54 protein-coding genes and 1 other annotated feature (2 of these 55 cut by a window edge) are annotated in these 57671 nt (G+C 47.8%); of the genes, 7 read left to right on the top strand and 47 right to left on the bottom strand.

What is annotated here, in order from left to right; genetic code table 11:
- From tig to argC, 28 genes are all read right to left on the bottom strand, one after another.
- Positions 1 to 416 carry the 5' portion of a trigger factor gene (gene tig, locus BUA83_RS02810; RefSeq protein WP_072934645.1) on the bottom strand. The gene continues 874 nt to the left of window position 1, outside the view, so the window shows 416 of its 1290 coding nt (coding positions 1-416); its start codon is at positions 414 to 416; its stop codon lies off the left edge, out of view.
- A 253-nt stretch (positions 417 to 669) separates the two neighbouring features.
- Positions 670 to 2010 carry an MATE family efflux transporter gene (locus BUA83_RS02805; protein WP_072934644.1) on the bottom strand — a complete coding sequence of 447 codons (1341 nt, stop codon included), beginning with the start codon at positions 2008 to 2010 and terminating at the stop codon, positions 670 to 672.
- Positions 2011 to 2276: 266 nt separating this feature from the next.
- Positions 2277 to 4016, bottom strand: a complete 1740-nt coding sequence (locus BUA83_RS02800) for a Na(+)/H(+) antiporter subunit D (RefSeq protein WP_072934643.1) — start codon at positions 4014 to 4016, stop codon at positions 2277 to 2279.
- On the bottom strand, positions 4009 to 4275 hold the full coding sequence (locus BUA83_RS02795) for a hypothetical protein (protein ID WP_072934642.1): 267 nt from the start codon (positions 4273 to 4275) through the stop codon (positions 4009 to 4011). Before BUA83_RS02795 ends, BUA83_RS02800 begins: the two co-directional genes overlap by 8 nt.
- Positions 4268 to 5779, bottom strand: a complete 1512-nt coding sequence (locus tag BUA83_RS02790; RefSeq protein WP_072934641.1) for a monovalent cation/H+ antiporter subunit D family protein — start codon at positions 5777 to 5779, stop codon at positions 4268 to 4270. The genes BUA83_RS02795 and BUA83_RS02790 overlap by 8 nt, the downstream gene beginning before the upstream one ends.
- The gene (locus BUA83_RS02785) at positions 5776 to 7275 is read right to left on the bottom strand and encodes a complex I subunit 5 family protein (protein ID WP_072934640.1); all 1500 of its coding nucleotides are present in this window, start codon (positions 7273 to 7275) and stop codon (positions 5776 to 5778) included. Before BUA83_RS02785 ends, BUA83_RS02790 begins: the two co-directional genes overlap by 4 nt.
- Positions 7272 to 7646, bottom strand: coding sequence for a sodium:proton antiporter (locus BUA83_RS02780; RefSeq protein ID WP_072934639.1), 375 nt, complete (start codon positions 7644 to 7646; stop codon positions 7272 to 7274). The genes BUA83_RS02785 and BUA83_RS02780 overlap by 4 nt, the downstream gene beginning before the upstream one ends.
- On the bottom strand, positions 7646 to 8086 hold the full coding sequence (locus BUA83_RS02775) for an MnhB domain-containing protein (protein WP_072934638.1): 441 nt from the start codon (positions 8084 to 8086) through the stop codon (positions 7646 to 7648). Before BUA83_RS02775 ends, BUA83_RS02780 begins: the two co-directional genes overlap by 1 nt.
- Positions 8083 to 8388 carry a hydrogen gas-evolving membrane-bound hydrogenase subunit E gene (gene mbhE / locus BUA83_RS02770; RefSeq protein ID WP_072934637.1) on the bottom strand — a complete coding sequence of 102 codons (306 nt, stop codon included), beginning with the start codon at positions 8386 to 8388 and terminating at the stop codon, positions 8083 to 8085. Before mbhE ends, BUA83_RS02775 begins: the two co-directional genes overlap by 4 nt.
- Positions 8388 to 8630: a Na(+)/H(+) antiporter subunit B gene (locus tag BUA83_RS02765; RefSeq protein WP_072934636.1), complete on the bottom strand. Its 243-nt coding sequence runs from the start codon at positions 8628 to 8630 to the stop codon at positions 8388 to 8390. Before BUA83_RS02765 ends, mbhE begins: the two co-directional genes overlap by 1 nt.
- On the bottom strand, positions 8611 to 9018 hold the full coding sequence (gene mnhG / locus BUA83_RS02760; protein WP_072934635.1) for a monovalent cation/H(+) antiporter subunit G: 408 nt from the start codon (positions 9016 to 9018) through the stop codon (positions 8611 to 8613). Before mnhG ends, BUA83_RS02765 begins: the two co-directional genes overlap by 20 nt.
- Positions 9015 to 9278 carry an MrpF/PhaF family protein gene (locus BUA83_RS02755; RefSeq protein ID WP_072934634.1) on the bottom strand — a complete coding sequence of 88 codons (264 nt, stop codon included), beginning with the start codon at positions 9276 to 9278 and terminating at the stop codon, positions 9015 to 9017. The genes mnhG and BUA83_RS02755 overlap by 4 nt, the downstream gene beginning before the upstream one ends.
- Before the next feature lies 1 nt (position 9279).
- Positions 9280 to 9852: a Na+/H+ antiporter subunit E gene (locus BUA83_RS02750; RefSeq protein WP_072934633.1), complete on the bottom strand. Its 573-nt coding sequence runs from the start codon at positions 9850 to 9852 to the stop codon at positions 9280 to 9282.
- 270 nt (positions 9853 to 10122) lie between these two features.
- A complete protein-coding gene (locus BUA83_RS02745) occupies positions 10123 to 11793 on the bottom strand; it encodes a 2-isopropylmalate synthase (protein WP_072934632.1) in 1671 nt (556 codons plus the stop codon).
- Between the two features lie 71 nt (positions 11794 to 11864).
- Positions 11865 to 12094, bottom strand: a binding site (T-box leader).
- A 105-nt stretch (positions 12095 to 12199) separates the two neighbouring features.
- Entirely contained in the window at positions 12200 to 12583 is a 384-nt protein-coding gene (locus tag BUA83_RS02740) for a universal stress protein (protein ID WP_072934631.1), read from the bottom strand.
- 97 nt (positions 12584 to 12680) lie between these two features.
- Entirely contained in the window at positions 12681 to 13967 is a 1287-nt protein-coding gene (gene thiC, locus BUA83_RS02735; protein ID WP_072934630.1) for a phosphomethylpyrimidine synthase ThiC, read from the bottom strand.
- Between the two features lie 60 nt (positions 13968 to 14027).
- Positions 14028 to 14591 (bottom strand): GerMN domain-containing protein, encoded by a 564-nt coding sequence (locus tag BUA83_RS02730; RefSeq protein WP_072934629.1) that lies wholly within the window; start codon positions 14589 to 14591, stop codon positions 14028 to 14030.
- A gap of 19 nt (positions 14592 to 14610) precedes the next feature.
- Positions 14611 to 15669 carry an N-acetylmuramoyl-L-alanine amidase family protein gene (locus tag BUA83_RS02725; protein WP_072934628.1) on the bottom strand — a complete coding sequence of 353 codons (1059 nt, stop codon included), beginning with the start codon at positions 15667 to 15669 and terminating at the stop codon, positions 14611 to 14613.
- Positions 15666 to 15884 (bottom strand): DUF3006 domain-containing protein, encoded by a 219-nt coding sequence (locus BUA83_RS02720; protein ID WP_072934627.1) that lies wholly within the window; start codon positions 15882 to 15884, stop codon positions 15666 to 15668. Before BUA83_RS02720 ends, BUA83_RS02725 begins: the two co-directional genes overlap by 4 nt.
- Positions 15885 to 15900: 16 nt before the next feature.
- On the bottom strand, positions 15901 to 16845 hold the full coding sequence (locus tag BUA83_RS02715; RefSeq protein ID WP_072934626.1) for a ComEC/Rec2 family competence protein: 945 nt from the start codon (positions 16843 to 16845) through the stop codon (positions 15901 to 15903).
- A 251-nt stretch (positions 16846 to 17096) separates the two neighbouring features.
- Entirely contained in the window at positions 17097 to 17291 is a 195-nt protein-coding gene (locus BUA83_RS02710) for a hypothetical protein (RefSeq protein ID WP_072934625.1), read from the bottom strand.
- 127 nt (positions 17292 to 17418) lie between these two features.
- A complete protein-coding gene (argH, locus tag BUA83_RS02705) occupies positions 17419 to 18846 on the bottom strand; it encodes an argininosuccinate lyase (protein WP_072934624.1) in 1428 nt (475 codons plus the stop codon).
- Positions 18843 to 20069 carry an argininosuccinate synthase gene (locus tag BUA83_RS02700; RefSeq protein WP_072934623.1) on the bottom strand — a complete coding sequence of 409 codons (1227 nt, stop codon included), beginning with the start codon at positions 20067 to 20069 and terminating at the stop codon, positions 18843 to 18845. The genes argH and BUA83_RS02700 overlap by 4 nt, the downstream gene beginning before the upstream one ends.
- A gap of 53 nt (positions 20070 to 20122) precedes the next feature.
- Positions 20123 to 21061: an ornithine carbamoyltransferase gene (argF, locus tag BUA83_RS02695; RefSeq protein ID WP_072934622.1), complete on the bottom strand. Its 939-nt coding sequence runs from the start codon at positions 21059 to 21061 to the stop codon at positions 20123 to 20125.
- 15 nt (positions 21062 to 21076) lie between these two features.
- Positions 21077 to 22276: an acetylornithine transaminase gene (locus BUA83_RS02690; protein ID WP_072934621.1), complete on the bottom strand. Its 1200-nt coding sequence runs from the start codon at positions 22274 to 22276 to the stop codon at positions 21077 to 21079.
- 16 nt (positions 22277 to 22292) lie between these two features.
- Positions 22293 to 23177, bottom strand: a complete 885-nt coding sequence (gene argB / locus BUA83_RS02685; RefSeq protein WP_072934620.1) for an acetylglutamate kinase — start codon at positions 23175 to 23177, stop codon at positions 22293 to 22295.
- Positions 23178 to 23191: 14 nt separating this feature from the next.
- Positions 23192 to 24403, bottom strand: a complete 1212-nt coding sequence (argJ, locus tag BUA83_RS02680; protein ID WP_072934619.1) for a bifunctional glutamate N-acetyltransferase/amino-acid acetyltransferase ArgJ — start codon at positions 24401 to 24403, stop codon at positions 23192 to 23194.
- A gap of 30 nt (positions 24404 to 24433) precedes the next feature.
- Positions 24434 to 25468: an N-acetyl-gamma-glutamyl-phosphate reductase gene (argC, locus tag BUA83_RS02675; protein WP_072934618.1), complete on the bottom strand. Its 1035-nt coding sequence runs from the start codon at positions 25466 to 25468 to the stop codon at positions 24434 to 24436.
- A gap of 185 nt (positions 25469 to 25653) precedes the next feature.
- On the opposite strand from argC, the gene BUA83_RS02670 reads away from it, so the two are divergent.
- Complete coding sequence (locus tag BUA83_RS02670) at positions 25654 to 26451, top strand: transglycosylase domain-containing protein (protein ID WP_072934617.1); 798 nt, start codon at positions 25654 to 25656, stop codon at positions 26449 to 26451.
- Positions 26452 to 26696: 245 nt separating this feature from the next.
- Here BUA83_RS02670 and BUA83_RS02665 read toward each other — a convergent pair whose 3' ends face one another.
- The 3 genes from BUA83_RS02665 to BUA83_RS02655 form a co-directional block, all read right to left on the bottom strand.
- Positions 26697 to 27317, bottom strand: a complete 621-nt coding sequence (locus tag BUA83_RS02665; protein WP_072934616.1) for a hypothetical protein — start codon at positions 27315 to 27317, stop codon at positions 26697 to 26699.
- Positions 27318 to 27343: 26 nt separating this feature from the next.
- A complete protein-coding gene (gene dapA, locus BUA83_RS02660; RefSeq protein WP_072934615.1) occupies positions 27344 to 28231 on the bottom strand; it encodes a 4-hydroxy-tetrahydrodipicolinate synthase in 888 nt (295 codons plus the stop codon).
- 149 nt (positions 28232 to 28380) lie between these two features.
- Positions 28381 to 31308: an insulinase family protein gene (locus BUA83_RS02655; protein ID WP_072934709.1), complete on the bottom strand. Its 2928-nt coding sequence runs from the start codon at positions 31306 to 31308 to the stop codon at positions 28381 to 28383.
- 171 nt (positions 31309 to 31479) lie between these two features.
- Here BUA83_RS02655 and BUA83_RS02650 point away from each other — a divergent pair, with 171 nt between their 5' ends.
- From BUA83_RS02650 to BUA83_RS02640, 3 genes are all read left to right on the top strand, one after another.
- Positions 31480 to 32043, top strand: coding sequence for a hypothetical protein (locus tag BUA83_RS02650; RefSeq protein WP_072934614.1), 564 nt, complete (start codon positions 31480 to 31482; stop codon positions 32041 to 32043).
- 7 nt (positions 32044 to 32050) lie between these two features.
- Positions 32051 to 33409, top strand: a complete 1359-nt coding sequence (locus BUA83_RS02645) for an MATE family efflux transporter (RefSeq protein WP_072934613.1) — start codon at positions 32051 to 32053, stop codon at positions 33407 to 33409.
- 229 nt (positions 33410 to 33638) lie between these two features.
- Positions 33639 to 35459: a prolyl oligopeptidase family serine peptidase gene (locus tag BUA83_RS02640; RefSeq protein ID WP_072934612.1), complete on the top strand. Its 1821-nt coding sequence runs from the start codon at positions 33639 to 33641 to the stop codon at positions 35457 to 35459.
- A gap of 529 nt (positions 35460 to 35988) precedes the next feature.
- On the opposite strand, the gene BUA83_RS02635 is transcribed toward BUA83_RS02640, so the two are convergent.
- The 9 genes from BUA83_RS02635 to BUA83_RS02595 form a co-directional block, all read right to left on the bottom strand.
- On the bottom strand, positions 35989 to 38502 hold the full coding sequence (locus BUA83_RS02635; protein ID WP_072934611.1) for an excinuclease ABC subunit UvrA: 2514 nt from the start codon (positions 38500 to 38502) through the stop codon (positions 35989 to 35991).
- Positions 38503 to 38528: 26 nt separating this feature from the next.
- Positions 38529 to 38963 carry an Rrf2 family transcriptional regulator gene (locus BUA83_RS02630; protein WP_072934610.1) on the bottom strand — a complete coding sequence of 145 codons (435 nt, stop codon included), beginning with the start codon at positions 38961 to 38963 and terminating at the stop codon, positions 38529 to 38531.
- 72 nt (positions 38964 to 39035) lie between these two features.
- Positions 39036 to 39392 (bottom strand): cupin domain-containing protein, encoded by a 357-nt coding sequence (locus BUA83_RS02625; protein WP_072934609.1) that lies wholly within the window; start codon positions 39390 to 39392, stop codon positions 39036 to 39038.
- A 331-nt stretch (positions 39393 to 39723) separates the two neighbouring features.
- Positions 39724 to 40155, bottom strand: a complete 432-nt coding sequence (locus tag BUA83_RS02620; RefSeq protein WP_072934608.1) for a peptidase C69 family protein — start codon at positions 40153 to 40155, stop codon at positions 39724 to 39726.
- Positions 40156 to 40190: 35 nt separating this feature from the next.
- Positions 40191 to 41318 (bottom strand): C69 family dipeptidase, encoded by a 1128-nt coding sequence (locus BUA83_RS02615; RefSeq protein ID WP_072934607.1) that lies wholly within the window; start codon positions 41316 to 41318, stop codon positions 40191 to 40193.
- Between the two features lie 16 nt (positions 41319 to 41334).
- Entirely contained in the window at positions 41335 to 42051 is a 717-nt protein-coding gene (locus BUA83_RS02610; RefSeq protein WP_072934606.1) for a 3'-5' exonuclease, read from the bottom strand.
- 232 nt (positions 42052 to 42283) lie between these two features.
- Positions 42284 to 43429 carry a glycerate kinase family protein gene (locus BUA83_RS02605; protein WP_234988201.1) on the bottom strand — a complete coding sequence of 382 codons (1146 nt, stop codon included), beginning with the start codon at positions 43427 to 43429 and terminating at the stop codon, positions 42284 to 42286.
- A gap of 13 nt (positions 43430 to 43442) precedes the next feature.
- The gene (locus BUA83_RS02600) at positions 43443 to 44783 is read right to left on the bottom strand and encodes a GntP family permease (protein WP_072934605.1); all 1341 of its coding nucleotides are present in this window, start codon (positions 44781 to 44783) and stop codon (positions 43443 to 43445) included.
- A 71-nt stretch (positions 44784 to 44854) separates the two neighbouring features.
- Entirely contained in the window at positions 44855 to 45679 is an 825-nt protein-coding gene (locus BUA83_RS02595) for an MBL fold metallo-hydrolase (RefSeq protein ID WP_094756412.1), read from the bottom strand.
- A 441-nt stretch (positions 45680 to 46120) separates the two neighbouring features.
- On the opposite strand from BUA83_RS02595, the gene BUA83_RS02590 reads away from it, so the two are divergent.
- Positions 46121 to 47035, top strand: coding sequence for a DMT family transporter (locus BUA83_RS02590; RefSeq protein ID WP_072934604.1), 915 nt, complete (start codon positions 46121 to 46123; stop codon positions 47033 to 47035).
- Positions 47036 to 48260: 1225 nt separating this feature from the next.
- Here BUA83_RS02590 and BUA83_RS02585 read toward each other — a convergent pair.
- Genes BUA83_RS02585 through BUA83_RS02565 form a run of 5 tightly spaced genes read right to left on the bottom strand, consistent with a single transcriptional unit; the run spans position 48261 to position 55115 of the window.
- The gene (locus tag BUA83_RS02585) at positions 48261 to 49427 is read right to left on the bottom strand and encodes a CdaR family transcriptional regulator (RefSeq protein ID WP_072934603.1); all 1167 of its coding nucleotides are present in this window, start codon (positions 49425 to 49427) and stop codon (positions 48261 to 48263) included.
- Positions 49428 to 49443: 16 nt separating this feature from the next.
- Positions 49444 to 50241: an EFR1 family ferrodoxin gene (locus BUA83_RS02580; RefSeq protein ID WP_072934602.1), complete on the bottom strand. Its 798-nt coding sequence runs from the start codon at positions 50239 to 50241 to the stop codon at positions 49444 to 49446.
- Between the two features lie 49 nt (positions 50242 to 50290).
- On the bottom strand, positions 50291 to 51619 hold the full coding sequence (locus tag BUA83_RS02575; protein ID WP_072934601.1) for a replication-associated recombination protein A: 1329 nt from the start codon (positions 51617 to 51619) through the stop codon (positions 50291 to 50293).
- Between the two features lie 57 nt (positions 51620 to 51676).
- The gene (ptsP, locus tag BUA83_RS02570) at positions 51677 to 53347 is read right to left on the bottom strand and encodes a phosphoenolpyruvate--protein phosphotransferase (RefSeq protein WP_072934600.1); all 1671 of its coding nucleotides are present in this window, start codon (positions 53345 to 53347) and stop codon (positions 51677 to 51679) included.
- Positions 53340 to 55115, bottom strand: a complete 1776-nt coding sequence (locus BUA83_RS02565) for a phosphatase PAP2 family protein (RefSeq protein WP_094756410.1) — start codon at positions 55113 to 55115, stop codon at positions 53340 to 53342. The genes ptsP and BUA83_RS02565 overlap by 8 nt, the downstream gene beginning before the upstream one ends.
- A gap of 195 nt (positions 55116 to 55310) precedes the next feature.
- Here BUA83_RS02565 and BUA83_RS02560 point away from each other — a divergent pair, with 195 nt between their 5' ends.
- Positions 55311 to 55715 carry a hypothetical protein gene (locus tag BUA83_RS02560; RefSeq protein ID WP_072934598.1) on the top strand — a complete coding sequence of 135 codons (405 nt, stop codon included), beginning with the start codon at positions 55311 to 55313 and terminating at the stop codon, positions 55713 to 55715.
- Positions 55716 to 55740: 25 nt separating this feature from the next.
- Positions 55741 to 56625, top strand: a complete 885-nt coding sequence (locus tag BUA83_RS02555) for a hypothetical protein (RefSeq protein ID WP_072934597.1) — start codon at positions 55741 to 55743, stop codon at positions 56623 to 56625.
- A 54-nt stretch (positions 56626 to 56679) separates the two neighbouring features.
- On the opposite strand, the gene sdhB is transcribed toward BUA83_RS02555, so the two are convergent.
- Positions 56680 to 57432 carry a succinate dehydrogenase iron-sulfur subunit gene (gene sdhB, locus BUA83_RS02550; protein WP_072934596.1) on the bottom strand — a complete coding sequence of 251 codons (753 nt, stop codon included), beginning with the start codon at positions 57430 to 57432 and terminating at the stop codon, positions 56680 to 56682.
- Between the two features lie 14 nt (positions 57433 to 57446).
- Positions 57447 to 57671 carry the end of a succinate dehydrogenase flavoprotein subunit gene (sdhA, locus tag BUA83_RS02545; protein WP_072934595.1) on the bottom strand. It continues 1539 nt past the right edge of the window, so the window shows 225 of its 1764 coding nt (coding positions 1540-1764); its start codon lies beyond the right edge, outside the window — the gene reads right to left on this strand; its stop codon occupies positions 57447 to 57449.

Raw genomic sequence — 57671 nt, 5'->3', positions numbered from 1 at the left:
TCGACCTGCTCATCCGTTACCTCTTCGACCTTCTTCTCAATCTTGAGGCCCTTGTACTCGCCCAGCTTAACCTCCGGCTTCGGTGTAACCGTCGCCTTGAAAACGAGGTCCTTGCCTTCTTCGCAGGTAACACGCTCGAACTGCGGATATACAGCCAGCTCAATGTTCTCTTCCTTCAGAGCTTCATTGAAGACCTTCGGTCCATACTGCTCATAAGCCTCATCAAGAACAGTCTCTTTGCCGACATGCTGCTCGATAAGACGGCGCGGAGCCTTGCCGCGGCGGAAACCCGGAATATTCACCTGGTTCGCGATACGTTTTACAGCCTGGTTGATAGCCTTCTCCCAGTCTTCAGCCGGAACCTCGATTGTTAAAACAACCTGCTGGTTGTCTGCATTTTCTTTTGTAACCTTCATTGTCTGAAATGACCTCCTGTTTTTCTTTTATCTTTGAAGCACATTGCCTCTCAGACCTCTAATACGCCATACTAAAGAATGATACCATAAAAATGGTTAAATGACAAGATTTTACAGCAACATGAAGGCTTTTGCTTCCTACTCTTATGCCCATTTTCTTTTCTATTCCTAATCTTAGAAAAAAATAAAACATAAGATACTGCATCTCTCAAGTCGGCAAATTTTAGGCTGCTTCATGTCTGCCCCTTCATTCTTACTCCCACCAGGCGTATCCGTACCGGGCGCGGTTCTTCATGAAGAAATAGCCTGTCAAAGCCAGTGCCATTATTTCCGCCAATACGATTGCAAGCCATATGCCATCCGAGCCAAGCAGCATTGGCAGAAACAGTACCGCAGACGATTCGCACAAAAGCGTGCGGCCGCATGCCACTACAGCGGATGTCATTCCGTTATTGAGTGCTGTAAAAAAGGCCGAGCCGAAGATATTAAATCCGCAGAGAAGGAACGCGAAGGAATACAGGCGAAATCCATGGGCAGTGAGTTCCAGAAGGTCTATATCATAGCTGACAAAAATTATTGCCATAGGATACGCCAAAGTCTCAGCCAGAACGGTAATGATTACCCCGGATGCCCCAATGACAAAAAGGCTCTTTCGCAGGACACTGCGCACCTCCATGTGATTCTTCGCTCCGTAGTGATAGCTTATGACAGGGGAAATTCCCATAGAATATCCTATAAAGAGTGCCATGAACAAGAAATCCACATACATTATGATGCCATATGCCGCCACACCGTTTTCTCCTGCAATCGCAATGAGCTGGAAGTTGTACAGAATGCTGACGAAGGACATGGATACGCTGGAAACGAATTCGCTTACTCCGTTGGATGCTGCTCTCAGTAATGGCTTAAAAGCGGCATAAGGTTTACCGAGCCGAAGTGTTCCCCCGTTTGGCATAACAAAATAAACCAGCGGAATAAGTCCTCCAACAGTCTCGCTTATGCAGGTAGCAAGCGCCGCTCCGGTCACACCCATTGAAAGGTATCCGACGAGGAATGCGTCAAGAAGCATATTTGTACAGCCCGCGGCAAGTGTCGTATAAAATCCGAGCTTCGGACGTTCCGCGACGACAAGATAATCCTGAAATGAAATCTGCAGCATAAACAACGTAAGAGAAAACAGCACTATACGCCCGTACATTACGCAGTACGGCAGCATTTCCTCCGATGCCCCAAGCATCCGGGACACCTCCGGTAGAAATACAAACCCCAGCACCGTGAAAATAATTCCGACAGCAGCAAGCACGTAAACGAGAAATGAAAAAATCCCATTTGCACGTTCTTTTTCTCCCCTGCCCAAAAGCATCGCAACGAGGGCGCTGCCTCCAGTTCCAAACATGAATCCAACTGTTGCCAGCAGCATCAAAAAAGGCATAATAAGATTAACCGCCGCGAAAGGAATCGTGCCGACATAGTTCGATATGAAAAAACCGTCCACAACGCCGTATATTGATGTGAATATCATCATCATAACGGACGGCAGTGTAAAACGCAGCAGTTTTTTATATGTAAAATGATCTGAAAGCTTTATCTGCATACTTATCTCCTTTTGGAACTATAACGCCTTCGTTCCAATTTTGCCGCAGGCAAAATTTCCTCTGTCGGCGTTTTGCTCAAGAGCACTAGCTCCGCGTCGCGCGAGGCGGGAGATATGCTCGCTGCCTGTTATTTGTCACAGCCCCCACTTATAGAAGCGGGAGACATCTTTTGCCGAGTTATAGCTGCAAATGTTACTTAAATTCTCTGTATTTAACATGAAAAACAGAACGCCCCGCATTTATGCGAGGCGTTCGTTGTTTCAAATCACAAGCTTGTTCTGAAATAGAATATGCATATAAAGAGCACTGTCAGGATGATCATGATAGTGTCTGCAATGCTTGTCCTGTAGTTGTCAGGGCTGTAATGCTTTTTCTGATAAAATGGTTTTGCGTCAAGGAACTGCATAGGATTTGCCATGAGGAACATAGACTGACGTACGCCCACTCCCCACGCGTGTCCCAAGCCACGGCAGAGGCCGAAGCAAAGGCATGCAATACCTGTAAACACCGCCTTAAGCGGACGGCGGTATACCCAGTCAGTATCAAGAGATTCCGCAGTATGCGGTTCCATACGGGGCAGGAACATCAGGAACGGAATAACTGCTATGCAGCACATTATTACCTGATTTGCTACGTGCCCGACGGTATATGGCACATATCCCACAGGACCGAAGGGCAGGAACTGATAAAGCGTAATCTCAGGGAACAGACCGATTACCGTGCAAAGCCCTGCACCGATAACCATGGCAACACTCATATTGCTTTCAATCCCGCGCTTTTCAGGCGCCATTCCCTTGTCTGGACGCAGGAAGATAAAATAAAGCATCTTAAAGCATATAGAAAGAAGCGTACCGATACTTGCAAGCTCAAGCAGAAGAGCAACTATTCCCAGGTGTGCTTCCTCTGCCGCCGTCACAGTAATCATCTTGCTGACGAAGCCGTTAAAGAGCGGTACTCCTGAGATAGAAAACGCGCCAATAGCAAAGCATACAAACACCAAAGGATATCTTTTTGCCATGCCTCCGAGCTCATTTATTTTCCTGACACCCGTCGCGTATATCAGTGCATTGCAGCACATAAAGAGCAGCGACTTATACAGGATATGGCTGAAAGCATGTGCCGTAGCACCGTTCATACTCATCATCGTACCGATGCCGACGCCTGCTACCATATATCCGACCTGGCTCACGATATGATAGCTCAAAAGCTTTATCATGTCGTTTTCCATGACAGCATAGCTTGCTCCGTACAGTGCCATCAGCACACCAAATCCGATGAGGAGCTCCGTACCTCCGAATACACGAAGCAGAGCATATACAGCAACCTTCGTCGTGCAGCTGCTCATGAACACGCTGCCTGTAAGGGTTGCCGCAGGATATCCGTCGGTAAGCCATGCGTGAAGAGGAACAACCGCCGCATTAATGCAGAAACCGATAAGTATTGTCCAGAAGGCTGCATCATGCGGCCCTGCCACAAGGTTCTGCACAATAAACTCGCCCTGCACAAGCTTCATTATTACACCGAAGAGTACACAGTTTCCGGAAAGGGTATGCACCAAAATATATCGCATTCCTGCCGCACGGCTTGTCGGCCTGGGATCATTCCAAATCAGGAAAACCGAGGACACCGCCTCAAGCTCCCAGAAGAACAGGAAGGTAATCCAGTCGTGTGCAAGCACAACTCCGACAGACGAACCGACGTACGCCATAGAGCACAGTGCCTCGATAGCGCTTTTGTTGTGACAGCTGTATATGGCACCCACTGCACCAAGTATGCAGAATATCGCACCAAAAATCCAGCTGAGCTTATCAACGTAGAGATAATGAATCGTATAATCCGAAAGAAAAGTAAACGAAAGGTCTGTCCCAAGGGAAATATTAAGCATACTTCCCACCGCAAGGAACGGGCAGCAAGCCAGAATCATTTTCCGCGCCTTTTCACCGCACAAGGATGCAAAAAAACCGACAAGAATGAAAATCAGACCTGGATGAACATTCTCAAGCATCGGTATCATCGCCTCCTTCCTCGTAATAATTCTCGCTGCGCTGCAGGAGCGGAGTCATAATCAGCTTCGCCAAAATTATAAGTACCCAGCAGCCAACAAACGAGAAAACAATCATCATACCGGGACGTTCCAGGATATTTTCTGCGTCGCTTTCATATACCCCGCAGGAAGAAGCAATCCCGAACACTATAAGTCCGAGTACAAGGAACAGGAGCATTACCTTATTGCGCTTTTTGGAGTCACCGATAAGGTCAATCACTCCAACCACCTCCCCATCCGGCTGTTATAGCAGATGAAGCCATTTCCGCCAGCCTGTAGAAATCAGGTGGGAACAGCTCCGGATTTACACCGAGAAGTACCGCAAGAATAGCCGTAAAACAGATTGGTATAAGCATGCAGTAGCTTATGAGGCCGTACCTGCGAGGATCATTTACAGGCTCAGGCCTGAAGAATGCCATTCGCACCACCGGCATTAAATATGCCATAGCCAAAAGTGCCGATGCTACCCACACCGCAACGAATAGCGGCTTTCCTGCCTGAATCGCGCCCATGGCAAGATTCCATTTACTGATAAAGCCAATGATAAACGGAGTACCCGCTATACCGAGGGACGCGACAGCAAAGGCACCCATTGTGACAGGCATCTTGTGTCCTATTCCGTTCATCTCGCTTATGTTGTGAAGATGCGTTCGGACGATTATACATCCGGCGCACATAAAGAGCGTAATCTTCATGACCGCGTGAGCCACGAGATGCAGATACGCTCCCTTAAATGCCAGCGGAGTCAAAAGCGCGCCGCCCAGCACGATATAGCTGAGCTGTCCGATTGTGGAAAACGCAAGACGGCGTTTAAGATTATCCTGACGAAGCGCTATAAACGAGCTTGCAATAATTGTAATAACCGCCGCCCATGCAAGCACATCTGCAATACCAAGCTGTGAAAGAAGCTTTGGTCCGAAAACAAAGCCAAGAACACGAAGTACTGCAAAGGCACCCGTCTTAACGACAGCCACCGCATGAAGAAGCGCACTGACAGGAGTCGGCGCAACCATTGCAGCAGGCAGCCAGCCGTGAAGCGGCATTACAGCAGCCTTAACTGAGCCGGCCATAATCATAAGCACAAAGAGCAGCTGAAGTACCCACGGCGATGCCATATCAAGAGAAAGGAATCCGCCTGCACGGAAATCCATCGTTCCTGAAATGCAATAGACACCGACAGTTCCTGCAAGGAAAAGCTGTCCTGATACAAGAGTATATGCCAGATACTTTCTCGACGCCAGCAGAGCCTCCTGATCACGCTCGTGAAGCACCAGCGGATAGCTTGAAATTGTCAGAATCTCGTAGAAAATGAAGAACGTCAGAAGATTCGAAGCCATGGCGATACCCATGGTAGAACCCATACAGAGTGCGAATGCCGCGAAATAACCTGTCTGCATCGCCTCATGGTTGTTTCTCATATACCCGATACTGTAAAAGTTAATCGGCATCCAAAGAAGCGCCGCAAGAGCCGCAAATATCATGCCTGCAGGATCCACACGCATCGTAAGCCCTATCGTATCCGTCAGGTAAAAGAGCGTGTACTCGTAGGTCACTCCATCAAGAACACCACCGGCCATACTGATTACAAGACCAAACATTATGACCGAAGCAACCGTACTCCACATCTCACGGACATTAGGATATTTATGGCTGACCGAAACCAGAAGGGCCGCCAGAAACGCTGTTCCTATCGCAAGGAAAGGACGAGGATCTATTTCTGTCATTTCAAGAGCACCTCCGGTAATCCGACTTCAACGATATTCGTAACAAGCGAGCTGCTGTAAATACCCAGAATCAGAATCGCAAGCCCTGTCACACCGATTGGAATAACCATGCTCAAAGGCATTCCAAGCTTTGTCTCAGGGTCATGTATTTCCGTCAGGGACGCCTCTCTCTGTACGAACATCTGCTCAACAATACGAACGTAATAAATGGCGTTCAAAAGCGAGCTCACAACGAGAACCGCAATAAAGATATACTGCTGTCCCTCGAAGGCACCGAGCATCAGATACCACTTACTGAAGAAGCCGCAGGTCGGCGGAATACCAATCATCGAAAGCACCGCCAGAACCGTCGCTATACTCGACACAGGCATCTTCTTGTTGAGTCCGCCAAGGCGGTACAAATTAACCTCGCCGAAACGGTATGCAATACCGCCGACGACAAGGAAAAGACTTGACTTCATAAATGCGTGGTTTATGAGGTGCAGTACCGCACCGATAAACCCGTAGATATTTCCCATAGCCATGCCCACTGCTATGTATCCGAGCTGTGCCACTGAGGAATACGCAAGCATTCGGCGGAAATCATACTGGGCAAGTGCCATTACCGAACCGATAAGAATTCCGCAGATACCCATGATACCAAGGACGTTCATGAGAGCACCCATGACCGTGTTGTGTATTCCGAACACATAAAAGAAATACCTGAGCATTGCGTATGCCGGAACCTTACTCATGCAGCCTGAGATAAAGCCTGCCGCCCCGGGATGGGAAAAAGTATAAGAATCCGGCTGCCAGCCGTGCAGCGGGAAAAGCGCCATCTTTATGCCGAAGGCAATCAAAAAGCACGCCACAACAAACGCGAAAAGCGGCGTATTGACAAAAGGCTGAATCCTCTCGCTGATATCCGCCATATTAAGCGAACCTGTCATCGCGTACAGATATCCAATACCGATAAGGTACAGCGAAGCGCCTATCGTACCCACCAAAAGATACCTGAACGCCGCCAACATAGACTTATGACCGCCCAGTGCGATAAGGCCGTAACCTGAAAGTGACATGATTTCAAGATAAACATACATGTTGAAAACGTCGCCCGTTACCGTCATACCGCAAAGTCCCACGGTCAAAAGCCCGTACAGCGTAAAATAACCGCCATAATGCAGCCAGTCCTCATTTTCAAGAAAAGGCTTGCTGTAAAAGCTGATAACGAAAGCCAAAAACGTTATCATGCAGGCAACGGCAGTATTTAGCGGATCAACGACAAACTCAATACCGATAGGAGGTGCCCAGTTGCCCATCCAATAATGAACGGATTTTGTTCCTTCAGCCAAAACATGCCTCATCGTGACAAGGGAACTGATGAGTGCTCCAAAAAGAGCCAGCTGAACGACATAGGCTCCAAGCTTTCTGTGAATCCGGCTGAATGCCAGACAAAGAAGCGAGGCAGAAAGCGGAAGCAGAACGATGAATACCGGACTATGCAGCGCCAGACTCATTTGCTCGCCCTCCTTAAGACCTCGCGCTCTTCAACGGATCCGTAAATTTCCTTAATCCGCATAAGGAGTGCAATTGCTACACCCGTAGTACCCATACTGACAACAATTGCAGTCAGCATCAGAGCGTGCGGCAGAGGATTTATATAGCTTGCAGGATCTACATTCCCCGGAACAAGAATAGGAATCATTCCGCCTTCCTTCTGAGCGAAACACAGATAGAAGAAAATAACGGCGACCTGCATGACATTCATTGCCATGAGCTTTTTCAAATAATTCTTCGCCAGAACCATACCGTAAACACCCAGGAAAAACAGAATCATAACAAGGGTGTAGATTCCGCGTCTTGCAAGAAACTCATTCAATGCATCCATCAGTCTTCACTCCTTCTTACGACAGCATCCATGATGTTCAGTATCGTCATCATAACGCAGATGGTAACACCCGTCTCAATCATGAGAATACCAAGCGCATGAAGTTCGTGTGTTTCTTCCATAGCAACCGGAAGGAAGCTGTAGTCGAGAAACTTACCGCCGCCTGCCAGTGTCAGCCATCCTGCAAGAGTGTAGATAAATGTTCCACACCCGGCAAGGGCAAGTGAATTTTTGAGCCTGATGTTGAAAATCCCGGAATCCTCTCCGAGGATAAGCCTGGCGAGAATAATACCAAAGCCCATTACAACACCCGCCTGAAATCCGCCTCCCGGCGAAGACTCACCGAGAATAAGAACGTACACGGCATAAACAAGAGAAAAGGGAACAAGAATACGAAAAGCAGTGTTCAGAAGCATGCCGCCGAACGGATCCTTCATCATTCGTAATCATCCTCCTTCTCGGGACGGCGTCCCATGGTGGACTTACTCAAAATCAGCACTGCAGTGAGCCCGGAAAGATACATAACCGTTGTCTCCCACATCGTATCAAAGCCTCGATAGTCAGCGAGAGTTCCCGTTACAATGTTAGGAGAGCCGGTATCCAGTTCACTCTGTGCAATATATACAGGAGAAATATGCTGGTTCGGTGCACTGTCCTCATCACCGATTGCCGGCAGAAAAAGTACACTGCTGCAAAAAAGTCCTGTAAGAAGTGCCAGAACCGTAACAACAAAACCACGCATTACTTACACCACCTGTCTATTTTCTTTAGAGCGATTACATAAAAGATTGTAGAAACAGTTCCTACGACAACCTCTGTAAACGCCACATCCGGTGACCCCATCATGAGGTAAAGCAGAACAGCGCCAAAGCTGAACGCACAGTATATCATGACAGCGCTCAAAAGGTCGCGTTCATAGATGATACATCCCGTAATCAAAATCAGAAACACAAGAAGAATTGCCTCAACCGTGTAAATCTGCATTTGCCTGTGCCTCCTTTTCCTCTGCCGTCGCAATCGATGAAGTCGGCTCCGTAGAAAGCTCATGCTGCACAGCCTGCTTCTTGGTCCATACCGGATGCCCTGTTTTATATGCGGCCTTGGCCAAAATATGGGAACCGATTGGATTGCCAAGGAAAACAAACACAGCAATTATAAAAATCTTCGCGGACACATTTGAAAAACCGTTAAAAACCATAAGTCCAAGAAAAACAAGAAGCGTACCCAGCGTCTCACTGTTGCCCGACGCATGGACTCTGCTGTAGTAATCAGGCAGCCTGAGCATACCAACCATAGAACCGATGAGGAAAACCAGCCCCGCCCCCATCAGGAGACAGGCAATGATTTCCTGCCCATTAAAACCGAAAATCATAACTTCTTCCCCCCAAGATACTTCGCAAGAACGACAGAACCCAAGCAACCCATCATAGCATAAGCCATAGCAAGGTCTACATACATTCCCGGCTGTTTATCCAAAAAACCGAAAAGCACAATAAGCAGAATCGTATCTGCCGTAATGACACCCAGCCCGTTCATGCGGTCAAAAATCGTAGGACCCTGAAAAAGACGCTGCAGCATAAGTCCGATAGTCATAATCAACGCCGCCATTATGACAAGGAAAAAAATCTGCATATCAATATTCCTCCCCCAGCATCTCGAAATCATAAGGCTCGCTCAAAAGCCAGCCGACCATTTTCTGCATCCCGCCGTTCAGACCATCTGCCGCTCCGTCTGTCAATGCGTGGACATAAAAAACACCGTCATCCGTGACATCTATTGTCACAGTTCCGGGCGTCAGCGTAATAGAATTTGCAAGAATAACCTTCGCCATAGGATTATCCGTCTGGTAACGGAACTTCACAATGCGCGGATTGATTTCGATTTCCGGGCGTACCGTAGCCTTTAGAACATCCACGTTCGCAAGCACCAGCTGCCACATAAGCCAGAAAAAATAAATCAGAAGCTTTATCGGATTGAACCCGAACACAAAGTACTTCTTGGTCTCATCCGCACTTGGCAAAAGCAGAAGCGGATAAGTAACCCAGGCAGAAATAACCGCCGTCAGTATTCCATAAATCAAAAATTTCGTCTGGAAGGTTCCAGAAAGCAGAAGCCAAAAGCCGAACAAAACAGCCGTCATCGCAGTAAGATGAACCACAGGTGCTCCGACAATACTTTTGTCACGAATCACATCAAACTTTCCCATATGAACCACGATCCTTTTATTGAGATTCCTGAACGATAGCTTAATTATACCTTCAAGTTATCGTTCTTATCACCTAAAGGTATCTATTCGACAAATCAAAAGAAATCCCTTTTTTATTTTCAAAAATTCACAAAAAAATGAATTAAATTTAAATTCATCTGGTTCTCATTTTATCACATCAAATCATAGGCGTAAACTGAAAAACAGGGCAGTAGACGAATTTTTGTCCACTGCCCCTGATTAAATGTATTTTATTTTCCCGGATATAACTTACTTACCGTTTTTCATTCGATTTATCGCACTTACAAGAGCCAGGATAGACGCCGTGATGATATCAGTATCCATGCCTGCACCCCATGAGGTTCTTCCATCCTCTCCTGTAATACCGATGTATGCCATAGCCCGCGAAGCCTGTCCTATTTCCAAAGCGTGCTCGCTGTAGACAAGGTCCTTATACGATACGCCCAGGTTCTCCTGAAGCGCGTTGCTGACAGCATCAAGACGTCCGTTGCCCTTCGCCTTGAAAGTCTTCTCCTGACCGTCCACCATCATAATAACCTCACCGGAGCGGATACCGTTCTGTTCCTTTCTGAGAGCGAAATCAACGAGCTTGTAAGGCTCCTCTGCGTTCACGTACTCCTGCTGGAAAATCTGATAAATCTCATCCGGCATAAGCTCCTTGTGCTTGTGGTCGGAAACGCCCTTGACACAGTAGCCGAAATCCTCACGCATATTCTTCGGCATAGCTATACCATATTTCTGCTCCATGATAAAGCCTACGCCGCCCTTTCCGGACTGGCTGTTGATACGGATAACATCAGCATCATACTGACGGCCCACATCCTCAGGATCAATCGGAAGATACGGAACAGTCCAACGGCCGGGATCCGTCTCCTCACGCCACTTCATACCCTTTGCGATAGCATCCTGATGGGAACCGGAGAACGCTGCAAATACCAGCGCTCCCGCATAAGGCTGACGCTCATGCACATGCATTCTTGTAACCCGCTCGTACATCTCAACAAGCTCTGGCATATTCGAAAAATCAAGCTGCGGATCAACACCAAGAGCAAACATATTCATTCCGATTGTCACTATATCCGCGTTTCCGGTGCGCTCGCCATTTCCGAAGAGTGTTCCCTCTATGCGGTCAGCACCGGCGAGAAGCCCCATCTCGGAATCTGCCACGCCACAACCGCGGTCATTATGCGGATGAAGGGACAGCACTACATTGTCGCGATACTTGAGATTCTGAGAAATATACGCCACCTGCATAGCGTAAACATGCGGCATGGACATTTCAACGGTAACAGGAATATTTATAATGGCCTTCTTCTCCGCTGTAGGCTGCCAAACATCCAGCACCGCATTGCACACCTCAAGAGCATATTCCGGCTCTGTTCCTGTAAAGCTCTCAGGAGAATACTCAAAGCGGTAATCCGCCCCCGCTTCCTCCGTAAGCTTCTTCAAAAGCTTCGCGCCATCCACGGCAATCTGTTTAATCTCCTCCTTCGACATACGGAACACCTGCTGACGCTGTGCGAAAGAAGTAGAATTATACACATGAACAATAGCATTCTTTACACCCTTCAGCGCCTCGAAGGTCTTTTTAATTATGTGCTCACGCGCCTGAGTCAGAACCTGAACCGTAACATCATCGGGGATAAGATTTTCATCTACAAGACGGCGGAGAAATTCGTACTCCGTATCCGATGCCGCAGGAAAACCTACCTCTATTTCCTTGAAGCCCACCTTTATAAGCATTTTATAAAACTCAATCTTCTCGTCAAGACTCATAGGAATAATAAGCGACTGATTTCCATCACGCAAATCAACACTGCACCATGTCGGCGCCTTGTCGGGATACTCCTTCTGCGCCCAGCTCATGTCGCATACCGGCGGCATATAATAACCCTTGCGGTACTTAGTGTAATTTTTCATTTCAAATCCCCCTGTCGTCAAGTTTGAGCAAAATCTACGCAAAAACAAATAAAGAAGCCGGACTCCTCTCACCAAGAGACGAAGGCCCGGCCTGCGTGTTACCACTCTTATTCGTGCATCCCTGCACGCACTTTAACGGATACTGACATATCCTGCTGCTGTAACGGTCAGCCTCCGTCCCCACCTACATATCAGCGGGCTGCTCCATGGCGAGTTCCAATCCGCTTCCTCTCCGTTTTCCACCGGCCAACGGCTCTCTCTGCATTTCACGGACTGTACTATTCCACATCTCTGCATTTCTATTGTTTGTTACAATATCACACTTACATAAAAAATGCAAGCATTTATGAAATATTTTTACATCACGTACCTATGGAAAGAATATTTGTGTTCATTCAGTAAACATTTATGCTTTGACAATCATGACAGGGACCTTTGAGCGTTCCACAACCTGCTGGCTCACGCTTCCGATAAGCGCTCCCTTGAAGATGCCAAGTCCGCGGCTGCCCATAATAATCATGCTGACCGCAAAATCATCAGCAGTCCGAAGAATCTCGTCCGCAATATTTCCCGCAGTCTCATGAGTCTGCACTATCACCCCTGCAGGTACATTTTTCGAAATTTCATCAAAGATTATACTGCTCGGAATATCCTTCTGAATCTCACTCGCAACATAAAGCAGATGAAGCTCTGCTCCACATTTGTCCGCGTAAAAAATCGCTTCCTCCGCAGCCTTTGCACTGCTTACCGAACCATCTACAGGAACAAGAATACGCTGAATCGCTGCCATAATATTTTCCTCCATTCGAAAAGAAACTGTTGTAAAAGCTTTACCGTTTTAGTATTCGTCACAAATAAGGAAAATCCTCTTTTTCAGAAAATTGTTTTTACTTTTTCATATACTGATTTACAATTTCGACCGCACAGTAATCGCCGCACATTGAGCATGCACCCTCGTCCTCGGGATTCCGCGCTCCGCGTTTCTTTTTGGCATATTCCGGGTCGATTGCGAGCTTCATCTGAGCTTCCCAGTCGAGAATCTTGCGTGCTTTTCCCATGGCAAGATCCTGTTCTTTTGCCCCCGGAATCCCTTTAACTATATCCGCTGCATGAGCCGCTATACGTGATGCCATCACACCGTCATGCACATCCTCAATGGTAGGAAGTGCAAGATGCTCAGCAGGTGTCACATAGCAGAGAAAATCAGCCCCGCTTACTGCAGCCATCGTTCCTCCGATTGCCGCTGTAATATGGTCATAACCCGGTGCAATATCCGTCACAAGAGGACCAAGCACATAGAAAGGAGCACCGTGGCAAAGCTGTTTTTCAAGCTTCATGTTAGCCGCAATCTGGTCAAACGGCATGTGTCCCGGTCCCTCAACCATTACCTGAACCCCTCTGTCCCATGCGCGAAGCGTCAGCTCTCCAAGATTAAGAAGCTCCGATATCTGTCCCTGGTCAGTCGCGTCAGCAAGACATCCCGGGCGAAGACCATCGCCGAGGCTGATGGTTACATCATATTTTGCGCAGATATCCAAAAGCTCATCATAATGCTCATAAAGAGGATTCTCCTTATCATTGTGAAGCATCCAGCCCGTGAGGAAAGAACCGCCACGGCTCACCACATCCATAACACGGCCTTCTTTGCGCAGACGCTCGATTGCATTGCGGGTAAGACCGCAGTGAAGCGTCATAAAATCCGCACCGTCCTTTGCCTGCTTCTCGATTGTAGACAAAAGATCCTCCACCGTCATATCCACGACAGCGCCATGCCTCTTTATTGCCTCCACAGTCGCCTCGTATATAGGCACAGTCCCCACCATAACAGGAGAATGTCCTATGATAGCGCGGCGCGATTCATCAATGTGATTTCCTGTCGAAAGGTCCATCACCGCATCCGCACCGCAGCGCACAGCCTCATCAAGCTTCAAAAGCTCCGGCTCAATATCAGGAAAAGTACTTGACGTGCCGATATTCGCATTTACCTTCACACGAAGCCCTTCCCCAACACCTCCGAAACGAAGATTCTTATGATTCACATTGGCAGGAATTGCAATCACACCGCGCGCCACACGCTCGCGTATAGATTCCGCGTCCTGATGCTCAGCCTCCGCAACAACCCTCATTGCATCCGTAATAATGCCATTTCTTGCATGCTCCATCTGTGTCGCCATTCCAATTCTCCTTTATCTGATACAAAATAACCCCCACCTGCTGAAGGTGGGGGAAGAACATCACAATAGCTCGCCCATGCGCTTGAAAGGAACGCTGGTATCCAAATGCCCGGAAATCGTATCAATCTCTTTTCCTTCAACAAGAATCAATACAGATGTTACCTCCGGAAACTCAGTCAAAGTATTGACGAGAGAACCCACAAGCATCTCTTCTCCCGTCGAGCCCCCGACAAAACGTGTCGTAAGCTCCTTTGTAAAATCGACAGTAGCAAGACCGTCCTTCACCTTTACGCTGCGAAGCTTTACGCCCTTCGGGAAAATCCCTGTAAGACCGCTCTGCTTCGTACCGGCAATCAAAGCCTCCACGGACGCCTTGTACTTATCCTTTGCGGGGACCTTCAGCTCAACAAACTTAAGCTTCTCGGCGTCCTCCGTCGGATAATACAGCTTGACTGTTACCTTTTCATCAGCAGGCTTCTGCTGCGGCTGTTCAGGCTTCTTCTGCTGCTCCTGTTTTTGCTGCGGCTGCTCCTTGCTCTTTTCCTGCTCTTTATCGCAGCCAACCGTCAGCAGCATAAGTGCCGCCATCATGCAGACCAAAAGACATTTAACGAAATTTCGCATAACTCTTTATCCCCTCTGCTCACTTTCCGCTTACCGCGAAATAATTTGCCAAACCTTCAGCAAGTGACATAGCCATATCCTCCTGGAACGCATCGTCCCCCAAAAGAGCCTCCTCATCATAATTCGTTATGAAAGCAAGCTCCACCAGCGCAGCCGGCATAGATGTATTCCTTAGAACATAAAACCTCGCAGACTTAACACCACGGTCATGCAGACCATTATGCTCCAGCATGGCCTCCTGGAGATTCTGGGCCAAAAGCTCATCCTGCCAGGATTTTCCGTAGTAATAATAAGTCTCTGTTCCGTGAGATGCCGAAGAACTGAATGCGTTGCAGTGTACACTCAAAAAAACCTCAGTCCCCGGAGTATTCTCACCCACATCAGCGCGGGCCTGAAGCTCCTGACCATCTGTCGCCGACGGCCCCCACACATCACGGTCATCCTCACGGGTAAGCGTCACATACGCCCCGGAATTCTCAAGAATATCACGAAGCTTCAGTGACACAGCCAAGGTAACATCCTTCTCCAGAAGCCCCGAAGGACCTGAAGCTCCCTGGTCTGTACCTCCGTGACCCGGATCAACCACAATATGATGCCCCTTGAGCCCGTCTACATACCCTCTCCGAACGTAACCTGCCTCATAAATATCAACAACGATACGGAAAGGCTTCTTATTCTTCTTGTCAGCCTCTAAAGTAGAGATACGGAATCCCTCATCCTCAGCAAGACCTGCCAGCGAGAATAACACCTGAATATTTTTATCCTTCTCGCGTATACGCGCCGACTTGGCATATGCCGCATCAAGCCGCATCTCCTTTGGCACATCTCCTGCCTTCGTATTCTCTATCTCAATACAGAGACGATTCGGATGAAGAATGCTCCCCGTCTTTACCGTATAATCTGCAGCGCCCTTGGAAAGACCTATTTCCGTCCGAAGGAATGTTGCTCCATCCTCCTCAACAATAGAAGAAGAAACCGATACAATCTCATGCATCGGAGCCGCTTCCACTCCCACCGGCATCATAAAGATGCCGAGAAGAAGCACCCAAAGGAACCGGCACACAGCTGCAGCCCTCATTCGTTATCTCCCTTAAGCTCTTTCAAAAGAGCCTCTGCCTCGGCACGGGCTGCCTCTGTTGCTTCCGTGTCTATCGAAATATCCACGGAAAGATAATCGCCCTCCTCTGCCTCCTTCGGCAAATACTCCTTTGGAAAAACAACCTTTACATCCTCGTCCTCTCCTACGAGCAATACCGCTTTATCTTCCTCAAAACGGTCAATAACTGCCTTCATGAATATCTCCTTTCAATCAATTTCCTGTCTCATCATTTTTTGTACCGCGTTCAACATTGAGAGTATAAGAATGACCGTCTGACTCAACAGTAATCATCCCGTTCACATCGGTACGATAGAAATCTATCTTATGTTTTGCGTACTTTTTCCGCGTCGAAGGATGCGGATGATGATACTCATTACCCTTACCGCAGGAAATCAGTGCCGCCTCAGGCTGCACCGCCTTCAAAAACTTATCACTTGAAGATGTCTTGCTGCCATGGTGACCCGACTTCAAAAGCGTACTCTTAAGCTCCTTCGGAGCATGGCGCTTCATAATCCCCTGTTCGGACGGTGCTTCCGCATCACCCGTGAACATCATTGAAAAATCACCGAATACCAGACGTCCAACAATAGAATTGAGATTCAGATTCACCTTTCCCTTTTCATCGTGTCCGCCCTCTTTTACCATATCCTCAGTGGGGCTCAGAACCTCAAAGGATACGCCGCCGCCGAAATCAAGACGGTCTCCGTCGCGAAGCGCCTTATATGCGATTCCCTTTGATTTAATCGTCTTCAGATAATCACGATAAAGCTTCGTGGTCGCGGTCTGTCCATTGTCATAGACAGCCTTTACCTCGCACTCATTCATCACAAGAGTCGCGCCGCCCATATGATCTGCATGCGGATGCGTGATAATCAGCTTATCAACAACCTTTACATTTTCTTTCTTCAGAGCATCGCGAAGCTTCTGTTTTTCATCAACATCACTTGTATCTATAAGCACAGTCTGCTCCGCAGTACGGATAAGCACAGCATCGCCCTGCCCTACGTCCAGCATCTTTATAGTGACCTTGCCCGCCGCCTGTGCGGATGAACCGCTCCCGGCAGAGCCTTTGCCACCGCATCCCGCGGCAAGCATCATAAACGTCATCAGAAGCGCCATCAGTGAAAGGCACATTTTATTTCGTTTCAACTGCATCTTCCTTTCTTATATATAAAGGCAATACTGAGTATAAGTATAGAGATTTAACGCTTCAATGTCAAACCTGACGCCTATTCACACGCGGTTTTAATTATTCAAGACAGCATCATTCTAAGACGAAAAGTGCCTTTTTATGTGATTAATTTATTCGTATGGAAACAAAAAAATACTGCCGTAAAGCTTACTTGCCCGGCAGTACAAAACGATTTAGTCATATCAGAAAAACGGCATTCATGCTGCCGTCTCTTTCAGCTCTTGTCGCTGTTAAGTTTTCTTGACTGCAGATACAGCCTCACCAAAAGACCGCCGCTCCACATGATGATGGCGGTAAGATAGAGTACATCCTCTACCATCAGATGAGAAAAATTCATCTGAACTAAAACCAACACCGCTACGACCATAATCAGCCAGTCCAACGGTTTTATTGTCTTAAGAAGTTTCATGCCTCAGTATCCCCTTTCCGCTTTCCATTGTATCACAGATACATAGATTTTTTCACGGGCAGGACCGAATTTTTGCATAAAAAAGACTGCAGAAAAACAGCAAATATGCTTTTCCGCAGTCTGTTTTTTAGTCTACCTGAATCTGCTTGTCCTCATGTTCTTCGGTAATTTTTCTTTCCGTATCCATGAGTCCCTTTGCCGCGCGAATCTGAAGGTCAACCTGCTCATAAGAGGTTCCTCCGAGAGAATTGCGCGTCTTTACGCAGGTTTCCGGAAGAATTGCATCCTTTATGTCCTCGTCAAACATTGGCGAAAGTGCTTTGAATTCGTCCATGGTGAGGTCAACGAGCCATTTATGATGCTCTATGCAGTAGTGAACAGCCTGTCCCGACACAGCATGAGCCTGTCGGAATGGCATTCCTTTTTTTGCAAGATAGTCTGCAAGGTCCGTGGCATTGGAGAAATCTTCATCAACCGCACGTTTCATAATGTCGCGGTTCACCTTCATGCCGCGCAGAATACGGGCATATACGGCAAGGCTGAACTTGACCGTGTCGATAGCATCGAAGATTCCTTCCTTATCCTCCTGCAGGTCCTTGTTATACGCCAGCGGCAGTCCTTTGACCGTCGTAAGCATTGCCATGAGATGGCCTATAACGCGTCCTGTTTTGCCGCGTACCAGCTCAGACACATCAGGATTCTTTTTCTGAGGCATCATTGATGAGCCTGTGCAGTGCGCGTCATCAAGCTCTACAAATGAGAACTCGCGGGAACACCACAGAATGGTCTCCTCACTGAGACGGGAGAGATGTACCATGAGCATTGACGCTGCAGAAAGGAATTCCATGATGTAGTCACGGTCGCTGACGGCATCAAGACTGTTCGTATAGATATTCTCGAAATTCAAGAACTCCGCTACGAAACGGCGGTCAATCGGAAAGGTGGTTCCCGCAAGCGCGCCGGCACCGAGAGGCATGATGTCCGCACGCTGATACACCCCGTTGAACCTTGCAAAGTCGCGGCTGAACATAGAGAAATATGCCAGAAGATGGTGTCCGAAAAGAATCGGCTGCGCCCTTTGCAGATGCGTATAGCCCGGCATGATTACATCACTGTATTTTTCAGCAGTCTCAACGAGAGCCTTCTGCATATCAAGAATGAGCTTTTCAACTTCGACTGCTTCTCTGCGGACATACATGTGAGTGTCGAGAGCGACCTGGTCGTTTCTGCTACGCGCCGTATGCAGACGGCCGCCTGCTTCACCAATTGCATCTGTAAGACGCTTCTCGATGTTCATATGGATATCCTCAAAGGCAACATCAAACTCAAAGTCGCCCTTTTCTATACGTGCGAGAATATCCTTTAATCCGCCAACGATTTTATCACGGTCCTCTTCACTGATAATGCCGCACTTGGCAAGCATTGAAGCATGTGCTATGGAGCCAGCGATATCCTCGTGATACATTCGCTTATCAAAACCGATGGAAGCCTGAAACTCATTTATCATTTCGTCGGTCGTTTTAGTAAAACGTCCGCCCCACAGCTTCTCACTCATTTCAGAAGCCCCGTTTTTTCCTGCATGAGAGCACGGACCTTAAGCGGCAGACCGAAAAGGTTTACGAAGCCAGTACCGTCAGCCTGATTGTATACATCATCTTCTTCAAAGGTTACGAAATCATGGCTGTAGAGGGAGTATTCGGATTTAGCACCTGCGGAGATAATATTACCCTTGTAGAGCTTCAGTTTAACCGTACCTGTAACTGTGCGCTGCGTGCTGTCAACGAATGCATCCAAGGCCTCACGGAGCTGGGAGAACCACATACCGTTGTAGACGAGCTCTGCATACTGATTAGCAACGAGTTCTTTATAGTGAAGTGTCGTGCGGTCGAGGCAGAGATACTCAAGCTCGCGGTGTGCATAGTAGAGAATAGCTCCGCCCGGGTTTTCGTAAACACCACGGGATTTCATACCGACAAGACGGTTTTCGCAGATATCCGTGATACCGATACCGTTCTTTGCGCCGATTTCATTCAGAGTAGTAAGAAGCTCTGTAGCATTCATCTTCTTACCGTTTACTGCAACAGGAATACCCTTCTCGAAATCAATTTCGATGATTTCGTCTTTGTCCGGTGCCTGCTCCGGTGTCTTCGTGACGAGGAACATGTCGTCCTTCGGTGCATTCCACGGATCCTCAAGATCAGAACCTTCATGGCTCAAATGCCAGATGTTGCGGTCCATGCTGTATGTTTTGTTGGCAGTTGCGATAGGAATGTTGTGCTGTTTTGCGTATTCGATAGCTTCCTCACGGGAGCGGATTTTCCATTCACGCCACGGTGTAATGATTTTGAGCTGAGGAGCGAGTGCTTTAACGGAAAGCTCGAAACGAACCTGGTCGTTGCCTTTGCCCGTTGCGCCGTGTGCGATTGCGTCGCAGCCTTCCTGCTTCGCAATTTCAACAAGCTTCTTTGCGATTACAGGACGTGCGAAGGATGTACCGAGAAGATATTTGCCCTCATAAACAGCTCCAGCCTTAAGTGTCGGCCATACATAGCCTGTGAGGAATTCCTCTGTAAGGTCGGCAATGAATACCTTGGATGCACCCGATGCGAGAGCTTTGTCATGAACAACATTGAGCTCATCACCCTGTCCGATATCCGCACAGACTGCGATGACTTCGCATCCGTCATAATTCTCTTTAAGCCACGGAATGATGCAGGACGTATCAAGACCGCCGGAATATGCAAGTGCTACCTTTGTTACTTTCTTTTCGTTTGCCATAATGTAAATCGCTCCTTATGATATGAAATACAATACTTATTTAATGTATACGTTTAATCGCCCATAGTCAAGGCTAATACTGCTTTTTGTGCATGTAAACGGTTCTCTGCTTCGTCGAAAATGACATCTGCATTGTCCTCAAATACATCCGCAGTAATTTCCTCTCCCCGATGTGCAGGGAGACAGTGCATAACGACAGCACGCTTTCCTGCCTTTTTGAGAAGCTCCTTGTTTATCTGGTAGCCTGCCAGGTCCTTTAGGCGTTTTTCGCGTTCCTCTTCTTCTCCCATGCTTACCCAGACATCAGTATAAAGAACATCCGCGTCCTTTGCGGCTTCTTTTACGTCATTTGTGAGTACAATCTTTGCGCCTGTCGCTTTTGCGTCTGCCTTTGCGTTTTTCACTACCTCCGCATCCGGCTCATAGCCTTTGGGAGTTGCTGCCGCAAAGTTCATTCCCATTTTGGCACAGCCATACATGAGTGAATTGGTCATGTTGTTGCCGTCACCGATATATGCCAGCTTCAGCCCCTTGAGGTTCTTTCCGAGATGTTCACGGATTGTGAGCATGTCCGCCAGCACCTGGCAGGGATGCAAAAGGTCTGTCAGCGCGTTGATAACAGGCACATCTGCCCATTTTGCAAATTCAACAAGCTTATCATGCCCGAATGTACGGATCATGATGCCGTCGAGATATCTTGAAAGCACGCGCGCCGTATCTTCTATCGGCTCTCCGCGTCCTATCTGCAAATCGCGGTTCGACAGGAACAGTGCCTGTCCTCCAAGCTGATACATACCTGTCTCGAATGAGACACGGGTACGTGTAGAAGATTTTTCAAAAATCATGCCAAGTGTTTTTCCTTCCAGCAGATGATGCTGAACACCGGCCTTCTGCATCGCTTTAAGCTCCGCCGCAAGCTCAAGAATTTCTTCCATCTCATCGACGGTAAGTTCATGGAGCGACAACAGGTCTTTCCCTTTTAATGTTGACATGTTGATTCCCCCTGATTATGCAAATTTCGGAAGTACCTTTTCAAGTACGGCCATAAGCTCATCAATCTGTTCCTTTGTAACGATAAGCGGCGGTACAAATCTGAGTACTGTCCCGACTGTGCAGTTGATTATTGCACCTTCCTCAAGGCAGGCGTTTACAATATCTCTTCCGGGTTTTGTAAGCTCCATACCCAGGATAAGCCCCTTGCCCCGGACCTCTTTTACAAGTGCAGGATATTTTTCTGCAAGCTTTTCCAGTCTTCCCTTGAAATATCCGCCGACTTCGTTGACGTGCTTCAGGAACTCCGGCTTTGTCATCTCATTGAGAACCACATTCGCAGCTGCACATGCAAGAGGATTTCCTCCGAAGGTTGAGCCATGATCACCTGGGGCGAAAGCCTTGGCCACCTCGTCGGATGCGATGAAGGCGCCAATGGGAACTCCTCCCGCAAGACCTTTGGCAAGCGTTACAATATCCGGCTTTATTCCGTACTGCTCATACGCAAAAAATGTTCCCGTACGGCCCATGCCACACTGAATTTCATCGAGTATGAGACAAGCATCATATTTATCACAGAGAGCCCGGACTTTCTTGTAATAGTCATCAGGCGGTACATATACACCGCCTTCTCCCTGTATGGTTTCCAGCATTACCGCGCAGGTTTTTTCACTCATGAGCTTTTCAAAAGCATCTATATCTCCGAAATCCACGTAATCAAAGCCTTCAACCAATGGTCCATAGCCCTCGTGGTAATGCGGCTGACCTGTAGCCGTCAGCGTTGCATAGGTTCTTCCGTGAAAACTCATATTTGCCGCGATAATCTGAATCTTTTCAGGATTTTTGTGCCACGCGTATTTGCGGGCAAGCTTTATTGCACCCTCATTTGCCTCAGCTCCTGAGTTTCCGAAAAATACTTTCCCAAGGCCGCTCAGCTTCACCAACTTATCCGCAGCATCTGCCTGTGCCTGCGTGTAGTAAAGGTTCGAGCAGTGAATCATTTTTCCTGCCTGCTCGGATACTGCCTTTACAAGCGCTGGATGAGCATGTCCAAGAACATTTACTGCGATACCGCCAAGGAAGTCTATGTATTTTTTTCCGTTTGAATCGTATACGTACATGCCGTCGCCGTGGTCAAGCACAATGTCATAGCGGGCAAACACCGGAAGATATGAATTCCGGTCCTTTTCATATATCTGTTCATCTGTTTCCTTCATGTGTATTCCCTCCGGATTACTTCACGATTTCTGTTCCGATACCCTGGGATGTGAAAAGCTCAAGAAGCAGTGAGTGCGGCAGACGTCCGTCTATGATAGCGGTCTTGTGCGCCCCTTCATCCAGTGCCGTAAGGCAGGATTCCACCTTTGGTATCATGCCGCCTGCTATGATACCATCTTCAATGTACTGTCTCGCTTCTTTCCCCGTAAGAGATGAGATAAATGAGCTTTTATCCTCGAAATCCCTGTAGATTCCTTCGACATCTGTTAAAAGCAGGAGCTTTTCAGCATTCAACGCACCTGCAACCTCTGCCGCAACATAGTCAGCATTAATATTGTAGGCTTCTCCGTCCTCTCCGACTCCCACAGGAGCGATGACCGGGATATATCCCTGCTCGATGAGGTCATTTACCACCTCTTCACGAATCTTTGCGACCTCGCCCACATGTCCTATATCTACCTTCTCTGTCTTCCCGTTGTCATGTACCTCAGCCAGCTTCTTTTTTGCCTGAATGAGTGACGCATCCTTTCCCGAAAGACCAATTGCGCGGTTACCGCTGCGGTTCAGAAGGTTTACGATTTCCGAATTAACCTTTCCTATGAGAACCATTTCTACGATTTCCATAGTCTCCTCATCCGTCACGCGAAGTCCGCTGACAAACTCGGATTTTTTCCCGACTTTTTTCAAAAAGCCTGTTATATCAGGACCGCCGCCATGCACGATAACAGGGTGTATTCCAACGAATTTCATCAGGGTGATATCCTGCATGACCTTCGCCTTGAGTTCAGGCGTCGTCATGGCATTTCCGCCGTATTTTATGACTATTGTTTTTCCGGAAAATTTTTGTATATATGGCAGAGCCTCGATTAAGATGTCTGCCGTATCCTGCGGTGAAAACATCCAAACCCCTCCAATCAGGTGTGGTACTCGCCGTTGATTTTTACGTATTCATAGGAGAAATCGCAGGACCATACAGTTGCATCCGCATCTCCAAGTCCAAGAGCTATATCTATGACGATATCGTGCTCAGACATAACATCTCTGAGAGCCTTTTCATCGAAGGAAGCTCCTACTCCGTTCGCGTATACCGGAATGCCGCCGAATTTCACCACTGTTTTCTCAGGTGCAATTGGAACTCCCGCATAGCCTACTGCACAGATTACACGTCCCCAGTTAGGATCCTGTCCGAAGAAGGCCGTTTTTACCAGAGGAGATTTTGCAACGCTCATTGCTACCTGCTTCGCATCAGCAAAGGTCTTTGCTCCGCTGACATTGATTGTCAGGAACTTCGTTGCACCCTCTCCGTCAGCAGCGATTCTCTGTGAAAGTCCTGTGCAGATGGATTTCAGTGCTGCCGCGAATTTCTCGTAGTCAGCATCCTTTTCCGTGATTTTCTTATTGCCTGCCGCACCGTTTGCCATGACTATTGCCATGTCGTTTGTACTCATATCTCCGTCGATGGAAATCATGTTAAAGGTAACCTCTACAACATCGGAAAGAGCAGCCTGCAAAAGCTTCTGGTCGATATCCGCGTCAGTCGTTATAAAGCAGAGCATGGTAGCCATATTCGGCTGAATCATACCGGAGCCTTTTGCGATGGCACCAAAGCGAACCTTTTTGCCGCCGATTTCAACCTCCGAGGAGCATGCCTTCGAATAAGTATCCGTCGTAACAATAGCATTGCCCGCGTTTGAACTTCCATCCTCAGAAAGCTCTGATACTGCATTTTTGATTCCTGCTGTCATTTTATCCATCGGAAGGTTAACTCCGATTACTCCTGTGGATGCAACGATAACCTCTGTATCACCGCAGCCAAGTTCCTTTGCCGTAAGTGACGCCATAGCCTTTGCATCGGCAAGTCCCTGCTCACCTGTGCAGGCGTTTGCACAGCCCGCATTAGCAACGATTGCATGTGCCTTGCCGCCTTTTACGACCTCCTTGGATACCGCAACAGGTGCAGCGAACACCTGATTCTGCGTGAAAGTTCCCGCGACAGCTGCTTCCTTTTCTGTATAAATAACTGCAAGGTCAAGATTTCCGCTTTTTTTGATACCTGCTTTCACGCCTGCAGCCTTGAAGCCCAGCGGAAATGTAACGCCTTTTTTTGCATTTTCTTCAGTGAACATAATATATACCTCCAATAGCTTTGGTTGAAATCATGGATATACAGGTGCCAGCGCAAGACCTGTCTTTTCGTCTAAGCCGCAGGCGATATTAAAGTTCTGAACCGCCTGTCCTGCAGCACCCTTAACGAGATTATCTATTGCGGAGAGCACGATAACCCGTCGTGTTCTGTTATCAATATGCCATCCTATATCGCAGAAGTTCGAGCCTCGAACATATTTTGTTTCAGGATAAGCACCAAGACCTCTGAGCCGAATGAAATATTCATCATCATACATTGTATGATATGCCTTCGTTACGGCTGCTTCATCCACGCCCTCCCTGAGCTGCGCGTAACAGGTGCTTAAAATACCGCGGGACATCGGCACAAGATGAGGAGTAAAGTTAAGCAAAACCTTTTCACCGCCGATATCGGTGAGTGCCTGCTCAATTTCCGGTGTATGTCGATGCGTCGCAACACCGTACGCCTTGAAATTATCATACAGCTCCGGGAAATGATTCGGCAGCTTTGCGGAGCGGCCTGCTCCCGATACTCCCGATTTTGCATCTATGACAATCGTATGTACATCAACAAGATGCTCTTTTACCAGCGGAGCCAGTGCAAGTATGCTTGCTGTTGTATAACAGCCCGCGTTGCCTATAATCTTCGCATTTTTTATTTTGCTTCGATTAAGCTCCGCAAGACCATAAACGCGCTCAGCATCCTTATGTGTATGAGGCACTTTGTACCATTCCTCGTAAACCGCTGTATCATGGAATCTGTAATCGGCCCCGAGGTCAATTATACGCGTCGGCATATCCGCAAGCGTACGTCCGATTTCCATTGCATGTCCTGCCGGAAGCCCAATGAATATAAAATCACTGTCTGCGCCAATTCGCTTAATATCCGAAAGGCTTTCAAGCTTTTGGTCATATATTCCTTTAAGATGCGGATATACATCAGATACAGGTACGTTTGTGTGACTTTCAGAAGTCACATGCACAACCTCTGCATCCGGATGATTCAAAAGGAGTCTCATAAGCTCTGCTCCGGCATAGCCTGTCGCTCCTATAATGCTGACTTTCATTGAGGATTCCTCCCTCTCTCAAAAGTATGTTCATAATTATACACTCTTATTGCATAAAAATGCAATACTTAAAAGCGTTATTTTTCTGTTTTTTCTTGAAATCTCCATTTTCTCTTTGTCAAAATACAATGAATGGCTGTATACTAATATACAGCTTTATATACAAAAAAGGAGTAATACAATCAATGAAAAAAATTCTGCGGTTCTTTATGAGCCTTGTCATTGTCTTTTTCATCGGTTTCTTTCTTGCAGGCGGCAGAGATGCGATGAATCCCTCCGCTTTTTCAAGAGTAATAGAGAGCGCTGTTCCGACACGTGAGTCAGTACCCGAGAAAACAAATACCCAACCAAACAATTTCGCCGCACGGCTGAAACGTTTTGTGTTTCTTCCTGATGCCGTAAACGAAAAGGTTCCTGCCAAAAATTTCATTCCAGTCAGCGACATGCCGCCACGGCTGACAGAGGCTGTAATTGCTGTCGAAGATACGCGATTTTATTCTCACCCCGGATTCGATATCAACGGAATTTTCCGCGCGGCTCTCGTAAATCTACAGTACGGAGAGGTTACGGAAGGCGCGAGCACCATCACGCAGCAGCTGGTAAAGAATCTTTTCCTATCACAGGAGCAGACAATGGGACGCAAGATTGAAGAAGTTTTACTGGCTCTTGATTTTGAATTCCGTTATTCGAAAAATGAAATTCTTGCCCTCTATCTGAACAGCATTTATTTTGGCTCGGGATATTACGGCATCTATAATGCCTCCAAGGGCTACTTTGGAAAAGCTCCATCCGAGCTCACGCTTCCCGAGGCCGCCATGCTGGCAGGTCTTCCGAATGCTCCTTCGCTCTATTCCCCCTATGAAGATTTTATTCTCGCAAAAAAGCGCCAGTTCATTGTTCTGGATGCGATGGTACGAGCAGGATATATCGACGAGAGAACAGCAAATTCTGCAAAAATTGAGCCTCTGTACCTGGCTCACTGAGCTTCTCAATATGTTGTAAAGAAAAACCACTTTCACGGTATACGCCGTCTCAACGGCCGGCTGCCGCGGAAGTGGTTTTTTATGCAATCTGTCCCTTTCTCCGGGCATTCATTTAACAACATAATATAGCAAATTTCTTATAGCTTCTATAATAATGTGTTAATCTGTTAATTGCAATAGACTTCTGTACATTCAAGCGCAAGTATACAAAAAGGGTGCCGCTATATGCGACACCCTTCATCATATTATTTCTTTGCTTTTTCAGCCTCGCGTTCAGCTTTGCGCTGTGCCTCACGGAGAGCTTTTCCCTTTTCTTTTTGCTGTTTTTCAGCAGCCCACTCAAAGTTCTTGTAGAACTTGTCTGTCATCATTTTATAGTTCTTTTCATCATCCGGATCATTCTTGTCGGCCATAATCATGTAAGCGTAAAGAAGTTCGTTTGTGCCGGATTTGAATACATCAAAATAGAATGCCGTTCCGAACTTCCTTCTCCCGTTGACAACAGTCAATACGACATAAGCATCCGCGAAATTCTCTACCTTTTTGCGGAAAATCTGCTTTGAAAGACGGCGGTCAATCTGACGGATATCCTCTCCCATCTGATGGAAGAGTTCCTCTGAAATGTAGTCGTAAGTGACAATCTTGCGCTTCGTGACGCCTTCGGTAGTGTTCTGAATACGGATAAGGTCCTGATATGAAGGAGCACCGTCCAGCGGAGTGTATTCAGGCGCAGCCAAAGCAAACGCCTTGACCGTGGTGATATCAGCACCCTCCTGCACCTCAGACTTTTCCGTATAGGCAAACGCCATCGGCACACTCAAAGCAAACATCATAGTAAAAACAAACAGCTGAAAAATTCTCTTCATTATTTAATACCTCCTGCATATATCACTCAGGCGAGAAGCCCGTGTGCCTTCAAAGCTGCTTTCAGCTTTTCCTCGTTCTTTGGCTCCATGTCACAGAGCGGCATACGCAGCGGCCCTGCAGCATATCCCATAAGACGCATTGCAGTCTTCACAGGGATTGGGTTCGTTTCACAGAAAAGAGCATCTATAAGGTCCGTATATTTAATCTGAAGCTCTGCGGACTCTTTTACCTTTCCTTCGAAGTAGAGACGGCAGATATCATGGGTATCCTTCGGGGCTACATTAGAGAGAACCGAAATAACGCCCTTTCCTCCAAGGGAAAGAATAGGCACAATCTGGTCATCATTACCGGAGTAGACGGCAAGCTTATCTCCACACGCAGCTCTCAGCCGCAGGATGGATGAAAGGTCTCCGTTGGCCTCCTTCACGGCAACGATATTCGGATGCTTCGAAAGCTCCTTGTATGCTTCGAGCTTGATGGACACGCCCGTACGGGACGGAACATCATAAAGAATACACGGAATACTGACACTGTCTGCGATTGCCTGAAAATGTCTGATAAGACCCTTTGTCGAGCATTTGTTATAATACGGCGTTACAAGAAGAAGTCCGTCAGCGCCGACCTTTTCCGCGTACTGAGAAAGCTGGATTGCATATGCCGTGTCATTCGAGCCTGTTCCTGCGATAACAGGAACGCGCTTTTTCGTATGCTCAACAGCATATTTTATCGCTTCCTTGTGCTCCTCATCGCTCATCGTCGCAGCTTCACCTGTGGTGCCGGCGATGATGATGGCATCAGTACCGCCTTCAATCTGCATATCAATGAGACGGCCCAGCTCCTCAAAGTTGATTCCTGTCTCGGTAAACGGCGTGACGATGGCAACACCGGCACCCGTAAAAATGACCTTCTTCATGGAAAATTCCCCTTTTTCTATAGAGTTCCTTTCAACCTATCTTTTGTATTATAACGCTATATAACGCCATTGTTCAAGTTTTGCCAAAGAAAAAAACTCCTGCCGCCCATTAAAGCGGCAAGAGTCTTGAATGTACAAAAAGCCTTGTTTTATTCCATTACACGGACGAGCTTCGTGAAGCAGTCCTTGTGCTCCGTGAGCTTCTCCTCGTTTCCAAATACGCAGTAGTTATTGTCCTTCATGCAGGCCTCCACAAGTCCTGCCAGCTTCTGAATATCAATGATGCCTGTCGAGAGGATTTCATCACGTGCCTTCTGACGGTCATCATATGTTACGCCGCGAAGCCAAAGCTGCGCAGCAGTATCACCCTTCATTCGCGGTGTCATCGGCATGTCAACTGTACTTATTGTTCCGATGATGTACTTCGTCATCTCACGGTCGGAGGCAGTGAAGCTCCTGATATAGTCTGCGATTGTATCATAAACATCAAGTGTTTCCGTAAGATTTGGGTCACGGTAGGATGTGAACATCATGAGTCCGTCGCGATAGAATACAGCAGATGCGCCATAAGCACCGCCCTGCACACGAAGCTTCGTCCAAAGATAACCGTACCGCATGATGGATTCCAGTACACGCATGGAGCCTGTAAATTCATATCCGTGTTTGCTGTAGTCGCCGCCCTTTCCGACGTACTGCACGCGGCTTGATGTCATAAAGCCTTCGTTTGCCTTTTCAGGAATTACCTCACGCCGTGCCTTAGGAAATTCTTTAGCCGGAAGGCCTTCAAGCAAAGGCTTCAGCGCTGTAACCGCCGAATCGTAATCTTTACCGGAAACCGTCAGCGATACCGTAAGACCGCGGCGGCTGCAGAACATCGGCAGAAGCTCTGTAAGTTTCTTTGAAAGCTCGTCAAAGCGTTCATCGAAATGCTCACTGAGGTCTTTGAGGAACCAATAGTACGGAAGGCCGCCCTTCTCATCAAAGGCTCCGGCTTTCGTGATATGCGATGCAAGCTCCTGTGCCATAAGCTGATTCGGTGTATTGAGAATACCTCGTTCAGCAGAAGCGAGACTTTGAGCAACAAGCTCCTTGAGTCTTGTCTTATCCGTAAATACAGATCCCGTAAGAATCTCCTTCAGAAGCTTTGCCGCCTCCGGAAGCTTCCGCACGAGAGCGCGCATCTTGACTGTTCCCTTTGCATCCCAGCCTTTCTCGTTCCTTTTCGTGCTGAACGAGGTAAGATTATAGGCAATACCACCCGAGGAGAGGTTTTCAAGATTCGTGAGTTCTGTATAATTATGCTCTTTTGTATCTACACCGCCAAGTACAGACACGAGGAAATATGCATACGGCTGCAGCTCCTCTGAAATCGCATCAATGTTGGTGTACAGTCCGAGGTATGCAATCCCGTGTGTATCCACATCAGAATAAAGCACCTTGACACCGCAGACATCCTTTTCCTCAAGCGGCAGCTCCTCAGCGTTCTTACGTATATCAGAAAGCTTCAGAAGCGGAATCATGGCAAGCTGCTCGGCAGTATCGGGAGTCTGCTGGAATTCCTTGAGATGTGCCGTTGTATCTATAATGTCCTGAATTTCTTCCTTCGTCATGGCAGCCTTACGAGCCGCGAGAAGCTGTGCCGTATGCTCCTCACGCTCCTTTGCCATAGTCGTGCTCGGTCTGAGTGTCACAAGCAGCTGATGCGGATTGTCAATAAGGCACCGGCGGATTAAATCCTCGAAGAAACCGTTTTCCAGACCTTCCCGCATCTTTTTCAGAGATTCCTCGTAGAACAATGCTCTTGCAGGATCTGCTCCATAAAGCCACTGCCCCATTACTGCAATATTATAGACAAGACCTTTCGGAATACGTCCCGAATCCTCCTCACGAACCTTGAACTCGATATAGTTCAGAGATGCTTCAAGAAGTGTACGGTCGATTCCATTATCTGCAAGCTCTTTGAGCTTCGTCTGCAGAATTTCATAGAAACGCTCTGTGTCCTTTTCCTCCGCATTGGTTATTTCAACGGTAAGAATTGACTGCCTAAGCTGTGTTTCGAAGGATGCCGCGACATCCTTTCCGATTCCGGCAGCAATGAAAGCCTGCCGCAATGGAGCTGCATCCGTCTCAAAAAGCGCATGTGTCAGAACGGAGAGACCGGATTTTGTCAGATAATCCTCAGCGTCACAGATAACGGCATTCCATGTAAGGAATGTTTTTTCCTTTGTATCCTCTTCCGCGCCGACAGGATATTCCTTTACGACACGTTTAACTCCGTCAAAGGGCTTCTGCTTCGGAATCTCAGAATCCACGTCAATGCGGCTGAAATGGGAAAGATACTCCTCATCAAGATATTTAAGCTTTTCTTCTATATCCAAATCACCGTAGAAGAAAATATAGCTGTTGGACGGATGATAGTATTTCTTATGGAAGGCAATAAACTTTTCCTGAGTGAGGTCAGGAATTTTTTCCGGATTACCGCCGGACTCAAAGGCATACGGCGTATCCGGCATGAGTCCCTTGAAAATTTCCGTGTCAAGAAGATCCTCAGGTGAGGAAGTCGCCCCCTTCATCTCATTAAACACAACGCCGCTGTAGCGCAGCGGTTCCTCCGGGCTTTCGATTTCATAATGCCAGCCCTCCTGCATGAGGACTTCCTTTTTCTCGTACATAGCAGGATAAAATACCGCATCAAGATACACATCCATGAGATTCTGGAAGTCCTTGTCGTTACGGCTTGCAACAGGATACATTGTCTTATCCGGGTATGTCATGGCGTTAAGAAACGTGTTAAGCGAACCTTTTACAAGTTCAACAAACGGTTCCTTCAACGGATATTTTCGCGAACCGCAGAGCGTGGAGTGCTCCACAATATGCGGCACTCCTGTATCATCCTTAGGCGGTGTCCTGAAGGAAATAGAAAACACCTTATTATCATCATCATTCTCCACAAAGAAAAGACGCGCACCGCTCTTTTCATGCAAAAACTCATATCCTTTTGATGAAATCTCCGGAACTTCCGTTTCTTTCAGCAAACGGAACCCGTATATAACTTCATTTAACTTCACTAAATACATCTCCTTATTATTCAATCCAAAACATTATAACATATTGTTATTACCTCTCGAAAGAGCGCAAGAGAGTTTTTGATAAATATTCTCAAAGGACTCAATTTCGTTTCTTTCACAATTCGTGTTATAATTAAGTTCAAAGGGTATGTAAACAAACCTTTAAGGAGGGTATGTTATATGAAACTTAAAGCGATTTTATGTGTAGGCGCCGCAGTTGTTTCACTTGCAGTTCCTGTGTCTGCAAAAGGCGATTCATCTGTTACGGAAGGCGTAACCAATCTCAGCGACTGGAACATCAGCATGTACCCGACGAAAGACGTATCGCCGGAGCAGCTCGAGGTCAACCGCTGGACGGAGCTTGTAAAGACAAAGGAAGCCGACTACGAGTACGAGGAGCTTTCCATTGACGCTGTTGAAGGACACAAGAATCTGATAAAAGTCAATCTGAAGGTATTTTTGAAGAACGGCGTTTTACTTGAACAGAAAAATCAGCAATACGCAGTTAAGCTCGACCATGACCGTTATTCACATTCCGAGGTACTCTACGTATTCAATACAAAGGAACGTACCTATTCCATCATACATACAAAGGACATCAGCTTCGGCGCTGTGCTTCTCGGCGAGACGGATACTCCGATTGAAAAAGCCGAGTTCAAGCCTATTGAAAAAGGCTCACCTGTAGAGACCGCATTCACTATGGCAAAGAAAACGTACGAGCAGATGAATCCGGTAATCTGGTAATACGTTAATGAAACACACAAATACTTGGATGGGTAAGGCACGGGAATTTTTTATAGTTCTCGTGCCAATTTTTGTGACGCAGCTTGCCCTCGTTGCGACGGGCTTCTGTGATACGGTCATGGCGGGGCACTTTTCCAGTGAAGACCTTGCAGGTGTTGCCGTAGGCGCGAATTTATATTTTCCGGTATTCACCACATGTATATCCGTTTTGTCAGGGCTCACACCGACCATTGTTCACGCTTACGGTGCAGGGAAACGGTGGTCGATTGTTTTTGCTGTGCGTCAGGGCTTTTGGCAGGCGCTTTTTATTGCCGCCGTCGTGCTCCTACTTGGATGGATTTTCGTTCCTGTTATCATCCACAGTCTGCAGCTCGAACCTCGTGTAGAATATGTCGCTATACATTGGATTCTCGCAATTTCCTGTGGCATGCCGCTGATTTTCTTGAGCGCTGTTCTCAGAAATCTTCTTGATGCACATGGCTTTACGCGTCTTACTATGCTTGTCACGCTTATTACTGTACCGATAAACATAGTCGCAAATTTCTTTCTTGTATACGGCTGGGGCGGTTTCCCCGCCCTCGGTGGCGTAGGCTCAGGTATAGGCACAGCGGTTGCCTACGGCATCAATCTTCTCCTGAATGTTTTAATCACGCTTTACGTCACGCCGTTTCGCAATTATCACATCTTCCGCCGTTTCATGCCGCCTCTCTGGGGCGCGTGCCGACGTCAGCTTGCACTTGGCCTGCCTATAGGCGGAGCCATTTTCTGTGAAGTGTCCATTTTCAGTGCTGTCGGGCTTTTCATGGCAGGCTATGGCACAGCCGTTCTCGCTGCGCATCAGGCGGCTCTGAATTTCACTACACAGGTATATATGATTCCGCTGTCCATAAGCATGGCGCTTACGATTCTCGTTGGCTATGAGCTTGGTTCAAAGCGGCCTGTTGACGCGAGAAAATATGCCCGTCTCGGACGTATCCTTTCTCTCATTGTCGTCGGTATTGTCGCAGCGCTCCTTATACCTATGCGCAGCATTATATCCGCAATATATACCGAGGACCCCGCGGTTCACGAGCTTCTTCTCGTATTCCTTGCGTACACCGTGGGAATGCAGCTGGCTGATGCTCTGAACGCTCCGCTTCAGGGAATACTTCGTGGAGCAAAGGATGTCCGCGCGGCATTTCTTTTGTCTGTAATATCAAACTGGGCAGCTGGTCTTCCAATCGGATGGCTGCTGGCTGAAAAATTTGATTTTGGCCCCTACGGCTATTGGATTGGTCTCATAGCAGGCCTTTTGCTTGGCGGTATATTCCTGAGCATGCGGTTCTACTTTGTTGAAAAAAAATGGGATGTAATGTACGGAAAATAAAAACCGCCTTGTCAATCCGTATAACCTGTGTTACAATGTCCTGGTTAAAGTTTTGCCCAAGGCAGACTTTCCTCTTTTGACGAGTTTTATTTAAAATAGCATAACGGCTGTGTAGGAGCCGTGCTGCAGCAGCAGCAGAAAATCGACGTGGAAAACGGATAGGTGTTTTCTGCCCTTTTTAGGGAACGTCGATTTTTTTATTGCTTAAAATAAATATGGAGGTATGATTATGCGCAGATTTCAAAAAATATTGGCACTATCCTTAGTGGGGACGGGAGCATTTATGCTTCCTGCCCCACTGCCGGCACAGGCAGCGGCCGTGCAGTCATGTGAGCTTCAGTCAACTGCTACAGTTCAATGCCTGCAAAAGGTTACAGCCGTAACTCACGTATATGGCAGTGGAGAGCAGGTTGACGAGGCTATACTGGAATACCCGAAGGAACTTTTGCCGTCATCCGTAAAGTCCACAGACTTTGCCGTTACAGGCAGGGAGATAGCGTCTGTAACAGTAAACGACAAGCCTGAATCTGCAGGCAAATCAAAGGCAGGACGTTATGTCATTTTGCATTTTGTCACAAAGAACAATGTTTATGACGGCGACTTGAGTCAAAAACCCGGACGTCCGGAAAAGCCACTTACGGATAAGGAGCGCAAAGGAACGGATGCCCCAAGACGCTCCAACAGGAAGCTTCCGGATTTATCCCTCCGGGTGCAGCAGCTGTGCTCCCTTACCGCAATTGACGGAACAACGCTTGCCCCACTGACTTTAGACGCAACAGCAATAAAAGAACCGGACATAGAGCGTTTCCAACAATATGAATACACCGACAAGCAGGTAGGTGCCACGATTCCCTATAGTCTGTACCTGCCCCGAAACTATGACCCCAATAAGAAATATCCGCTGCTGTTCTTCGTGGCTGATGCCAGTGCAAACATCAACGCCGTAAAAACACCGCTGTTTCAAGGCAACGGCGCCACCATTTGGACCAGCGCCGGCGAACAGGCAAAACATGAATGCATTATTCTTGCGCCCCAATATACTGCAGATTTGGTAGAAAAAATAGGCATGATGACTACTGATGAAAATGTATGGACCCCCGGTCTTACGCTTGTAACCGATTTACTCCATGACGTGATTGAACGTTACAGCGTAGACAAAAACCGCATCTACGGCACCGGCCAGTCTCAGGGCGGTATGGCCAACATCGCCATAAGTGATAAATATCCGGATTTGTTTGCCGCACAGTGGCTGGTGGCTTGTCAATGGAATGTTGAGGAAATGGCCGCCATGAAGGACAAGAAACTCTGGATAACCGTCTGTGAGGGTGATCCAAAGGCCTTTCCCGGCATGAATTCCGCCACAGACCTTTGGCAATCACTTGGCAGCAAGGTTGCACGGAACAACACCTTCTGGGACAGTCATGCTGACTTGAATGAAATCAATAGCAGGGTTAGAGAAATGGCTGCAGAAAACGCCAACATAAATTACTCCGTTTTTGCCGGAGGAAACCATATGTATACCTGGTCATTTGCCTATGATATTGAGGCTATCCGCGACTGGCTGTTTCAGCAGCGCAAAGATGACAGCCGGCAAGGTCATCGCAGCTTTCTTGCCAAAGCTTTGCATGATGCCGGACTCGCCGCCTACAACGCCGGTGACTATGAAAAAGCTCTCGAAAATTTCACTGCTGCCAACAGCAAAGGACACATGAAAGCTCCACGTTACATTGGCCTCTGCTACGAACACGGTTACGGCGTAAAAGCCAATACCAAGGAAGCCGCCAAATGGTACGGCATCGCAGCCGAACGTGGCGATATCACGGGCACGTATTATTTAGGCCGCTTATACGAAACCGGCAGCGGCGTTCCCCAGGATTACAGCAGGGCGTTGACCTTATACAAAAAAGCTGCCCAACGCGGTGACATTATCGCCGCACCGGCCATGGCAGCTTTGGGACATATGTATGAAAATGGACTTGGCGTAGAAAAAGACATGCAGAAAGCCCAGGAATGGTACGCTAAAGCTGAAGCCACCGGATATAAAATGTAATCTAAATTATTCTGCAATACCAGGAGACTAATCATAATGACCATACTTAATAAACTTTTATTAGCTATATGTCTTAGCATAATTTCTTCAAGTTCCATCTGATGACCTTTTGCCAGCCATGGAATGGATTTTGCCCAACATAAATAACAGCATAATTCATGAACCTAAAACAGTAGTTTGCCTGTTCATATTCTGCTTCATAAGTTCTCCCTGCCAGTAAGACTATCCGTCCGCAAAAATCTTCATCCAGGATTTCCCGGTCTGTCGCTTGCTCAGAAGCCTAAGCCGGCAAACCAGCTGGCTGTTTTTGTGTTTTTTTCTCCGATCAGCGGATAAAGTTGGTGGCTTGCCACGGCTCTTTTTCCGGCAGACCAAACATCGTAAACACTCCCCCATATAGCTTTTCCCGAAATACTCTTAGTGATATTTTACCAAGACTTTCCCGAAGGAAAGAGCTTTTCCTGCTATCACATAAATTTTTAGCTATAGAGAATAGCCGCGTATTCTACTGTAGGGAACTCCAACCATGTCACCTCATGATTTCCCGTGCGATGTATTTGCCTGTAATGCTGTCATTAGCAGCCGCTACATTTTCCGGCGTACCGCAGGCTACGATGCGGCCTCCTTTTTCGCCGCCTTCAGGGCCCATATCTATAATGTAATCCGCATTGATGATTACATCCAGATCATGCTCAATGACAATTACAGTAGCTCCGGCTTCCACCAGACGGTCGAAGACCTGCAGAAGTACCTGCACATCCAGGGGATGCAGACCAATGGTCGGTTCATCAAATACAAACACCGTATCTTCCTGTGTCCTGCCCATCTCACTTGCCAGCTTCAGCCGCTGGGCTTCGCCGCCTGAGAGAGCGGGAGTATCCTCCCCCAATGTCAGATAGCCAAGGCCTAAATCATTAAGGGTTGAAAGCTTCCCATAAATCTTCTTCTGTTTTGCAAAAAGCGGCAGTGCCTCCTTTACGGTCAGGGAGAGTATCTCCGGCAAAGTATAGCCATGCTCTGCACCTTCTGCCTGCCAGATAACATCTTTAACTTCCTCGCTATAACGCCGCCCATCACAATCCGGGCAGGTAATTGTCACATCAGGCAGGAACTGTACATCAAGTGAAATCTGTCCCGTGCCGTCGCAGGTGGGACAGCGCAGTTTGCCTGTATTATATGAAAAAGCTCCTGCTTTCCATTTTTTCTCTTTGGCCGCAGCAGTGCCGGCATAGAGCTTGCGCAGTTCATCCAGCACGCCACTATAGGTTGCCACAGTGGAACGGATGTTGATGCCGATAGGCGAGGCATCAATCAGATTAGCCCTGCGTATACCCTCGGCACTTATGACTTTGACCTGTGGCGGCAGCTTGTCTCCTTCGATATTGGCCGTCAAAGCAGGAAGCAGACACTCAAGCACCATGGTAGTCTTACCCGAGCCTGATACACCTGTCACCACCGTCAGCCTGCCCTTGGGAATATCCACCTGCAAGGGCCTTACCGTATGCAGCTGATTCGTTTCCAGATGGATGGTGCCCGGCTCAAACATCTTTTCCAAAGACGCACGCTTCCGCAGGTTGCAATTTGCCCCACCGCGCAGGAAGGGTGCAATCTTGGAAACTTTGCTCTCTGCTGCCGCTTGCATATCCCCGGCAAAGAGCAAACTGCCCCCTTCGCTTCCGGCCAGCGGCCCGAGTTCAATCATATAATCGGCATGCTGCAGCACATGCACATCATGGTCAACCAGAACCACGGAATTGCCGTCCCTGAGCAGGCTGTCAATCACATCCAGAAGCCCTTCGATATTAGCCGGGTGCAGACCGATGCTGGGCTCATCGAGTACATAAAGCACACCTGTGGTTTCATTTCGCACGGCTCTTGCCAGCTGCACACGCTGGCGCTCGCCGGTAGAAAGAGTACTGCTGGCACGGTCAAGGGATAGATAGCCAAGGCCCAGCTCCTTCAGCCTGCGGGCGTTATCCAAAAAGGACTCGGCGATGCTTTCGGCCATAGGACGCATTTCCTGAGGCAGTGTATCCGGCACAGCCTTTACCCAGGGAATCAGCTCATCCAAGGTCATGGCTGTGGCCTCGGCAAGATTTTTCCCTGCCAGTCTGGTGGAGCGCACCTTAGCCGAGAGCCGCGTACCCTGACATTCAGGGCAGGATGCCTCATGCAGGAATTTTTCCACCCGTTTCATGCCTTTTTCGTCCTTGACCTTCGCCAAAGCATTTTCCACCGTATATACTGCATTATAGTAAGTGAAATCCATCTCTGCCGCCACATTGGTCTTTTCATTGACATAGAGGATATGTTTTTTCTCTGCCGGGCCGTGAAAGACAACCTCCTTCTCTACGGGGGTCAAGTCACGGAAAGGTACATCAATCCGCACGCCCATCTCCTTGGCGATATCCTTCATCAACGACCACATCAGCGTCTGCCAGGGAGCCACCGCCCCCTCGGCAATGGACAGGCTTTCGTCCGGCACGAGACTTGCCTCATCAACCGTACGCACAATCCCTGTCCCTGAGCAATGCGGGCATGCACCTTCCGAGTTAAAGGCCATAGCCTCAGCTCCGGGACCATAAAACTCCTCGCCGCAGACCGGGCATTTCGTTGGCAGCATCAGCGCTACATCCATATTTGGCGGACAAAGATGTCCATTGGGACAGGTATGGCTTCCCAACCTTGAAAATAACAGACGCAGGCTGTTAAGCAACTCCGAGGCTGTGCCAAATGTACTGCGCACCCCCGGAACACCCGGACGCTGATGGAGAGCCAGAGCTGCCGGTACATGACGGATTTCTTCCACGTCGGCTTTGCCGGCTTGCGTAATGCGGCGTCGTGTGTATGTAGACAGTGCCTCCAAATAACGGCGTGAACCTTCCGCGTACAAAGTCCCCAACGCTAACGACGATTTTCCCGAGCCGGACACCCCGGCAATGGCTACCAATTTTCCAAGGGGGATATCCACATCAATATTTTTCAGATTATGCACGCGAGCACCTCTGACGATAATATTCCTTGGACGTTCTTTATCGCCCATGTCCAACCCCTCCACTTAAATTACGTTTATTGCTGCTTCTCTTCTGCCTTCGCTACGTCAGCCAGCAGGTCTTCCAACGTTATTTGTGAAAAATCTGCCAGCATATGTTCCTTGACCGTCGACAAGCGGCTTCCCAGCACCAGCTTGATATTCCTCCCCACAGGACAACGTGGATTTGGATTGTCCTGAATATGGAACAAATCCTCATCATCCTCCACGGCCTGAAAGATATCCTGCAAGGTAATATCCTGCGGCTTCTTCATCAGCTTTGCTCCACCGACTCCGGCAGCCACTTCCACCAACCCGGCGTTTCTCAGCTGCCCCAAGGTCTTGCGAATGATAACCGGGTGAACATTGACACTGGAGGCCAAAAAGGTTGATGTGGTTTTAAACATACCGCCAAATTTGGCAATACAAAGCAAAATCTGTACTGCCACCGGCATACGAAACGAAAATTGCACAGTATCATCCCCATAAAAAAATCTCATTGTAAGACATGTTATTACAATGAGATCTTTTTTGTCAATCAGGGTTTACTGTTCAATACCGGCATCGTCAGCGGTGTATTCCTCCAAAGAATTTTCCCGTACCTGTATGCAAATATAGCTTATGCCCTCATCAGCGGCTGCAGAGAACTGGCGACGGCCAGCCGGAGAAATGCGCAGCCAGTCACCGGCTTTAAGTTCCACCGTCTCACCATCAATCACAGCCTTGCCTTTGCCACCCGTGATAAAGTAGATTTCCTCATTCTTCTTGTGATAATGCACAAAGGGAACGCCGGCTCCGGCGGGCAGATTATTTACGCTTATCTCAGCGCCCGTCAACTGCAATTTGTCATGAAGCTCCGTCCGTGCATCATTTGCCACACTTACCTTCTTGAAATTTGTCATCTTACTCTCCTCCAAATACTTTACTTATATTGTTGTAATCACTTCGACTACAACAATATAGTACTATCACCTCGATGTAATGTCAATAGTTACAACAATAAAAAAATCCTTCCTCTCCTCGGAAGCTGAACTGGTTCTGATCAATCCATTCTTACCCGGCCATCGAAATATCTACTATCGAAAAAACTTGTCCCGTTAAAGTAAATTGTGACAGATTATGATATACAAAAGGATGGGCAATTTTTAATTTATTGATACCATATCAAAAATGCCCTAAACACCATAAAATGATGCTTAGGGCATTTGAGCTTAAAATTTTTCCGTATCCGAGTTAATATTTTTCTACATTATCAGCCTTTGGGCGGTGTGCTTCATCGTAATCAATATGATGATCACCGTCGTGGACAATGAGAAGATTTCCGTAGAGATTTCTCCAGTCCGCAAGAGTTTTTTCGGCGTTTTCTCTAAGCGTTTCGGCAAACTCCTCTGCCGACTGTCCTTTGGATTTTTCCACAAGCTCCATTGACTGCTTTTCATATTTCTTTGCAGTTTCAAGCACCTCGGGCTGAAGCGCGCTGTAATATCCACGCGTAAGCATCGTCACCTGCTGCGAAATCCACCATGCTTTTTCAAGGTCGAATTTTGTCCTGTCGGCTTTATTATACGCTTCAGGCATCGGGGCTACGGCGAATGGGATGTAAACGCTTTCTGCCGGTGCATTCATGGAAATCCAAAACATAGGAGCAGGAATTTTATCGTTCATCTGTGTTATCCACGTATACGCGATATGACGTCCCGTTATACTTCGCTCCCATTTACTGTCGCCGTAGCGATACGGTGAAGCAAAGAGCCCTGCCCCATATCTTTTTTTCTGTCAAATTCCGTGCCTTCGTAGGCATCGCGGTGAATATCCATAATCTCATCCAACGTCAGTAGATGGTCCGGCTTAATTGAGAACGGGTACTTATCCGTATCCCATTCCTTAACCTTGGGCGGAAGCTTGGCGGATGGAGCTGCAAGGCTCAAGGCACGCCAAACACGACGCAGTGAATAATATGGATGATAATCCTCTACGGCCCGCATAGAGAGCACCCAATCCAGATTACCTTTTTTGTCGTAAGCTGCCCAGCCTGCTTTTCTAAGCATTTCCGGAAGTCTCGGATTGTATATCTGATCAGGACTGTCTTTTTTTATTTCCCGTATCCGGAACTGGTTGGCAGCAACAAAAAATTCTCCGTCAGGAACACGCTGAGCAATCCAAAATCCACCTTTCCCCGATGGAGTCGGCTGCATCTCCAGCACCCAGCCTTCTTCCTTATCTGCCACCAGAAGTGTTTCTCCTGTTCCCCAAAGGCCGTATTCGTCAATAAGACTGCCCATAAGCTTAACGGCTTCACGTGCTGTACGGCAGCGTTCCAAAGCAACGCGTCCAAGCTCCGAGGCGTAAAATATGCCATGTCCTTCCTTAGGTTCAAGATATTCCAGATGCTTTGAGTTATTTGTACATTCACCCAGCATAAGCCCATGCTCGTTCATAACTCCGTAATCACTGTCAATATAGGCATAGGTGTGCGCAGACTCCGGAATTTCTCCCAGCGGTTTTGTCAGTTCCTTATCGGGATAGTCATATGACTCAGCACGCTCAGGGGCGACAAGACGCGGATTGCCGTAGCAATTATATTCAGGCAGGTCATCCCATGCAATAGCCGCAGGATATACCTTTCTTTTGCTGCCGGGTGCGTGGTCCTTCGCAGGTACGTAAACAATACAGGGATCACTTGCATAAGTATCGTTTGAATGAGTGACATAAGTGCTTCCGTCAGCAGCCGCTCCCTTTGTGATAATAGCCGTCGTGCATGCCTCTGACGCTGATGCTGACATAAATAACGCACAGGCTGCAATGGCCAGAACAAAGCCTTTTTTCATGCGATTAGTCTCCCTTTCATCCAATTTGTGGGAGTATTCCATCTCTTCCCTCATTTTTCATGAATATCCGTAAGAGCTGATAGGATGCATAGGCATCTGCCAGCGCGCGGTGATTTTCGGTAAGTACAACGCCATATTTCTGCAGAAGCGGTTCAAGACCGAATTTTATCACCGGCGGGTCCGCATCATCCAGCAGTCTGTGCGCCATACGTTCAGTATCCACAAAATATTTGTAAAAATTATAGCCTTTCAGCTTGAAGCGCTGTCGGGCAAGATTCAGCTGTACGATATCATTATTTCCTATGGAGTGTCCAAGCAGGATACTGTCTCCCACAAAATCAAAAAACTCGGGCAGGACCTCCTGCAGTCTGCGTTTTCCCACTAACTCATCAATCGTAATGCCGGTAATCTGTGTAACGTATTTATTCAACCTTGTTCGCGGGGTCATCATCTCATGAAACTCTTCTGTTTCCCCTGTTTTCAGGTTGATTTTTACAGCGCCGATTTCAATGATGTCATCCTCTGAAAATCCTGCGCCCTCAAGGTCGAACGCAGTCAGATAATCAGACGGCAGCATTCCGCAGTTATGTTTTTCCAGCAGTATTTCCCTGCGGTTGACCTTCGCCAGGATTCCTTTTCTGAACTCTGCCCGCGCCTGCTTGCGCTTAAGTCTTTTTTCCTTTTTCTCTTTGGCTTTTTTCTCCTCAGGAGTCAAAGCCTCCATATCATTCATCAGAGTATACTCTTCCTTTGTTTCTTATTTGTACTGCACTTTTACATTTTATCACACCGGGCCGCAAAAAACACTGCTATACTGTACCAATTACAGCTGCCCCGTTGAAAAAAGAAAGGGGCTGTGAAAAAAGCAACAAGAATGCCTTCTCCTTTAGGGGAAGGCAAGAAATACTTTTTTCACAGCCCCAACAACTGCACACATATTATTTAACAATTTTGCAAAAAAAGCTTCAATGCATACCCTGAAGCTTCAGCACCTTCAGTATATTCCCCATGACAGCGCGGAGATTGTCTGCGCTTTTGGGTGCAGCCTCCGAAAATGGAACTGCCTGTCTGTTGATACTGAATGCCGCGGATATGCCGGCTTCTTCCATTTTTTTGCGGTCTGTATCAGCTTTTACCGCTCCGGCCACAACTATAACAGGAACGTTCATCTGCTTCGCGCGGCCTGCCACTCCGCTGACAACCTTACCCATAAAGGATTGGGAATCAAAGCACCCTTCACCGGTGAACACAACATCGGTATCATGAAGCTTTTCGGTGAAGTGAACTGCCTCCAGCACAACATCTATCCCGCGAATCAGCTTTCCTCCGAAAAAAGCTGCCGCGCCTGCGCCCATTCCTCCGGCCGCTCCTGCACCCGGTATATCGGCAGCATCCATTCCAAGGTCACGTTTCACAACCGCGGCGAGATGACTAAGGCCGTCATCAAGTAAACGAACCATGGCTGCATCAGCACCCTTTTGCGGACCGAACACCGCGGCGGCACCGTTAGGCCCGCAAAGCGGATTTTCTATATCGCACATGACAGTCACACGGACATCCTTCAGAAATTCAGCACATTCCGACGAATCAATACGGCAGATATCCTTCAGCGTTGAGCCAACCGGGATGAATTCCTCATCCTTATCATTAAAAAACTTTACTCCCATAGCCGCGGCTGCTCCACAGGCTCCATCATTTGTTGAGCTTCCGCCAAGGCCAAGGATAATATGCTTTGCGCCATTTTCCACGGCGTGCCGCATAAGCTCTCCAACACCGTAGGTAGTGGTCTTCCCTACCTCACGGCGTTTTCCCACAAGAGGAAGTCCCGCTGCGGCAGCCATTTCCACGACTGCCGTTCCGCTCGGCAAGAGTCCGTAAAAGGAAGGAATTTTATCAAAGAACGGCCCTTTTACCATAATCTCCACACGCTCTCCTCCAAGTGCGTAGAGGAAAGCATCTACCGTTCCTTCTCCACCGTCGGCAACAGGAACAGAAACAACCTGTGCCTCAGGAATTTCCTCACAGACAGCAGCAGTCATTATATCCGCCGTCTGTATCGAGGAAAGCGTCCCCTTAAAGGAATCGGGGATGACTATAATTTTTTTCATCATATTCACCTATCCGTCAGCAGAAAATCAGTGACAGGATATAAACGAATACAACTGTCGTAATACCTTCAACGAATGTAACACCTGTCTGGCATTTGTACGCGATATTTGTGGACATATCAGAGAACTGCGATACAACCCAGAAGTAGGAATCATTTGCATGAGATACGCACATGGAGCCTGCGCCGATTGCCATTATAACGAGAGCCTTGCCCATTTCGCTTTCCAATCCAAGGGACGGCATCAGCGGAGCCACCATAGCCGATGTAACAATCATGGCAACTGTGGACGCACCCATTGCAGTCTTCAGAAGAGCAGCAATAATGAACGGAAGGAATACACCGATTGAAAGGGAAAGCAGCGCGCTGGAAAGAGCATCAGCCAGCGGCAGAGTCTTAAGGATTGCACCGAAGGAACCGCCTGCGCCCGTGATAACAAGAATGGAAGCAGAGTTCAGGATACCCTGGCACATCCAGTCGAATTTATTCTTGGATTCCGAAACAGGAATCAGCGTCATTGCAAGGAAAATACCGATAAGAAGTGCGATAACCGGGTCACCGATGAAGGATGCGAAGGTTTTAACCGCGCCCTCTCCCAGCGGATGGGACGGGAAATCAGCAACCGACTTAACAGCAATGAGAATAATCGGAAGAATGATTGGTGCGAAGCTATGGACAACACCCGGCAGACGGCCGTACTTTTCCATGAGCTCCTCAACTGTAAACTCAGGGTTTGCAGGAATCTCATACTTGGATGCAACCTTTTTCGCATAGATAAGGCCTGCAATCATAGCCGGTACAGAAGTAATAAGACCTACGAGAATAACAAGACCAAGATCAGCGTTGAGCGTACCTGCCATTGCAATCGGGCCAGGTGTCGGCGGTACAAGACAGTGAGTTGCATAAAGGCCTGCGGAAAGAGCAGTACCCATAACAGCCAGGGAAACATTAGAACGGTCAGCAAGAGCACGTGCAATAGGGGAAAGAATTACAAAGCCCGAATCACAGAATACCGGAATACCCGTAACGTAACCTGTAAGGCCCATTGTAAGAACGGAACGCGCCTTACCGACAATACCGAGAATAGTATTTGCCATTACAAGCGCTGCACCGGTCTTTTCCAAAATCGTACCGATGATAGTACCTGCAACAATAACGATACCAATACTTGAAAGGATACCTCCAAAGCCGCCTTTGACCGTGGAAATAACCTTGTCAGCCGGCATGCCGCATACAAGACCTACGAAGATGGATACAAGCACCAGAACAACAAACGGATGCTGTTTGAACTTGCTGATGGCGACAATCATAATAAGAACAGCTAAGAAAATAACGCCGCCCATGAACAATCCTGACATGAATAAAACTCCTCTCTTAATTAAAAGCAAACAGAAGCAGTTTCCTCACTGCACTTCCGTTTCACGCCCGATTAAAATTCGAGCATATCCCCCGTTGACAGAACACACCCTGCCGCCGTATCCTGCTCAAGACGGCTTCTGACTGCATCCCCTGAGCAGTGGCAGAGCGCCATGCGCTTCAATCCCATCCTGTGAAGCTCCGCAAGCGTCTTATCAATCCGCTCCGCGTCAGCTTCCTTCAGATGTGTTCCACCGACCACGCTGTATACAGGCAGTCCCAGCCGCTTATGAACAGCCGTTACCATGTTGAGGATTCCCGGATGCGAGCAGCCCGTAACAACTGCCACTCCGTCCCCTTCACGAAGGACAAGACAGATTTCATCCCGGAAATCGTCCCTGTGCTTATCCTCACCGCACACGAAACGCTCAGGAATCGTCTCCATTGCCTCGTTCCTCGGGAAATTTCCCATCAGCCATGCCGAATCATCAAGCTTTGTAAGCTCTCCTACTTCACATGCCTTAATGTTCCATTCCTTTAAATCTTCCGCGGAGAAACCGGCGCCGAGGTATGTATACTTATTTCCCTCAGGAGCAAACGCAAACTTTTCCTGCCAAAAGCCATGACCGATATAGACTGATGACGGAGACACATACTCTCGAAGAGCAGGAAAACCGCCTGCGTGGTCATAATGCGAATGGCTGATGACCGCAAACCCGACTTTCTTCAAATCTGCGCGCATAAAAGCCGCGTTGCGCCATGCAAGTCCGCTGGCACCGCAGTCAAACACAAACGTGGACTGAGGTGTCTCCACATACAGAGACAATCCATGCTCCTTTCCAAGAGCAAGATGCTCAGAGCCGGTATCTTCAACCAGCACCTTCATGGAAACTGTCATACAATACCCCCCTCAACATTATTTTAAAAGGATTGTCTTTCATTATAGAAACCTGTTGTGTATATGTCTATGTTATCTGTAACATATATGTGCCAACTATTTTGTTATTTATACCATAACGTAACTTCAAATTTTCATACAGTGTTGCTACGGTATGGTTTCATTTATAAGTTTTTATCTTATTCTTCAAAACTCAATAATATATTTTACGCATTTTTTCTTTTCACACACAATTTCTTTACCCTTGTCAATTCACAAAATCAACCATATTTCGTGACAAAAGTATTTTTTTGCATAAAAATAAAGACAGGTTTCTAAAATAAAGTTCTTTACATTGCACGTAAACAGAAGACTTTGCCATAAAATATTTCTAGTATTATTATATAAGCAGTCTTCTATTTAGATTAATCTTGTTATTGTCATTATTTAAGGAGTATTCTCTTGCGTAATTTAATTATAGGTTCAATTCTTCTTTCCCTTGCAGGCAGTATCTGGGGAGCAATGTTTATTGCTGTCCGTTTCACTGTTGGTGTCATCACGCCAACGGCACTTGTATGGCTTCGCTACGGAGTCGCTCTCGTTCCAATCATATTGATTATGTTGTATCAGAAGTCATCATGGAAAATAGAACCCAAGGACCGAAAGCTTCTGCTGCTGTCGGCTCTTACGGGGCACACACTGTCTATAGTAACGCAGGAATCAGGGACTATGCTGACATCGGCTCAAATGGGCTCTGTAGTAACCGCGGCAACACCTGCCTTTATGGTCGCTTTCGGCTGTCTCATACTGCACGAACGCTTCAATTTCAGCCGTCTGCTTTCTGTTGTACTGGCAACAGCCGGTGTTCTTCTTATAGTAGTTGATCCCGAAAACCTGCAGACAGGAAGCCTTATGGGCGGTATATATCTTATTGTCGCAGCAGTTACATGGGCTTTTATGTCAGTCCTTATAAAGCTGCTCCACCGCTATTCCGCTTTTACCATTACTTTTTACAGCGTGCTCATCGCATTTCTTGCGCTGACTCCATACGGGCTGTGGTGGCTCATCAGTGAGGCAGATTTTGCAGCTATGGCTGCGCCGCATATATGGGGTTCCGTATTATACGTCGGAGTTATTTCAACTACAGCAGGTTTTGTTCTCTGGAGCAAGGGACTTACCTACATGGATGCTTCCATAGGCGGACTCTTTATGTTCTTCCAGCCCATAGTCGGTACTCTTTTAGGATACTTGCTATTGGACGAAGCCATAACAAGCTATTTCGTTCCCGGTTTTCTACTGATTGCAATAGGCGTCATACTTGCCATGAAAGGCGGCAATACCACTGCCGCAGAAAAACTGGCCCGCAGCAAAACGTGATGCCGTAAAATTTTCCCACTCAGTGGGCAGTACTCCTTCAGATTGGTTGAGTTGAGCGATTGTCACTTTTGTGACCATCGTATTGGTCATAAGGCAAGAAATACATGAATGCGAAATGTGCAAAAGCTATTTCGAAAAATCCGTTATAGCAAAGCCCCGTCTGAAACATTTTTATGGTTGGACGAAATATGAAATATATCGGATTCACTTTCGGAAATCGGATAAATATCTTATGTTTCGTTATAGCGAAACCTTGTATGCGAAGGGGCTTTGCCCCTTCACACATCCCCACCGCAGGAACTACGTTCCCGCTGGACACCTTTCTTTTTAACGCTTCGCTTTTTTCTTTTCCCGCGGCGTGATTTTATTTTAAAGCGAATTGCACGTCAGCCCGCGAATTTACTGTCGTGACAGAGCCAATTAGGGACAAATCGTTGTGTAGAGATGAATAATATAGGACATGCCTCTATGTAAAAAACTATCACTAATTGGCTTCAGTAATACAGTAAAGACGCGGGAGACGGAGTGTGCAGATTGCCAAGAGCGAAAAGCCGCGGGTTCCCCGAGCGACGAAGGAGCGGTTAAATAAAGGGGACATGGGGGAATTCGTCCCCCGTGTGGGGAAGCCAGAAGGGGCAAAGCCCCGTCTGAAAGAAGTTTATGACTGAAATGAGTATGAGATATTTGGAAGTTATTTATGAAATATAGTATAAATTTTTTAAATTTCGCCATAGCTGAATATCTCTTGCAACGGGGCGTCGCCCCTTCGCCCATCCCCACCGCAGGAACTACGTTCGTTGAACGAGGGTCACTTTTGTGACCATCGTATTGGATAAGAATATTGATGAGATTTATTATCCCTTCATATTGACAGTAAAAAAGGAACAGGATACAATTTAGACGAAGCAGAAGTATATCTGTTAAGTTGCTCGCTAACGGTCATGCGAGTAATAAATGGATCGTTGAAAAGTTGCTCGCTAGCGGTCATGCGAGTAATAAATAGACCGTTAAAAAGTGTAAAAGCCTCCTGTTTTTATTCAGGAGGCTTTATTTATTGTTGTTGAACGATGGTCACTTTTGTGGTCATCGTATTGGTAGCGCATATTGTGTTTTTTAGTACACATCGCAAATATTAAGACACTTCCCCATACAAACAAAACGGAGAGCATCTTTGAAGTCTTTGCTTCGTTGATACTCTCCGTTTTTTGTTATGCCGTTTGAAATTTTATTTTTCTATCCCCACATCCTTGCCTCTCTGTGTTTCATCAAAGAACATCAGCGCCATGGCAAAGACTGCAGCTTCTCTTGGCTTTCTTATATCATATCCTGTCAGCTGTGCGATGCGGTGCAGCTTGTACTGAAGCGTGTTTTTATGAATAAACAGCATTTCTGATGCCTTGGTCAGTGAGCCGTCGGCTTCGAAGTACGCCCTCAATACCTCCATGACAGGTTTTCGCTCTTCTACGGTGTATGCGTGAAAAATTTTATGAAGGTAGTCGAATTTCGTCTGAGTTGAAATTTCCTGAAGGAACATGCCAAGGTCAAGTCGGCTGAAAAGGACTATTTTATCTTCCTTATTTGCCGCGATACGCCATGCGCGGTCTGCCTGCCCGTAGGCCTCATGCATATTGCGGCTCAGTCCGTCGATTCCCACGCGGAGGCTCTGTCCGAAGCGCTCGTGAACCATTTTCCTAAGCTCCTTCGCGAGCGCCATGAGCTTGTCGTCATCCTCCTCAGGAAGAAGCAGAATCTGACGGGCTGCATTTCTTAGTACAAGGGCAGCCGGAATCCTGTGAATTATTTCCAGTACAGCATTTTCAATGTTTTCAATGAGCTCCTGTCCCGGCAGGGAGTCAATGTAGTCCTCCACATCATCCATACTTACGACCATGACACGCCGAGGTCTTGTTATGTCGATACCAAGCTGACGTCCGCGTTCCTCCAAAAGAGTAGGCCGCAGAATACCCGCGCCCAGTACCCAGTCCTCAAGAAAGCGGCTTATTACACGAAGGTCGAGACGTTTTTCGTCCTCACGCTCACGTTCTCGTATGAGAATTTCCGTCATTTTCTTAACAATCTGTCCAAAGCCTATGACCTGTTCATAGTCACCAGTTACGCCGATTACCCCGACAATATGATGCTGGTACTCTATGGGGAGATTTATGCCGGCACGCATGGGCGGTACGGCTTTTTTTGCCGCTTCCGCAGTAACATAAAGCTCAGAAAGCTCCTCGTCTATGATGCGTTTGGCGGCTTCATGAAAGCTCCCGACACGATTTTTGTCCGTACTGGCAATGATGACTCCCTGCTCGTCCATCATGTTGATATTCTGTTTTACGATAGCACCGATTTCCTCAACTATATCCTGTGCCTGACGGGCTGCGAGAAACATTCAGAGAGCCTCCTGTTTATTCTTCCACGTTGCGGGACATCAGCAGCTCCTTGGGCTGGATTCCCTTATGACGGTAACGATGCCGTTTTTCCGTTTTTGGGCCTTTGTTTATGGCATGCTGTGGACATATATGAAGGCACGCCAGACATTCCGTGCAGTTATGCTGCCAGACGGGCTTCCCCTCAGGGCGCAGGATGTTGCCAACAGGGCAGACATGCTCACACATGCCGCAGTGAATACATTTTTCTGCGTCACATGTGAAATCCTCATCCAGCATTTTCTTCCTTCCCATCCACTCCGTTCTGAATTTCGTCATGGCCTCAGGAAGGTACTCCCAGACTGAATGCGGGCTTTCCGCTTTTACATAGGCGGTGATTTTCTTCATCATACGGCGCGCCATCCACTCGCGGATGCTTATACGCCAGCCTGAGGGGATGTCATTCATCATTATATAGTTTGAAACACGACGCACAAACCACGCCGCATCAAGCTTTCTGCCCTGAGCTTCCAATATCCCGTTCAGCGCGATAAACGGAGTCCCCATGAAAGGAACGCCACAGGTGGCGATTGCAAAAATATAACGCGCCTTTGATACGTCAACACGGCGCAAAAAATCTTCCACTACCATCGGGAGTCCGAAGTAATGCATCGGAAAAACAAAACCTACCCGCTCCGCGTCTGCAATTATCTCGTCATTTCTAAGCTCCTCAGGCATAGAGCGCAGGACGACGCCGTCAATGGCATCGCGAAGCTGTCTTGCCGTATAAAGAGAATTGCCTGTTGCCGAAAAATAATAAATGACCGTTCTGTCCATCTGTCTTTTTCCTACTCCCTAAACTCTTACACAAACCTCAAAGTATTTCTTATCCCTTCCAGCCGTGCTGGCGTTTCCATGCCTTGAGTTCTTCCATGCGTGTCTTAAACCGCGGCTCAAACCCCTGATCTGTCGGGTGATAATAGGTACGCCCGATAAGACTGTCCGGCATGCACTGCATGTTGGTAACCTTCTCCTTCGTGTCATGAGCGTACTGATACCCTTTGCCATATCCGAGATTTTTCATCAGCCGCGTCGGTGCGTTTCTGATAACGAGGGGCACAGGCTCATCAAGCATTTTCATTGCATCATCCCGTGCTGCAAAATATGCGCTCTCCATAGCATTTGATTTCGGTGCAAGAGCCATGTACACAGCTGCCTCTGTAAGATGAACGTTGCACTCAGGCATACCGATGAAGTGACATGCCTGATAGGCAGCAATCGCTATCTCCAAAGCACGCGGATCCGCCAGCCCTACATCCTCTGCCGCGAACCTTGTAATACGACGTGCTATAAACAGTGGATCCTCCCCTGCTTCAAGCATACGCGCCAGCCAGTAAACAGCCGCATCAGGGTCGGAATTTCTCATGGATTTATGAAGCGCTGATATCAGGTTATAGTGTTCCTCGCCATTTTTATCATAAAGAAGTGACTTCTTCGATGTGCACTGCTCTATAATTTCTTTGGTGACGACAATTCCCTTCTTTGTGACATCACCGTTCAGAACAACCATTTCAAGTGTTGAGAGCGCGGAACGGGCATCACCGTTGGCAAAATTTGCTATAAGCTCAAGGTCATCATCATCAATTACGACCTTTTCATTTCCGAAGCCGCGCGGATCGTGAATAGCACGCTTCAAAAGCTCTGTGATGTCTTCTACCGTGTGAGCCTGCATCACAAAAACCTTGCATCTGGACAAAAGAGCGCCGTTGACCTCAAAAGAAGGATTTTCCGTTGTCGCGCCGATGAGGACTATGCTTCCCTTTTCCACGAAAGGAAGGAACGCGTCCTGCTGTGCTTTATTGAAGCGATGTATCTCGTCTACAAATACTATAGTGCGGTCGCCATAGCGTCGATTTTCCTCTGCCTGCTGCATTACTCCGCGTATTTCCTTTATTCCGCTTGTTACGGCGGAAAAATCTATAAAAGAGGACTTGGTCGTATGTGCTATTATCCGCGCCAGCGTTGTCTTTCCGACTCCCGGAGGCCCCCAGAATATCATAGAGGATATTCGGTCAGCCTCGATAAGACGGCGGAGCACCTTGCCTTCACCAATCAGCTGCCGCTGTCCGACGAACTCATCCAAGGTCTCGGGGCGAAGCCTTGCCGCCAGCGGCTGTTCTGCCTCTGGCGCCTGAAAAAGTGAGTCCAGCTCCATTCCGCCGCCTCCTTTCTTTTTAAATATCTGATATTTGATAGTATAGCAGAAATCATTCTATTTCAAAAATTCCCGTACAGCTTTCGCGTCTTCAAGTGAAAGCGCCTTTTCGAGCTTTTCTCCCGCTTCCTCCGTAGAAACCTTTTTCAGCGCGCTTCGTACACGAGAAAGAGAGCCTGCTCCCATGCTCAGGGCAACACGCCCCATAGCCGCAAGTATAGGCGCAGCCAAGGCATCTGATGCAATCTCACCGCATATTGTCACAGGTATGCCTGCGGCATTGGCCGCTTCAATCGTATGTTTGATGAGACGAAGCACCGCAGGGTGAAGCGCATCGCCTATATCAGCTACAGCCTCATTAGTGCGGTCTGCCGCAAGTGTGTACTGCGCAAGGTCGTTGGTGCCTATACTGAAAAAGCCTGCATGCTTCGCAATATTCTCAGCACAAACCGCCGCGGCAGGAGTCTCTATCATAGCGCCGAAATTGGGAAGAACTGCTTCTTTGCCCTCTTCTTTTAATGCCATAAGCTCTTCCCCGGCAATCACCTTCACCCTGTCAATTTCCGACGGATTCGTGACCATTGGAAGCATCACGGCACAGTGACCGCATGCCGCCGCGCGAAGGAGCGCACGAAGCTGTGTTCTGAGAACCGATTCATTCCGAAGCTCTGCCCGTATGCCCCTGACACCGAGGAACGGATTGTCTTCCTTTGGTATTGGAAACGCAGGAAGCTTTTTATCACCGCCTACATCAAGAGTACGTATTATACAGGGAGCTTTACCGCACGCCTCGACTGCTTTTTTGTACGCTTCATACTGTTCTTCCTCATCAGGAAGACTGTCCCTGCCTATAAAAAGGAACTCTGAACGGAACAACCCTATTCCCGAAGCACCTTTTTTCTGTGATTCAACTGCTTCTTCCGCATTTCCGACATTGGCACGGAGTGTCACCTCTGCACCATCTCTCATGACTGCAGGTCCGTGCAAAGCCTCTTCTGAAACAGCTGTTTTCTCTGCCTTCTTTATTTCTTCTGCGGAAGGCTCGACAATAACAGCTCCACATGAACCGTCAACGAGAACCTCAATGCCTGCGGAAAGCTCTGAAAATGCCGTTTCATTTAGTGACACTGCAGGTATGCCACGCTCACGTGCCAGAATACACGCATGTCCCAGGGACGTACCTCCGCAGAGAATGATACCTGACAGCTGCTCCTTTGGAACAGCCGCAATCTGTGCAGGCTCTACATCCACCCCTGCAATAATGACCTTTCCTTCAGGTATTGCTTCACGATTGCCTCCGCAGAGCTCTGTGGCGACCTCGTGCGCAGCCTGACGCACATCAACAGCACGTTCCTTCAGATATTCATCATCAATGGCAGCAAGGCACTTCGCCTGTTCCTCCGCTGCCTGCATAATGGCATCCTGAGCACCGCTGCCCTCTTCAATCAGCTTATCTGCTGCCTCAAGAATCAAAGGATCCTCAACAATCATGGCATGTGCCTCAAGAACGTCAGCCTGAGCCGTCTCTCCTCGTTTTCTTGCATTATCTGCCAGACTGTTCATACGTTCAGCTGTGCGTTTTACGGCTGAATCCAGTTTTTCGTGCTCACGCTGTGCATCCTCTTTTTTGTAGCCTTCTGCTATTTTGCTGATTCCTTTTGCAGGAAACCACACCGCACCAAAAGCGATACCTTCGGAGGCCCCTCTTCCCTTCAATTCTTTACGCATTTGGATTCTCCTCATTTTCCTTTTTCACCATGAGCCAAAGTCCTTTGCCTTTCTTTTGCACCTCTGCCTTAAAACCGACAGGAAGTCCTTCTATCTGAACACGGCTGAAATCACCCTTGATACCCTGCTGTGCGTGAAGAATTTCCCGGGATTTCGGCTGCCATTCATTTGAGAGCACAATACGAAGCTTTCCGTCAATACGGGCCCTACCTGATACATTAATGACATCCTGCGGGCCTCCGATTGTAAACACCATAACCGAATCCTTTGATACCTCAAGAGAATTCAGGATATCAAATGGACCATTGACGCATTCAGCCATGATTCCGCCGTTCACATCTACCCTTCCGCTTCCAAAGGCTGTGCGGTCTGCCGCCTCAAGGACACCTGACTCTATTCTCGTTCCGCCTTTATAGGTGTTCTTCCCTGCCAGCACCAGAGTACCTGTTCCGCGCTTTACAAGACTTCCTTCTCCTGTGATATCATTCCCCCATGTATCACGCGCCGAAAAACCGCCATTCTGCATATTCATTGTTACGACAGTCTCAGAGAGAAACGCGCCATAGCCGTCTGCCGCCGCGAAAAGATTCAGTCTGCCCCAGCCTTCTTCATCATCACATACAGGATATCCGGAGGAAATCCCCGTGGTGTAAAGCACCGTGCGAATCTGATTCTTAGTAAGATACGGGAAACGTGTTTCCAAAAGCACCTCGGCGCCCTTAGGAACAACCATTGGCTTCGTCGTGTCCCCGACAGTCGGGAAATTATATGTCAGCCGCTCAGTATAAAGAGCACGGTTTTTCTCCTTATCAGAAAAATCATCCGGTGCATCCGGGTCCGGTACGAGATAAGACTGAGCCGCTTCGTATGCCGCTCTTTTCATCTCAGCATTCTCCGGAGCATTGAAAAATGCCGCTGCATTTGCCGTACCAATCATACGTCCGCCCACCACATCAAGGCAGTTATGACGTCCCATGCGGTTACGGCTGAATCCGATTTCCGAGGCCCGTGTCAAAAATTCCTGATAGCGCTGCGGAAACATATAGGCATATCCAAGTCCTATGAGGTAAGACCGCATCGTATGACCGCTTGTATAGCCATAGTCTTTTTCCGATTTCTTTTTAACAGCGCCTGCCACATAAGGATTAAGCTTGACAGTATCAGAACGTCGGAAAGGACGAAGATAGCGAAAGGCTTTCTTCACTACTTGCAGTGAAGGCAGGTCCGTCTCCTGCAAATATTCCGCAAATCTGACACACGCTCCCAGCTCCGAATCGGGATTGCCTAAAGGATTTTCCGTTAGGCGCTTCGGCAGCTTATCCGCCCCCTTCTCCGGAAGCTCAGTCTGAATCGTGTAAATACCGGAGCCTTCCACATAGGAAGGCAGATAAGGCCCAAACCCGGTTATCAAACTGTAGCCGTAATTTCTACGCTCATCAAAATAATCTGAAGCCTCCTGCTCCGGTGTTCGCTCGTTGGTATATTTCTCCAAAAGATGCAGATCGTAATCGAGAATATCAGGGCGCAAACGTTTCCCGGAAAACCCGTCCTCTCCCGGTTCCCAGTAATTGAAAAAATCCTTTACGATGCGCACCGCAGGATTAGTCTCCGGCGACAATCTACCCTCAGATTCACTATTGTAGGTATCAACATAAGCTCCATAGGAAAGCTGCGGCTCATAAAGATTTTCCTCCGCCTGTGCCGCAAACGACGTATTTGCAGTCAGCAATGCCGCCAATAACAATCCTGCCGGTTTCTTGAATTTCACTATCTCCCCTCCTGTTAGTCATCACAAAATCTCCCCATATTATTATACGCCAAAATCAGAAAGAGTTCTTTACTATATTATTATTAAATCATAGGGCAAAATGACCATACGGCAGAATTGACAGGGTTAAATGCCGACGTTTAGAATGAAATCAGAATCAAAAAAATACATTTACGTCACAAAGGAGGGTACCCCATGAAATCATTCGCAGCCAAATTTTTCACACTTCTATTCTTAACCCTGGTTATCACAGCTGTAATGCCCACGTCGGCACAGGCTCGTCCCACCATCAAGTTCAGTGTTGAACACGTCTATCTGCATGAAGCCGGTGAGGCAGAGATAGTCGGCTACTTCGAAAATGTCGGTGACCAGGCTGCCTACGTCAAATGGACAGACATAGACCTGAAACTCTTCGCTGACAACGGGCAGGAAATGTGGTCTGATTACGGCATCCGCCACTCTGTAGACGATGTATATGTTCCCGCGCATGAATACGTGGCGTACACCTGCTATATACAGCATCCGGATATCCCCGAATATCATGGAAAATATCGTTTCCGCAGTCATACCGTCACACATTGGGAAAAGTCAGCAGGCTGATAACAACTGAAAGGAGCAATGGTTTATGATTTTGTATGAGAAAATACGCAAATGCATTCGTCCTGCGCTTGCATTAGGATTTGCGGGATGTCTCTTCGGAGGTGTCGCCGCAGCCGAGTCCGCGCCCATCCCTCCCGAAATCGTCGTCACCGCCGCTACGAAGGCCCTCACCGCCGCTGAGAGCAGCATTCAGCCCATTGCCGGTACGTGGTATGAGGCTGACGTTCCAAACGCGCGCATGCTGACAATCTATGCGGACGGAAAATATGAAGCCGTCTGCAAGAACGGCAGCAAGTCCTTCGGTGTTGTGATGGTTACTGCTGAGGTACACCCTGACGGCTCCAAATCTCTTTGGTACTCATTCTATGAGGAAGGCGGTTTGAACCTTGAGGACGAGGGTACCGCTTCCCCATGGTTTTCCGTTTATAAAAGTGCATTCGCGCTTCGGGCGGCTTTCCCAAAGGAGAAAAATGCTGCGGTGCAGACTGATCTCCGCTCAGGTCATGACGGCGCAATACACTTCATGCGCGACCCCAAGGATGTATATCACGCCACAAGCAAAAACGTAAAGGCCGAGGATTATCTCGGAGTATGGGCATACGGCCGATGCTATGCCACAGTCAGCCGTGATAAGGAAGGCTATCGCGTAGAGCTTCAATGGGCAAACAGTGCCGCGGAGGGCAGCCGTTGGATTTATTCCTGCACCTACAACAGCTATTCCGGGCTCATGTTCAGCAACAATGACGGAACACGCATCGACTACATCTACACTGATGACGGCAGCGGAACAGACAACACGGTCTACGACGACGGCAAAGCTTTCTTCATTCTCCGTGACGGCAAGCTGACATGGCTTGACACCAAGGAAAACACAGGAGACGGCTTGGAGCTTCGCAAAATTCCACAGTAATTATGAGTCAAAAAAAGGACACGGCCAAAGCCGTGTCCTTTTGTAGTGCGTATATCAATGATTGAAGATGTTCCTGAGTGCCTGTTTGTTGACATCGCGGTTGAGCTGTGCGATATACGTCGTGAGCTTGATTCCCTTCGGGCAAGCCTCGACACAGTTCTGGCTGTTTCCGCAGCTCGTGATGCCGCCTTTTTCCATCAGGACGTTCAGACGCTGTTCTTCGTCGTACTGACCTGTCGGATTGATGTTGAACAGGTATGCCTGTGCCAGCGGAGCAGGTCCGATGAAGTCGGACTGCGGTCCGACGTTCGGGCAAGCCTCGAGGCAGCAGCCGCACGTCATGCAGTGCGAGATTTCATAAGCCGTAGCAGCCGTGTACGGGTTCTGGCGCGGAGCCTCGTGAACCTTCCACGTACCATCGACGTTAATCCAGCCCTGAATACGCTTCAGGCTCTCGAACATAACCGTACGGTCAATCAGAAGGTCTCTGATGACAGGGAACGTACGAGCCGGTGCAAGGTGAATCGGCCATTTAAGGTTATCAATAAGTGCGCAGCATGCCTGCTGAGCTTTTCCGTTGATAACCATCATGCATGCGCCGCAGACCTTCTCAAGGCAGTTGCACTCCCATACGACCGGAGCGACTTTCTTGCCGTCTCTGGTCACTGGATTCTTCTGAATCTCCATGAGCGCCGCAACAACGTTCAGTGAAGGACGATAAGGTACATCAAATTCCTGCGTATACGGTTTGCTGTCCGGGCCGTCCTGGCGCTCGATCACAAATGTTACAAATTTCTGTTCTGCCATTCCAGTATCCTCCCTTATTCTTTCTTAGCGACAGCATAGTTACGAGAACGCGGTTTGATGAGCGAATGGTCGAAGTCCTCATAAGTAATTATCGGTTCTTCAGTATTCGGATCGTAATCTGCAATCGTAATCTTCATGAACTTCTCATCATCACGGTTCGGGAATTCACGTTTGTAATGAGCACCGCGGCTCTCATCACGCATACGTGCAGCCTTCGTAACAACAAGAGCGTAGAGAAT

The organism is Schwartzia succinivorans DSM 10502 (genome assembly GCF_900129225.1).
Taxonomy (GTDB): domain Bacteria; phylum Bacillota; class Negativicutes; order Selenomonadales; family Selenomonadaceae; genus Schwartzia; species Schwartzia succinivorans.
Note: the sequence above shows the minus strand (reverse complement) of the source record. Positions and strands in the feature narration are given on the sequence as shown.

Coding starts and splice junctions, on each gene's coding strand:
- BUA83_RS02605 (WP_234988201.1), bottom strand. CDS start 43,429: ATGATGAAAAAAATTATAGTCATCCCCGATTCCTTTAAGGGGACGCTT.
- BUA83_RS02800 (WP_072934643.1), bottom strand. CDS start 4,016: ATGCTTGAGAATGTTCATCCAGGTCTGATTTTCATTCTTGTCGGTTTT.
- argC (WP_072934618.1), bottom strand. CDS start 25,468: ATGAAAGTCAGCATTATAGGAGCGACAGGCTATGCCGGAGCAGAGCTT.
- BUA83_RS02755 (WP_072934634.1), bottom strand. CDS start 9,278: ATGCAGATTTTTTTCCTTGTCATAATGGCGGCGTTGATTATGACTATC.
- BUA83_RS02655 (WP_072934709.1), bottom strand. CDS start 31,308: ATGTATTTAGTGAAGTTAAATGAAGTTATATACGGGTTCCGTTTGCTG.
- BUA83_RS02585 (WP_072934603.1), bottom strand. CDS start 49,427: ATGTTTCTCGCAGCCCGTCAGGCACAGGATATAGTTGAGGAAATCGGT.
- argB (WP_072934620.1), bottom strand. CDS start 23,177: ATGTTTTCACCGCAGGATACGGCAGACATCTTAATCGAGGCTCTGCCA.
- ptsP (WP_072934600.1), bottom strand. CDS start 53,347: ATGCGTAAAGAATTGAAGGGAAGAGGGGCCTCCGAAGGTATCGCTTTT.
- BUA83_RS02700 (WP_072934623.1), bottom strand. CDS start 20,069: ATGGCAAACGAAAAGAAAGTAACAAAGGTAGCACTTGCATATTCCGGC.
- BUA83_RS02595 (WP_094756412.1), bottom strand. CDS start 45,679: ATGACAGTTTCCATGAAGGTGCTGGTTGAAGATACCGGCTCTGAGCAT.
- thiC (WP_072934630.1), bottom strand. CDS start 13,967: ATGGCGACACAGATGGAGCATGCAAGAAATGGCATTATTACGGATGCA.
- BUA83_RS02610 (WP_072934606.1), bottom strand. CDS start 42,051: ATGAATGATATGGAGGCTTTGACTCCTGAGGAGAAAAAAGCCAAAGAG.
- BUA83_RS02665 (WP_072934616.1), bottom strand. CDS start 27,317: ATGAAGAGAATTTTTCAGCTGTTTGTTTTTACTATGATGTTTGCTTTG.
- BUA83_RS02710 (WP_072934625.1), bottom strand. CDS start 17,291: ATGAAACTTCTTAAGACAATAAAACCGTTGGACTGGCTGATTATGGTC.
- BUA83_RS02560 (WP_072934598.1), top strand. CDS start 55,311: ATGAAATCATTCGCAGCCAAATTTTTCACACTTCTATTCTTAACCCTG.
- dapA (WP_072934615.1), bottom strand. CDS start 28,231: ATGAAGAAGGTCATTTTTACGGGTGCCGGTGTTGCCATCGTCACGCCG.
- argJ (WP_072934619.1), bottom strand. CDS start 24,403: ATGTTCACTGAAGAAAATGCAAAAAAAGGCGTTACATTTCCGCTGGGC.
- BUA83_RS02765 (WP_072934636.1), bottom strand. CDS start 8,630: ATGCAGATTTACACGGTTGAGGCAATTCTTCTTGTGTTTCTGATTTTG.
- BUA83_RS02555 (WP_072934597.1), top strand. CDS start 55,741: ATGATTTTGTATGAGAAAATACGCAAATGCATTCGTCCTGCGCTTGCA.
- BUA83_RS02745 (WP_072934632.1), bottom strand. CDS start 11,793: ATGAAAAATTACACTAAGTACCGCAAGGGTTATTATATGCCGCCGGTA.
- BUA83_RS02725 (WP_072934628.1), bottom strand. CDS start 15,669: ATGAGGGCTGCAGCTGTGTGCCGGTTCCTTTGGGTGCTTCTTCTCGGC.
- BUA83_RS02740 (WP_072934631.1), bottom strand. CDS start 12,583: ATGGCAGCGATTCAGCGTATTCTTGTTCCTGTAGATGGTTCGGTAAGC.
- BUA83_RS02785 (WP_072934640.1), bottom strand. CDS start 7,275: ATGAGTCTGGCGCTGCATAGTCCGGTATTCATCGTTCTGCTTCCGCTT.
- BUA83_RS02600 (WP_072934605.1), bottom strand. CDS start 44,783: ATGTCAGGATTGTTCATGGGCGGCGTTATTTTCTTAGCTGTTCTTATT.
- BUA83_RS02775 (WP_072934638.1), bottom strand. CDS start 8,086: ATGATGAAGGATCCGTTCGGCGGCATGCTTCTGAACACTGCTTTTCGT.
- BUA83_RS02625 (WP_072934609.1), bottom strand. CDS start 39,392: ATGACAAATTTCAAGAAGGTAAGTGTGGCAAATGATGCACGGACGGAG.
- BUA83_RS02715 (WP_072934626.1), bottom strand. CDS start 16,845: ATGCAGTTGAAACGAAATAAAATGTGCCTTTCACTGATGGCGCTTCTG.
- argF (WP_072934622.1), bottom strand. CDS start 21,061: ATGTCAACATTAAAAGGGAAAGACCTGTTGTCGCTCCATGAACTTACC.
- BUA83_RS02615 (WP_072934607.1), bottom strand. CDS start 41,318: ATGAAAAAAGGCTTTGTTCTGGCCATTGCAGCCTGTGCGTTATTTATG.
- argH (WP_072934624.1), bottom strand. CDS start 18,846: ATGAGTGAGAAGCTGTGGGGCGGACGTTTTACTAAAACGACCGACGAA.
- mnhG (WP_072934635.1), bottom strand. CDS start 9,018: ATGATTTTCGGTTTTAATGGGCAGGAAATCATTGCCTGTCTCCTGATG.
- BUA83_RS02690 (WP_072934621.1), bottom strand. CDS start 22,276: ATGAAGGAAACAGATGAACAGATATATGAAAAGGACCGGAATTCATAT.
- BUA83_RS02720 (WP_072934627.1), bottom strand. CDS start 15,884: ATGAAGGCAGTTATTGACCGTTTTGAGGAAGATAAAGCGGTATTGCTC.
- BUA83_RS02780 (WP_072934639.1), bottom strand. CDS start 7,646: ATGGATGCATTGAATGAGTTTCTTGCAAGACGCGGAATCTACACCCTT.
- BUA83_RS02670 (WP_072934617.1), top strand. CDS start 25,654: ATGAAAAAAATTCTGCGGTTCTTTATGAGCCTTGTCATTGTCTTTTTC.
- BUA83_RS02750 (WP_072934633.1), bottom strand. CDS start 9,852: ATGGGAAAGTTTGATGTGATTCGTGACAAAAGTATTGTCGGAGCACCT.
- BUA83_RS02790 (WP_072934641.1), bottom strand. CDS start 5,779: ATGACAGAAATAGATCCTCGTCCTTTCCTTGCGATAGGAACAGCGTTT.
- BUA83_RS02635 (WP_072934611.1), bottom strand. CDS start 38,502: ATGGGCGATAAAGAACGTCCAAGGAATATTATCGTCAGAGGTGCTCGC.
- BUA83_RS02730 (WP_072934629.1), bottom strand. CDS start 14,591: ATGCGAAATTTCGTTAAATGTCTTTTGGTCTGCATGATGGCGGCACTT.
- BUA83_RS02650 (WP_072934614.1), top strand. CDS start 31,480: ATGAAACTTAAAGCGATTTTATGTGTAGGCGCCGCAGTTGTTTCACTT.
- BUA83_RS02580 (WP_072934602.1), bottom strand. CDS start 50,241: ATGGACAGAACGGTCATTTATTATTTTTCGGCAACAGGCAATTCTCTT.
- BUA83_RS02805 (WP_072934644.1), bottom strand. CDS start 2,010: ATGCAGATAAAGCTTTCAGATCATTTTACATATAAAAAACTGCTGCGT.
- sdhB (WP_072934596.1), bottom strand. CDS start 57,432: ATGGCAGAACAGAAATTTGTAACATTTGTGATCGAGCGCCAGGACGGC.
- BUA83_RS02575 (WP_072934601.1), bottom strand. CDS start 51,619: ATGGAGCTGGACTCACTTTTTCAGGCGCCAGAGGCAGAACAGCCGCTG.
- BUA83_RS02645 (WP_072934613.1), top strand. CDS start 32,051: ATGAAACACACAAATACTTGGATGGGTAAGGCACGGGAATTTTTTATA.
- BUA83_RS02620 (WP_072934608.1), bottom strand. CDS start 40,155: ATGAACGATAAAATTCCTGCTCCTATGTTTTGGATTTCCATGAATGCA.
- BUA83_RS02640 (WP_072934612.1), top strand. CDS start 33,639: ATGCGCAGATTTCAAAAAATATTGGCACTATCCTTAGTGGGGACGGGA.
- mbhE (WP_072934637.1), bottom strand. CDS start 8,388: ATGCGTGGTTTTGTTGTTACGGTTCTGGCACTTCTTACAGGACTTTTT.